The 57128-nt window shown below is 72.4% G+C and carries 47 protein-coding genes (2 of these 47 running past the window's edge); 28 read left to right on the top strand and 19 right to left on the bottom strand.

The annotated features are described in order from the left end of the window. Together WME76_RS34770 and WME76_RS34765 are read right to left on the bottom strand one after the other, a co-directional pair. Positions 1-682, bottom strand: partial view of a glycosyltransferase family 2 protein gene (locus WME76_RS34770; protein WP_433929787.1) — the 5' portion only. 383 nt of this gene lie to the left of the window's left edge; the window shows 682 of its 1065 coding nt (coding positions 1-682); it begins with the start codon at positions 680-682; its stop codon lies off the left edge, out of view. 203 nt (positions 683-885) lie between these two features. Next, positions 886-1833, bottom strand: coding sequence for an NAD-dependent epimerase/dehydratase family protein (locus WME76_RS34765; RefSeq protein ID WP_437956500.1), 948 nt, complete (start codon positions 1831-1833; stop codon positions 886-888). 359 nt (positions 1834-2192) lie between these two features. On the opposite strand from WME76_RS34765, the gene WME76_RS34760 reads away from it, so the two are divergent. Beyond that, entirely contained in the window at positions 2193-3263 is a 1071-nt protein-coding gene (locus tag WME76_RS34760; protein WP_437956499.1) for a sulfate/molybdate ABC transporter ATP-binding protein, read from the top strand. Between the two features lie 51 nt (positions 3264-3314). Continuing rightward, complete coding sequence (cysK, locus tag WME76_RS34755) at positions 3315-4271, top strand: cysteine synthase A (protein ID WP_061620496.1); 957 nt, start codon at positions 3315-3317, stop codon at positions 4269-4271. A 150-nt stretch (positions 4272-4421) separates the two neighbouring features. Here the strand turns inward: cysK and WME76_RS34750 are convergent, their stop codons facing one another. Further along, the gene (locus WME76_RS34750) at positions 4422-4967 is read right to left on the bottom strand and encodes a hypothetical protein (RefSeq protein WP_437956498.1); all 546 of its coding nucleotides are present in this window, start codon (positions 4965-4967) and stop codon (positions 4422-4424) included. 258 nt (positions 4968-5225) lie between these two features. Here WME76_RS34750 and WME76_RS34745 point away from each other — a divergent pair, with 258 nt between their 5' ends. The 7 genes from WME76_RS34745 to WME76_RS34715 all read left to right on the top strand — a co-directional run bounded on the left by WME76_RS34745 (position 5226) and on the right by WME76_RS34715 (position 15962). Next, positions 5226-6290 carry an AAA family ATPase gene (locus tag WME76_RS34745; protein WP_437956497.1) on the top strand — a complete coding sequence of 355 codons (1065 nt, stop codon included), beginning with the start codon at positions 5226-5228 and terminating at the stop codon, positions 6288-6290. Then, on the top strand, positions 6287-8410 hold the full coding sequence (locus WME76_RS34740; RefSeq protein ID WP_437956496.1) for a hypothetical protein: 2124 nt from the start codon (positions 6287-6289) through the stop codon (positions 8408-8410). The genes WME76_RS34745 and WME76_RS34740 overlap by 4 nt, the downstream gene beginning before the upstream one ends. After that, complete coding sequence (locus WME76_RS34735; RefSeq protein WP_437956495.1) at positions 8407-9630, top strand: ABC transporter ATP-binding protein; 1224 nt, start codon at positions 8407-8409, stop codon at positions 9628-9630. Before WME76_RS34740 ends, WME76_RS34735 begins: the two co-directional genes overlap by 4 nt. Then, positions 9627-11375 carry an ABC transporter permease gene (locus WME76_RS34730; RefSeq protein WP_437956494.1) on the top strand — a complete coding sequence of 583 codons (1749 nt, stop codon included), beginning with the start codon at positions 9627-9629 and terminating at the stop codon, positions 11373-11375. Before WME76_RS34735 ends, WME76_RS34730 begins: the two co-directional genes overlap by 4 nt. A 270-nt stretch (positions 11376-11645) precedes the next feature. Further along, on the top strand, positions 11646-12878 hold the full coding sequence (locus WME76_RS34725) for a serine/threonine-protein kinase (protein WP_437956493.1): 1233 nt from the start codon (positions 11646-11648) through the stop codon (positions 12876-12878). 863 nt (positions 12879-13741) lie between these two features. Next, complete coding sequence (locus tag WME76_RS34720) at positions 13742-14962, top strand: hypothetical protein (protein ID WP_437956492.1); 1221 nt, start codon at positions 13742-13744, stop codon at positions 14960-14962. A 55-nt stretch (positions 14963-15017) separates the two neighbouring features. Further along, entirely contained in the window at positions 15018-15962 is a 945-nt protein-coding gene (locus tag WME76_RS34715) for a hypothetical protein (RefSeq protein ID WP_437956491.1), read from the top strand. A gap of 108 nt (positions 15963-16070) precedes the next feature. On the opposite strand, the gene WME76_RS34710 is transcribed toward WME76_RS34715, so the two are convergent. Together WME76_RS34710 and WME76_RS34705 are read right to left on the bottom strand one after the other, a co-directional pair. Then, positions 16071-17933 (bottom strand): hypothetical protein, encoded by a 1863-nt coding sequence (locus WME76_RS34710; protein WP_437956490.1) that lies wholly within the window; start codon positions 17931-17933, stop codon positions 16071-16073. Between the two features lie 211 nt (positions 17934-18144). Continuing rightward, positions 18145-18657, bottom strand: a complete 513-nt coding sequence (locus WME76_RS34705) for a hypothetical protein (protein ID WP_437956489.1) — start codon at positions 18655-18657, stop codon at positions 18145-18147. A 457-nt stretch (positions 18658-19114) separates the two neighbouring features. Here WME76_RS34705 and WME76_RS34700 point away from each other — a divergent pair, with 457 nt between their 5' ends. Continuing rightward, the gene (locus WME76_RS34700; RefSeq protein ID WP_437956488.1) at positions 19115-20035 is read left to right on the top strand and encodes a transposase; all 921 of its coding nucleotides are present in this window, start codon (positions 19115-19117) and stop codon (positions 20033-20035) included. Positions 20036-20266: 231 nt separating this feature from the next. On the opposite strand, the gene WME76_RS34695 is transcribed toward WME76_RS34700, so the two are convergent. The 3 genes from WME76_RS34695 to WME76_RS34685 all read right to left on the bottom strand — a co-directional run bounded on the left by WME76_RS34695 (position 20267) and on the right by WME76_RS34685 (position 27097). Further along, positions 20267-21424 carry a zinc-dependent alcohol dehydrogenase gene (locus WME76_RS34695; RefSeq protein WP_437956487.1) on the bottom strand — a complete coding sequence of 386 codons (1158 nt, stop codon included), beginning with the start codon at positions 21422-21424 and terminating at the stop codon, positions 20267-20269. A 249-nt stretch (positions 21425-21673) separates the two neighbouring features. Continuing rightward, positions 21674-22579 (bottom strand): hypothetical protein, encoded by a 906-nt coding sequence (locus WME76_RS34690; RefSeq protein WP_437956486.1) that lies wholly within the window; start codon positions 22577-22579, stop codon positions 21674-21676. Between the two features lie 501 nt (positions 22580-23080). After that, complete coding sequence (locus WME76_RS34685; RefSeq protein ID WP_437956485.1) at positions 23081-27097, bottom strand: protein kinase domain-containing protein; 4017 nt, start codon at positions 27095-27097, stop codon at positions 23081-23083. Between the two features lie 269 nt (positions 27098-27366). Between WME76_RS34685 and WME76_RS34680 the strand changes: the two genes are divergently transcribed. Beyond that, the gene (locus WME76_RS34680) at positions 27367-28752 is read left to right on the top strand and encodes a serine/threonine-protein kinase (protein WP_437956484.1); all 1386 of its coding nucleotides are present in this window, start codon (positions 27367-27369) and stop codon (positions 28750-28752) included. A gap of 117 nt (positions 28753-28869) precedes the next feature. Here the strand turns inward: WME76_RS34680 and WME76_RS34675 are convergent, their stop codons facing one another. Beyond that, positions 28870-29634, bottom strand: a complete 765-nt coding sequence (locus WME76_RS34675) for a hypothetical protein (protein ID WP_437956483.1) — start codon at positions 29632-29634, stop codon at positions 28870-28872. Between the two features lie 371 nt (positions 29635-30005). Between WME76_RS34675 and WME76_RS34670 the strand changes: the two genes are divergently transcribed. From WME76_RS34670 to WME76_RS34660, 3 genes are all read left to right on the top strand, one after another. Beyond that, on the top strand, positions 30006-30419 hold the full coding sequence (locus WME76_RS34670; protein WP_437956482.1) for a hypothetical protein: 414 nt from the start codon (positions 30006-30008) through the stop codon (positions 30417-30419). A gap of 355 nt (positions 30420-30774) precedes the next feature. Next, positions 30775-31533, top strand: coding sequence for a DNA methyltransferase (locus WME76_RS34665; protein WP_437962189.1), 759 nt, complete (start codon positions 30775-30777; stop codon positions 31531-31533). Positions 31534-31578: 45 nt separating this feature from the next. Then, on the top strand, positions 31579-32538 hold the full coding sequence (locus tag WME76_RS34660; protein WP_437956481.1) for a gluconeogenesis factor YvcK family protein: 960 nt from the start codon (positions 31579-31581) through the stop codon (positions 32536-32538). A 120-nt stretch (positions 32539-32658) separates the two neighbouring features. Here WME76_RS34660 and WME76_RS34655 read toward each other — a convergent pair whose 3' ends face one another. Beyond that, complete coding sequence (locus tag WME76_RS34655) at positions 32659-34545, bottom strand: APC family permease (protein ID WP_437956480.1); 1887 nt, start codon at positions 34543-34545, stop codon at positions 32659-32661. A gap of 970 nt (positions 34546-35515) precedes the next feature. On the opposite strand from WME76_RS34655, the gene WME76_RS34650 reads away from it, so the two are divergent. Continuing rightward, positions 35516-35902, top strand: coding sequence for a hypothetical protein (locus tag WME76_RS34650; RefSeq protein ID WP_437286472.1), 387 nt, complete (start codon positions 35516-35518; stop codon positions 35900-35902). 179 nt (positions 35903-36081) lie between these two features. Continuing rightward, a complete protein-coding gene (locus tag WME76_RS34645; RefSeq protein WP_437956479.1) occupies positions 36082-36708 on the top strand; it encodes a hypothetical protein in 627 nt (208 codons plus the stop codon). A 15-nt stretch (positions 36709-36723) separates the two neighbouring features. Here the strand turns inward: WME76_RS34645 and WME76_RS34640 are convergent, their stop codons facing one another. From WME76_RS34640 to WME76_RS34625, 4 genes are all read right to left on the bottom strand, one after another. Continuing rightward, positions 36724-37950, bottom strand: a complete 1227-nt coding sequence (locus tag WME76_RS34640) for a multidrug effflux MFS transporter (protein WP_437956478.1) — start codon at positions 37948-37950, stop codon at positions 36724-36726. An 82-nt stretch (positions 37951-38032) separates the two neighbouring features. After that, a complete protein-coding gene (locus tag WME76_RS34635; RefSeq protein ID WP_437956477.1) occupies positions 38033-39664 on the bottom strand; it encodes an N-acyl-D-amino-acid deacylase family protein in 1632 nt (543 codons plus the stop codon). A gap of 69 nt (positions 39665-39733) precedes the next feature. Further along, on the bottom strand, positions 39734-40756 hold the full coding sequence (locus tag WME76_RS34630; RefSeq protein WP_437956476.1) for a hypothetical protein: 1023 nt from the start codon (positions 40754-40756) through the stop codon (positions 39734-39736). After that, complete coding sequence (locus tag WME76_RS34625) at positions 40753-41658, bottom strand: slipin family protein (protein WP_437956475.1); 906 nt, start codon at positions 41656-41658, stop codon at positions 40753-40755. Before WME76_RS34625 ends, WME76_RS34630 begins: the two co-directional genes overlap by 4 nt. A gap of 126 nt (positions 41659-41784) precedes the next feature. Here WME76_RS34625 and WME76_RS34620 point away from each other — a divergent pair, with 126 nt between their 5' ends. After that, on the top strand, positions 41785-43179 hold the full coding sequence (locus WME76_RS34620; RefSeq protein ID WP_437956474.1) for a serine/threonine protein kinase: 1395 nt from the start codon (positions 41785-41787) through the stop codon (positions 43177-43179). Positions 43180-43221: 42 nt separating this feature from the next. On the opposite strand, the gene WME76_RS34615 is transcribed toward WME76_RS34620, so the two are convergent. Together WME76_RS34615 and WME76_RS34610 are read right to left on the bottom strand one after the other, a co-directional pair. Further along, on the bottom strand, positions 43222-43944 hold the full coding sequence (locus tag WME76_RS34615) for a polyprenol monophosphomannose synthase (protein WP_437956473.1): 723 nt from the start codon (positions 43942-43944) through the stop codon (positions 43222-43224). Between the two features lie 88 nt (positions 43945-44032). Beyond that, positions 44033-44641, bottom strand: a complete 609-nt coding sequence (locus WME76_RS34610) for a hypothetical protein (RefSeq protein ID WP_437956472.1) — start codon at positions 44639-44641, stop codon at positions 44033-44035. 239 nt (positions 44642-44880) lie between these two features. Between WME76_RS34610 and trxA the strand changes: the two genes are divergently transcribed. The 8 genes from trxA to WME76_RS34570 all read left to right on the top strand — a co-directional run bounded on the left by trxA (position 44881) and on the right by WME76_RS34570 (position 52432). Then, positions 44881-45207, top strand: coding sequence for a thioredoxin (gene trxA / locus WME76_RS34605; RefSeq protein ID WP_437286464.1), 327 nt, complete (start codon positions 44881-44883; stop codon positions 45205-45207). 281 nt (positions 45208-45488) lie between these two features. Next, entirely contained in the window at positions 45489-46514 is a 1026-nt protein-coding gene (gap, locus tag WME76_RS34600) for a type I glyceraldehyde-3-phosphate dehydrogenase (RefSeq protein ID WP_061619323.1), read from the top strand. A 4-nt stretch (positions 46515-46518) separates the two neighbouring features. Next, on the top strand, positions 46519-47754 hold the full coding sequence (locus WME76_RS34595; protein ID WP_437956471.1) for a phosphoglycerate kinase: 1236 nt from the start codon (positions 46519-46521) through the stop codon (positions 47752-47754). Between the two features lie 5 nt (positions 47755-47759). Continuing rightward, on the top strand, positions 47760-48593 hold the full coding sequence (gene tpiA, locus WME76_RS34590) for a triose-phosphate isomerase (RefSeq protein ID WP_433937838.1): 834 nt from the start codon (positions 47760-47762) through the stop codon (positions 48591-48593). Positions 48594-48699: 106 nt separating this feature from the next. Next, complete coding sequence (gene secG, locus WME76_RS34585; RefSeq protein WP_437286461.1) at positions 48700-48972, top strand: preprotein translocase subunit SecG; 273 nt, start codon at positions 48700-48702, stop codon at positions 48970-48972. 6 nt (positions 48973-48978) lie between these two features. Further along, positions 48979-50643, top strand: a complete 1665-nt coding sequence (locus WME76_RS34580; protein ID WP_437956470.1) for a hypothetical protein — start codon at positions 48979-48981, stop codon at positions 50641-50643. Continuing rightward, positions 50640-51314 carry an acyltransferase gene (locus tag WME76_RS34575; RefSeq protein WP_437956469.1) on the top strand — a complete coding sequence of 225 codons (675 nt, stop codon included), beginning with the start codon at positions 50640-50642 and terminating at the stop codon, positions 51312-51314. Before WME76_RS34580 ends, WME76_RS34575 begins: the two co-directional genes overlap by 4 nt. Next, positions 51311-52432: a DegT/DnrJ/EryC1/StrS family aminotransferase gene (locus tag WME76_RS34570; RefSeq protein ID WP_437956468.1), complete on the top strand. Its 1122-nt coding sequence runs from the start codon at positions 51311-51313 to the stop codon at positions 52430-52432. Before WME76_RS34575 ends, WME76_RS34570 begins: the two co-directional genes overlap by 4 nt. Before the next feature lie 10 nt (positions 52433-52442). Here WME76_RS34570 and WME76_RS34565 read toward each other — a convergent pair whose 3' ends face one another. After that, the gene (locus WME76_RS34565; RefSeq protein WP_437956467.1) at positions 52443-52841 is read right to left on the bottom strand and encodes a hypothetical protein; all 399 of its coding nucleotides are present in this window, start codon (positions 52839-52841) and stop codon (positions 52443-52445) included. Between the two features lie 142 nt (positions 52842-52983). After that, positions 52984-54000 carry a zinc-binding alcohol dehydrogenase family protein gene (locus WME76_RS34560; RefSeq protein ID WP_437956466.1) on the bottom strand — a complete coding sequence of 339 codons (1017 nt, stop codon included), beginning with the start codon at positions 53998-54000 and terminating at the stop codon, positions 52984-52986. 405 nt (positions 54001-54405) lie between these two features. On the opposite strand from WME76_RS34560, the gene ychF reads away from it, so the two are divergent. Next, positions 54406-55497, top strand: coding sequence for a redox-regulated ATPase YchF (gene ychF / locus WME76_RS34555; protein WP_437956465.1), 1092 nt, complete (start codon positions 54406-54408; stop codon positions 55495-55497). Positions 55498-55966: 469 nt separating this feature from the next. Here ychF and WME76_RS34550 read toward each other — a convergent pair whose 3' ends face one another. Then, positions 55967-56119 carry a hypothetical protein gene (locus WME76_RS34550; RefSeq protein ID WP_437956464.1) on the bottom strand — a complete coding sequence of 51 codons (153 nt, stop codon included), beginning with the start codon at positions 56117-56119 and terminating at the stop codon, positions 55967-55969. Positions 56120-56359: 240 nt separating this feature from the next. On the opposite strand from WME76_RS34550, the gene WME76_RS34545 reads away from it, so the two are divergent. Both WME76_RS34545 and WME76_RS34540 read left to right on the top strand, forming a co-directional pair. Then, positions 56360-57013, top strand: a complete 654-nt coding sequence (locus WME76_RS34545; RefSeq protein WP_437286453.1) for a hypothetical protein — start codon at positions 56360-56362, stop codon at positions 57011-57013. Next, positions 56995-57128 carry the 5' end (the start) of a hypothetical protein gene (locus WME76_RS34540; RefSeq protein ID WP_437956463.1) on the top strand. Its footprint extends 493 nt past the window's final position, so only the first 134 of its 627 coding nucleotides appear in the window; the start codon lies at positions 56995-56997; the stop codon falls past the right edge of the window. Before WME76_RS34545 ends, WME76_RS34540 begins: the two co-directional genes overlap by 19 nt.

Genomic DNA, 57128 nt, shown 5'->3' with positions numbered 1-57128 from the left:
ACCCCTGCCACGCGGCGAGCGCCGGGATGAACCGGAAGAGGTCGCCGTAGATGGGGATGGTGCGCAGCACCTCGCTCCGGTACGCCTTGAAGCCGCAGTTCATGTCGTGGAGCTTCACGCCCGTGACCGCGCGGACCGTCCCGTTGAAGATGCGGGACAGGACGAGGCGGTTCTTGGGGTCGAGCCGGTTGACCTTCCAGCCGACGACGACGTCGAGCCCCTCCTCGACCTTGGCGATGAAGCTCGGCAGATCGGCCGGATCGTCCTGGAGATCGGCGTCCATGGTGACGACCACGGCGCCCCGCGCCTTGCGGAAGCCGGCCGTCAGCGCCGTCGCCTTGCCGAAGTTCTTCCGCAGCTGGATGCCCTTCACGACCGGGTTCTCCGCGCGGATCCTGGAGATGACGTTCCAGGTGTCGTCGGTGCTCCCGTCGTCGACGAAGATGAGCTCGTAGGTGAAGCGCCCTTTCAGGGCCTGATCCACGCGCTGCGCGAGCTCGGCAAGGCTGTCTGCCTCGTTCAGCCCCGGGACGACCACGGAGACGTGCGGCGCCGGCTGGGGGGCCGGCGCGATGGAGGGCGCCATCAGGCTCGGGCGAGGCTCGAAGGCGGAGAGCCCGAACGTCACCCGGTCCTCCGGAGCCTCGTTGGGGGCAGGTGTGGGGGGCTGGTCCACAATCACGGCGGCGGAGGATAGCAGATCGTTCCGGGATCGCGCGGTTCCGTGCCGTCGTTCGACGATCGAGCGGCGCGGCGCGAGGTGACGGCGGCTATGTGGGAGCGGAATCGCGCGATCCTCCAGGGATCGTCGCCGCTGCGGCAGACGGCTGTCGGCGCGCGCCGCGCTTCCCGCGTCGTCGCGCCGCCTGAGGGCGCGGCGCTCCGCTACCGGGAGAGCCCGAGCATCCTCGTCTGCCAGGTCACCTGGGCCGCGAGCCCCTCGCGCAGCGGCATCCGGGGCGCGTACCGCAGCGCCGCGCGCGCCGCCGCGGTGTCGGCCAGGGTGTGCCGGACGTCGCCGGCTTGCGGCTCTCCCCGCTCGACGCGCACGGGCCCCGCGAGCTCCCCGAGGAGCCTGAGCGCGTCGTTGAGGCTCACCCGCGAGCCGCCGCCGATGTTGAACACGCCGACCGCGGTGCCCTCCATGGCGTCGACGTTGGCCTGCACCGCGTCGCTCACGTAGGTGAAATCGCGCGTCTGCTCGCCGTCGCCGTGCACGCGGACCGGCTCGCCCTTCAGCACCGCCGAGATGAACCGGTGAAACGCCATGTCGGGGCGCTGCCTCGGGCCATACACCGTGAAGTACCGGAGCGAGATCGTCGGCAGGCCGAAGTTGCGCCGGTACAGCTCGCAGAGCTGCTCGGCGGCGAGCTTGGTCACCCCATACGGCGAGTACGGTGCAGTCCGGCTGGATTCGTGCATGGGCACATCCTCGGCGTCGCCGTAGACGGAGGAGGACGAGGCGTAGACGAGCTTGCGCACCTGGCCGTACGTCCTTGCCGCCTCCAGCAGCCGCTGCGTCGCGAGCACGTTGTCGTGCAGGTAGCCCTCGAAGCTCTGCCCCCAGCTCGGGCGCACGCCGGCCTGCGCCGCCTGGTGGAAGATCACCTCGCGACCCGCGAGCAGCGGGCGCAGGTCGGCGGTCGCGAGATCGAGCGTCGCCAGCGAAAAGCGGGGCTCGCCGCGCAGCCGGCCCAGGTTCCCCTCCTTGATCTCGCGGGCGTAGTACTCGGTGAAGCGGTCCACCCCGAGCACCTCATGCCCGAGCTCGATCAGCCGCTCCGCGAGGTGCGAGCCGATGAACCCGGCCACCCCAGTCACCAGACAACGCATCCGCCTCCCGTCCTGGTCCCGCCGCGCCGCGGCCCGGCGCCTCGTCCTGCCGCCCTGCGGCCTCCCGTCCCGGTCCCGCCGCGTCGCGGCGCGGCGATGCTAGCACCTCGAGCCGTCCATGGGTCGGGCAGCGGCCGGCGGCGCGAGGCGGGCGCTCGCCCTCGCGCCCGAGCGGAGGCGGACGATGAAGCGCGAGAAGCGCGCTTCATGCAACTTGCAAATTGGCTCACCTTTCCGATGTGTCTTTCTGAATCTGGTTGCGCCTACCCGTCCGGCGGGCGACTCTGGGGCACGCTTGAGCGCCTTGGTTTCTTCTGTCCGGGGCGCGCGCGGGACGGGCAGAAGGCTAGCTGTCGCTTATGGGAATTGTTGTCCAGCAGCTCACGAAGCGGTTCGGTCCGAACAAGGTGGTCGACGACGTCTCGTTCGAGATCGAGAGCGGCGCCCTGGTTGCGCTGCTGGGGCCGAGCGGGGGCGGCAAGAGCACCGTCCTCCGGATCATCGCGGGGCTCGAGAGCCCCGACGCCGGCGACGTGATCCTGAACGGCAAGGTCTCGACGCACACGCGGGTGCAGGACCGGAACATCGGCTTCGTGTTCCAGAGCTACGCGCTGTTCAGGCACATGACGGTGCGCGACAACATCGGCTTCGGCCTCTCCATCCGGAAGCGGCCCCGGAAGGAGATCGCGGCCACCGTCGACGAGCTCCTCAGCCTCGTGCAGCTCGATGGGCTCGGGGGCAGGTTCCCGCACGAGCTGTCCGGGGGCCAACGGCAGCGCGTCGCGCTGGCGCGCGCGCTCGCCCCGGGCTCGTCGCTGCTGCTGCTCGACGAGCCGTTCGGGGCGCTCGACGCCAAGGTGCGCCTCGAGCTGCGCGAGTGGATCCGGCGGCTGCACAAGGAGCGGGGGATCACGAGCGTCTTCGTGACCCACGACCAGGAAGAGGCGATGGACCTCGCCGACCGGGTCATCGTGCTGCACAAGGGGCGGGTCGAGCAGATCGGCACGCCCGAGGAGATCTACGACCGGCCGGCGACCGAGTTCGTGGCGAGCTTCGTCGGGTCGATCAACGTGCTCAAGGGGGAGGTGCGCGACGGCCAGGCGGCGCTCGGGACGCTCGCGGTGCACGCGCCCCCCGGGACCGGCGACGGCGCGAGCGTGCGCGCCTTCGTGCGGCCGCACGACATCGAGCTCCACGCCCGGGTCGACTCGTCGGACCCCCCCGGCTCGGACGACGCCAGCATGGCGCGCGTCGAGCGGCTGTCGCGGGTCGGATGGATGGTGAAGGCGGAGCTCCGCCTCTCCGACGGCCAGCCGCTCTCCGTCGAGATGACCAAGGACCGCGTCGCCGAGCTCGGGCTGTCCGAGGGGGACAGGGTTCTTGTAAATCTGCGCGACGCGAAGATCTTCGTGCAAGACTACTCCATCTAGCCACCGGGCCGGCGCTCCGTCTGGCCGGGTGCCATCACGGAGGGCGGCCAGGTGGGTGCAATCTTCGACAACATCGCGGCGACGATCGGGCGCACGCCCCTCGTTCGCCTGAGCTCTGCGGGCAAGGGGCTGCGCGCCACGCTCCTCGGCAAGGTCGAGAGCCGGAACCCTGGCGGCAGCGTCAAGGATCGCATCGGCCTCGCGATGATCGAGGACGCCGAGCGGCGGGGGAAGCTGAGCCGCGGGAGCGTCCTCGTCGAGCCGACGAGCGGCAACACGGGCCTCGCGCTGGCGATGATCGCCGCGGCCAAGGGCTACCGGCTGATCCTCACGATGCCCGAGACGATGAGCCCCGAGCGGGTCGCGCTGCTCCGGGCGTTCGGGGTGGAGGTGCTGCAGACGCCCGGGTCGTTGATGGTGCAGGCGGTCGCGCGGGCGCGGCAGATCGTCGAGGAGACGCCCGGCGCGGTGATGCTGCAGCAGTTCGAGAACCCGGCGAATCCGGCCGCGCACCGCGCGACGACCGCGCGCGAGATCTGGGACGACACGGACGGCGCGGTCGACGTCGTGATCGCCGGCGTGGGGACGGGCGGGACGATCACCGGCGTGGGCGAGGTGCTCAAGGAGAAGAAGCCGGGCGTGAAGATGATCGCGGTCGAGCCGCGGAACGCCGCCGTGCTGAGCGGCGGGCGCGCGGGGGCGCACCTCATCCAGGGCATCGGCGCAGGCTTCGTCCCGAAGATCCTGCGGCGCGAGCTCATCGACGAGGTGGTGCCCGTGTCCGAGGACGAGTCGTTCGAGGCGGCGCGCCGGCTCGCGAAGGCCGAAGGGATCCTCGTCGGCATCTCCGGCGGCGCGGCCATGGCGGCGGCGCTCTCGGTCGCGGCGCGCGACGAGATGCAGGGCAAGAACATCGTGGTGATCCTGCCCGACGGCGGGGAGCGGTACGTCACCTCGCCGCTCTTCAAGGAGCTCGTCGGCTGCGCTCGGGGGCCCGCTTCCCGCTAGTCGTCTCGGGGCTCCGCCTGCTGGTCCCCTCGGGGCTCCATCGCCGCTCGGCGTCCGCTTCGCGGGCCGCCTCTGGGCGGTCGCGCATCAGGCATTCCCGGCGCGCGACGCCGGCCGTCAGGGCAGAGGAAGGGCGCCGCGGCGATCAGGTCACTCGATGCTCACCGAGACGATGACCTTCATCCACACGCCTTCCGGCGGGATCGTCTTCGTCAGATCGATCTCGCCCTTCCAGTCGACGTGCACCGTGTAGCCGCCGTTCTCGTCGTCCTTGTAGAAGAATTTCCGGATGTCGTCGTGATAGACCCGATCCAGCGGGACGATGCGCTCCCCGGTGGGCATCTTCGCCTTCCTGGCGACCACGGTCGGGACGTCGTCGACCACGGCCGAGGCGGTGATGCTCTTGATGAACGTCAGGTCGGGCACGTTGTTGTCGCGCGCCTCGAGCCGGATGAACCTGAGCTTGGCCCCGTCGACGGAGTTCGGATCCTGCGAGACAGAGACCTCGCTCCATCCTGAAAAGGTCGACTGCGAGGTCGGCTTGACGAGGAACTTCGTCTCGGCCTCATGGTCGCCGACCACCGAGGCGCAGGCGCTCGCGCCGAGCGCGAGAGACGCGGTGAGCGCCGCGCCGCCGCGCGCGGACAGGAAGAGCGAACCGAGCACGCTGCGACAGGTCCGGATAAGCACGTTCATCCGCGAAAGATAGCATGGTGATGTGCGCCGCCGAGCAGATTGGACGGGATGTCCCGCGGTGCGTCCGCGGTGCGTCCGGCGACGCGTCGGGATCCGGCGGCCCGTCGATCTCGAGTCTCGACTCGAGATGTCGAGTCCTCGCGGCGGCGCCGGCGCTGAAGGCCGCCGCGCCTCGCGGCGCGGGCGCGATCGACGCGCCGCGGCCGTGATCGACGCGCGGCGCGCGGCCGGCTATGGTCGTCGCCCGAGGGCGACCAGATGGCGGCGGAATCAGGCGCGGGTATTGACGGAGGGCAGGGCGATGCCGCTGCCTCCTTCGAGGCGAGGCTCGAGCTCGCGCAGCAGACGAGCGCTCGGCTGCGCGAGGCGATCGGGCAGGCCGTCGTCGGCCAGGGCGACGTCATCGAGCAGACGCTCTGGGGCATCATCGCCGGAGGGCACGTCCTGCTCGAGGGGGCGCCCGGGCTGGGCAAGACGCTCCTCGTCAGGACCATCGCGAGCTGCCTCGATCTCAGGTTCTCGCGCATCCAGTTCACCCCGGATCTCATGCCGAGCGACGTGACTGGGACCAACGTGCTCGTCTCGGCCGCGGACGGCTCGCGCCACTTCTCGCTGCACAGGGGGCCGATCTTCGGGCAGGTGATCCTGGCCGACGAGATCAACCGGGCGACGCCGAAGACGCAGAGCGCGCTGCTCGAGGCGATGCAGGAGCACGCGTGCACCATCGCGGGCACGCGGTACGCGATGGAGGAGCCGTTCTTCGTGCTGGCCACCGAGAACCCGATCGAGATGGAGGGGACCTACCCGCTGCCGGAGGCGCAGCTCGATCGGTTCCTGCTCAAGGTGCTCGTGCCGAGCCCGACCGAGGACGAGCTGACCGAGATCCTCGCGCGGACCACGGGCCACGATCGCGGGCCGCCGCCGCGGGTGCTCACCCGCGACGACGTGCTGTTGCTCCGCTCGCTCTGCCGCGACGTCGCGGTCGCCGAGCCGGTCATGCGGTATGCGTCGCGGCTCACGCGGGCGAGCGACCCTTCCGCCGAGGGGGCGCCCGAGATCGTGCGCAGGGCGCTCCGGTTCGGCGCCGGGGTGCGCGGCGCGCAGTCGCTGGTGCTGGCCGCGAAGGCCGTGGCGCTGCTCCAGGGCAGGGCGCACGTCGCCTTCGCCGACGTGCAGCGGGTCGCGAAGCCGGTGCTCCGCCATCGCATGATCCGGTCCTTCGAGGGCGAGGCGGAGGGGATCACGACCGATCAGGTGATCTCCGCGCTCCTCGCGGCGGTCGAGGCGCGGCCCGAGGCCGTGGCGCAGGCGATCCGCCGATGAGGCGCGGCGCTGACGCGCGGGGGAGGGCGCGCCGGGTCGCTCGCGCGGCGCGGGCCGCGGCCGGCGCGGCGTGGCTCGCGGCGCTCTCGACGGCGGGGCCCGCGCTCGCGCAGGCGCCGGCGCCGGGCGCGCCGGAGCTCGCCGTCGACGCCGCGCCCGTGTTCGGGACGAGCGGCGCGGTGCCCTGGGGCTGGAACCAGGTCGTCGTGCGCATCCAGAACAACGGCGGCAAGGCGGCGCGAGGGGACGTCGAGGTCTCGTCGACGCGCTACGGCGAGCAGCGCGTCTTCGTCGCGACGGCGCCGTACACCGTGACGGCGGGCGCGTCGGTCAACGTGCGCGTGCCGTTGCAGGTGTCGCCCTTCGCCGACGTGCAGGTGCGGGCGCTCGACGAGCGCGGCGCGCAGGTCTCGTCGCACGCGCTCTCGTCGACCATGCAGCAGGGCGTGGTGCTGTTCGACGTCAATGAGACGTCGCTCGTCCGGGGCGGCCTCCATGAGGCGCCGGTCGCGCCGCTGTACCTGCCGACCGGCCGTGGCCCCGGGTCGTCGAGCCCTGTCCTGTGGGTCGGGCAGCCGCGCTACGACAGCGCGACCGGCGATCCGCTGCTGCCCGACCGGGCGGCCCTGTACAGCGCGGCGGACGCCGTGCTCATGCGCACCGACACGCTCTCGAGGTTGCAAGGCCCCGAGCTCGAGGCGCTCGCCGGGTACGTGCTCTCCGGCGGCACGCTGGCGCTGGCCGTGGCGCGCCCCGAGGATCTTCGGCACCCGACGCTCGCGGCGCTCGTCGGCGGCCAGGTGGCGAAGGCGGGCGTCGCGCCGCCCACGCTCGTGGAGCTCGCGCCGCCGGCCGCGCCGAGCGGCCTCGGCAAGCAGGGCAACGTGCTCCTGCCCGCGCCGAGCGCGAGCTCCGCGGTGGCCGAGGCGCTCTCCGGCTGGTCGGGCGGCAACCTCCGCGCGAGCGCGTACGGCAGCTCGGCGTCCTACGGCCTCGGCGAGGTGCACCTGCTCGCGTTCGACCCGACGCGCCCGCCCGCGTCCAACGACCCGTGGGCGAAGATCCGGGTGGCCGATCTCGCGCGCCGCGCCCACGATCGCCGCTCCACGATCGCCTTCCGCCCGGGGGAGGAGGCGATGGGCCTCGATCTGGATCCGGTGCGGCGGGAGCTCGATCCGAACGAGAGCTCGCGCTGGGCGATCGGGGTCTCCGCGGTCCTGCTCTGCATCTACGCGGTGCTCGCCGGCCCGATCAACTTCGCGCGCGCCGCGCGGCAGGGGAGGCCGCTGCGCGCGCTCCGGCGCCTGCCCGTGTACGCGGCGGTCGCGTTCGCGACGATCGTCGGCGTGGGCCTGATCGCGAAGGGGGTGCGCGGCAGGGCGCGCCACCTCACGCTGATCGAGGCGGGCGCGGGCATCTCGAAGGGCGCGGTGCGGCGGTTCCGCGGCTTCTTCGTCCCGCGCGCGGAGGAGCTCACCGTCCGCACGACCGACGCGAGCGGCGTCATCAGCACGGCGGTGCTGGCCGAGCTCTCGGAGCGGCGCGATCGGCTCCTCGTGGACCGCGACGGGGCCCGTCTGACGAAGGTCGCCGCGCTCCCGTGGCAGACGGTGATCGTCCGCGAGGACGGCGTCGCGCCGCTCGGCGACGGCATCGCGATCGTCGAGGAGCCGAGCGGGGACGTCGTCGTGACCAACCGGAGCGGCCGCGATCTCCGCGGCGGCGTCCTGTGGATCTCGACGGGGGTGGCCCGCTACTTCGCCCGCATCCGGGACGGGGAGCAGGTCTCGTCGCGCGCCGGGCTCGACCTCGGGGCGCACAGCAAGGGGCAGTACTGGCTGTCGCACGTGAGCCTCGGGCGGCGGGTCGGCGGGCTGGATGTCCACGACCTCGGCGGCAGCCTGCTCGGCCCCCTCCTCGAGCCCGACGCCCCGGGGCTCGGCGCCGCGTGGCTGGCCGTCGAGGAGGCGGCCGGGACCGCCGTCGACTGGTTCCCGGCCGGCGTGCCCGTCCTGCTCGGCCAGCTCGACGGCGGCGAGGGGCGCGCGAGCGACTCGGGGCTGCGGATCGAGAGCGACCGCGTGCTCGTGCGGATCGTCGGCTACGGAGGTCGGCCGTGAGCGCCGCGCCGCCCTTCGCGCCGCGGATCGAGCGGCCCGCGCCGACGATCCGCGTCCGTCACCTCTCGCACCGCTTCGGCTCCCTCGACGTGCTCCGGGACGTCACCTTCGACGTGGGCCCCGGCGAGATCTTCGGCTTCATCGGGCCGAACGGCGCGGGCAAGACGACGACGATCCGGGTCATGGCGACGCTGCTCGAGCCGATGGCGGGGCGGGTCGAGATCGACGGCGTCGACGTCACGATCGACCCGGCGGCGGTCCGCCGCAGCATCGGGTACATGCCGGATCACGCCGGCGTCTACGACCGGATCACGGTGCGCGAGTACCTCGAGTTCTTCGCGGACGCGTTCCGGGTGCCGTCGCTCGAGGTGGTCGACGCCGTCCTGGAGCTGACCGATCTCGGCAAGATCCAGGACCGGATCGTCGCCACCATGTCGAAGGGGATGAAGCAGCGCCTCCAGCTCGGGAGGATCCTGCTGCACGACCCCAAGGTCCTCATCCTGGACGAGCCGGCGAGCGATCTCGATCCGCGCGCGCGCATCGAGATCCGCGACCTCTTGCTCGAGCTCCGGAGCCTGGGGAAGACGATCTTCCTCTCCTCGCACATCCTCACGGAGCTCTCCGACGTGTGCACGTCGATCGGGATCCTCGAGAAGGGCCGCCTCGTCGTCGCCGGTCCGATCGGGGAGATCGCGGCGCGCCTCGAGGCGCTGCGCGCCGCGCAGGCGCACGGGCACGCGCCGCCCCGCCACGCCGGCGCGCCCGCGGCGCACGCGTACCCCGCGCCGCCGCCGCCGCCGTACGGCACCGAGGCAGCTCCGCCTGCGGGCGCGCCGGGGGCTCCGGCCGCGGGCGATCTTGCGCCGGCGGCCGGTCCGCCGCCCGGGTACGGCCCGCACCCGCCCCACGGCGTGGCGCCGGGGGGCGCGGCGCCGGCGGCGGCGTACGCTGGGCTGTCGTCGCTGTCGCGGCGCAAGGTCAAGGTGCGCGTCCTCGGCGAGCCCGAGGCCGCGGCCTACCTGCTCCGGGGCGGGCCGGGGATCACCGACGTCGACATCATCGCGGGCGCCGTGCACGTCGGCTACGTGGGCAACGACGTGAAGATCGCCGAGATCGTGCACCACCTCGTCCGGAGCGGGATCGGCGTGATCGGGGTCGAGCCGGAGCGCAACGAGCTCGAGCGGATCTTCCTCGAGGTCACGCAAGGAGAGGTGCAGTGAGCGTGCAGACTGGCTCCACGTCGCCCGGCGGCCCGGCGTCGCAGCGGCTCGTCGATCGGGCGAGGCACCGCGCCGCGCGCCTCGTCGGCGAGCCGAACCCGATCTGGATCCGCGAGCTCAAGCAGGCGGCGCGCCTCGCCCGCACGCCGGTGATCCTCCTGGTGTTCGCCGTGCTGATGACGCTGCTCATCGCGTCGATCGGCGGCATCGCCTCGAGGGACGTCGCGCCCGCGAAGACGGGGGTGATCCTGTTCCAGGTCTTCTTCTCGGTGGCGTACTTCGTTGTCGCGCTGGTCGGGCCGGCGGTCGCCGCGAACAGCATCGCCTCGGAGCGCGAGGGCCGCACCTGGGAGGCGGTGCTCCTGACGGGCATCCCGCCCGGCGAGATCGCGCGCGGCAAGTTCCTCGCCGCCTACACGGCGATCTCGATGTACGTGGTGATGCTCGCGCCGGTCGGGGCGATGCCGTTCCTGTTCGGCGGGATCACCGCGACCGAGGTGGTGATCGCGTTCGCGTTCCTCTTCCTGCTCGCGCTGCTCAGCGTCGCCTTCGGGCTCGCGATCAGCTCGACCATGGCGAGCCTCCGCGCGGCGATCCTCGTGACGCTGCTGCTCGCGTTCCCCCTGTCGATCTGCCTGTTCATGGCGGGCGGCGCCGGGCTCTCGTACGCGGCGCACCTGGCCTGGCCGGAGGTGCCCGAGGGCCCTCCGATCTGGCTCCCCGTCGCCTACCAGCGCGCGCCCTTCGGCCTCGATTACGCGCTGTTCCTGGTCCTCCTGCCGGTCGCGGCGATCGCCGTCCCGGCCTGGTTCCTGTACCAGGTGACCGTCGCGAACCTCACGAGCGAGAGCGACGATCGCTCCTCCGGCCTGAAGACGTGGTTCGCGGTCTGCACGCCCGTGGTCGCCGCCGCCGCGTCGGTGCCGGCGTTCTCGGTGGATCCGACCGACCGCCTGCCCGCGATCATCGCGGGCATGTGCGCGATGTTCGCGCACCTGACGTTCTGCGTGTTCCTCTTCGCCGGCGAGCCGATCGGCCCGTCGCGCCGCGTCGAGGTGCACTGGGCTCGCAGCCGCGTAAGCCGGCTGCGCCGCTTCCTCGGCCCCGGCGTGGCGCGCTCGGCGTACCTCCTGCTCGCGGTGGGCGTCCCGGCGGTCGTCGCGCTCTGGGCCGTCGGCCACCGGCTCGTCGCCGGCGTGGCCATCGCGTCGCCGGAGATCCAGACGCGGCAGCTCGAGTACTTCGCCGTCTACGCGCTTGCCTTCTACGTGTTCCTCGTCGGGCTCGGCGCCTTCCTCCGCGCGCGGACCGCCTCGCCCATGATCGCGCGCGTGCTGCTCCTGACGCTGCTCTTCGCGATCGCGGTCGGCCCGTGGATCATCGCGGCCATCGCCGGCCTCGTCGCGGAGCTCAGCACCAGCGACAGGGCTCTGCTCGTCGCGGCGCCCTCGCCGTTCTACGCGTTCGCGATGATCTCCAAGGCCACCGAGGGCGATCCGGGGCCCGTCGTGATCGCCGGGTACGCGGCCTCCGTCGGCTGGGTCGCCGCCGGCCTCGGCCTGCTCGCCTCGGCGCGCTCGCGGTGCGCCGCCCTCATCGCGCAGCGCGAGGCAGCCTTCGCCGAGACGAGCGCGCTCCTCGCCCAGGAGGACGAGGCGACCCTCGCGGCCGAGCAGGCGACTCTGGCGCGCGCCGCCGCGCAAGGGAGCGACGAACCCGCAAGCGCCGCGGGCACCGTCGTTTGAGCACCGGAGCTCCCGCGCGCGGTGCTCTGAAATCGGACGCATTCGTGATGTCGTGTGGAAATTTGGATCTCGTCGCGGGAATGCTTCAGGATGCGCTCGCGCGCGGATCTGTCGAAATCTTGAGCGCTCCGGGAGGGCGTGTGAAAAGAGCGCTCGCGCGCTCGAGGTCCGGGAGCGAGAGGGGAATTCGATCCTCGCGTCGCGTCACGACGGCGGTACCACCTCGGCCCGCGGAGGATCGCCTTGCCTTCGCACGAAGACCGCCGATGCGTGGCGCCAGAGCTGAGCGACACCCTGCTGTACGGCACGCCGTACCGGCCTGTGCGCTGGCTCGGGCGAGGCGGGATGGGCGAGGTGATCGAGGCGGCGCACGTGGGCCTCGACAAGCCGGTGGTGGTGAAGCTGCTGCACCGCGATCTCAACCGCGAGCCGCGGCTGGTGGAGCGGATGCGCGTCGAGGCGCAGTCGCTGGCGCGGCTCGCTCACCCCAACCTGGTGACGGTCACCGACTTCGGGCGGACGGCCGAGGGGCGGACGTTCCTCGTCATGGAGCGGCTCCACGGCCGGACGATGCGCGAGGAGCTGGCGGCGCGCGGCGCGCTGCCGTCGCTGGAGGCGCTCGACCTGGTGACGCAGACGCTCGCCGGCCTGGCCGCGGCGCATGGCGCGGGCATCGTGCACCGCGACGTGAAGCTCGAGAACCTGTTCGTGTGCGACGCGGACGCCCAGGGGCGGCGCGTGGTGAAGGTGCTCGATTTCGGCATCGCCAAGGTGGTCGCCCCGGGCGGCGACGGTCGCGCGCCGGCGCCCTCGCTCTACCAGACCGAGGAGGGGGTGCTCGTCGGCACGCCGCGCTACCTCTCGCCCGAGCAGGCCTGCGGGCTCGCCGTCGACGCCCGCACCGACGTGTATGCGGCGGGCGTGGTGCTCTACACGCTGCTCGCTGGCCGCGGGCCGTTCGAGCATGTGAGGCCCGTCCACGAGCTGGTGCGCGCGCACGCCAGCGAGGTCCCGGCGCCGCCGTCGTGCTACGCGCCGCGGCCGGTGCCGCCGGAGCTCGACCGCGCCGTGATGCGGGCGCTGGAGAAGCGCCCGGAGCTCCGCTTCCCGGATGCCCCGGCGTTCGCGGCGGAGCTGTCGCGCATCGCCGCGGCGCTGGGCAGCGGGGCGGGGACGGCGTCAGGGGTGGCGCCGGTCGTGCCACCGGGGTTGGGCTGGCAGAGCACGGCGCCGCTGACGGTGCCGCCGGTGCGCGCGGTCGTCGCACCGACGTTGAGCGCGACCGTGGAGGCGTTCGGCCTCACGGCGCCGGGGGGGGCGGGGCAGCCCACGGCGCGACCTGCGCAGCTGCAGCCCCTGGCGGCGTACGGGGCGGGGGCGAGGCGCGCGCGGCGGCGGGCGGAGCCGAGCTGCGCGGTCATGGCGATGCTGGTGGTGAGCGTGGTGCTGTTCGGCTTCGCCCTGGCGTTCCTGGTGAGCGTCCTGGGTTCACGGCGGCCTTGACGTCGCCGCCGCGTTCGCAAGGAGCCTCACAGGGTGCGACGAAGTTGTTGCCCTGCGGGCTGTGGGTGGACGGGAAGCGCTGGGTGGAGCGCTCAACCTGGGTGCTGGCGGCCCGGGGAGGTCCGAAACCTGGCGCGGACGGCGGCCGGCTCAACCTGGGTGCGGCGTGGCGCGGACGGCGGCCGGCTCAACCTGGGTGCGGCGTGGCGCGGACGGCGGCCGGCTCAGCCTGGGTACGGCGTGGCGCGGAGCGGGAGACGACTCAACCTGGGTGCGGACACAGATGCAGGGCGGATGCAAAAGATCGAGACCGCTGCATCCATCCAGAGCCGACGGCGTAGCCATGGACATCACCCGCTCCTTCCAGGAACGCGGCACGATGGTGGCCAGGGTCGATTTCATGCCGGGCCGGCCCGCCGGGCCACGCTGCGTTCGCGGCCATGGTCCGGGCCGCCGGCGCGTGCGGGCATCGCCTGGTCCCGTCACGCCCCTGACGGCAGAGGGACCTGATGTCGGTGATTCCTGGCGCCCGCCGTTGTATCGCTGCGGAGGGGTCGTGATGCTTGGGTGCGTGGTGGCGACGGCTGGGTGGGGTATCTTCGGGGCTATGCCGTGGCCCTGCCCCCGAGTGAGCTCCGAGGTGCCGCGCGCCGGCCAGCGCGCATTCAACGCTGGCCCGCGGCGCGCTCGCGCTCGCCGGAGCGCTGCCACGGCGTCCGCCGCGCCGTCTGCAGAGCAGCGGTCGAGGCAGATCGCCTCGGGAGCGCGCCCATGACAATGCGGAGCCTTGGACCGGGTGCTCGATGCGCTCCTGCCCACGCGGGGCAGCAGCGCGGCTTTTGCGCGTGGCGAGAGGGGCAGGCATGACCAACAGGAACGCGAACAAGAGCTCGCCAGGGCAGCCGGCGGGTCAGGGCGCTGCGGGCGACGCCGCTCCGCAGCCGCATCCGCCGCCGCTGCCGCAGCAGCCGTCGCGCGGGTACGACGCGCCGAACTTCGTACCTCAGGAGCACCCTCTGCTCGCGCAGCAGCGCGCGCTCTCGCAGGATCCACGCCGCAGGCCTGACGAGGGGGTGCCTGGCCCCGCCGCCGCGCCGCCCGCCGAGCGGGCGATGCCGTGGGGCGATCCCAGGCCGCGTCGCCGGCAGGATCGCGAGGCGGGCCCGAGCGACAAGCAGGTGTACGTTCCTCCGGTCACCCTGCCCCCGAACCGAGAGCACCAGGCCATGGATCTGCAGAAGATCCAGGTGGCGCCGTCGCTGTTGAAGGGCGTTGACGAACGGAACCGTCCGACGATGCGCCGGATCCCGGTGCATGGCATGCCCCCCCCGCCCGGCGCTCCCGATGGGCCGGGCGGCGTGCGCCCCGGCGGCGTGCGCACGGCGCGCGTCGGCGTGGGTAGCGGCGTCTGGCCACCGCCCGAGGAGCCCCGGAAGCAGCGACCGCTCGCGGCGCCGGCCCCCCAGCCCGTCGCCGCCGCGCCTCGGCCGGGGATGCCTCCGAACGCCGCGCGGCCCGATCCCGCCACCGCTGCCGCCGCCGCTGCCCTCGTGGCGCGCCGCCGCGGCGCGCCGCTCGGCCTGTTCGCGCTGCTCGTGTTCCTGGGGAGCGCGACCGTCGCGGGCTTCTGGGTGCTGTGGCGCGCCGCCAATCCGCCGAGCGGTCAAGACGCGGCGCGGGTCGACGAGGTCCGCGGGCCGGCGGCCGAGCCAGGCGTCGCGACGCCCGCGCCGAGCGCGTTGCCCGAGCAGCAGCCGCCCGCGACGGCGCCGCCTCCGGTGGCGACCGTCGAGCAGCCGCCGCCCGTCGCGGAGCAGCCGCCTCCCGCCGCGCCGGAGGCGCCATCGGCCGTGCCGTCGCCGAGCGCGTCGGCGGCGCCCCCCAGGCCGGTGGCCGCCGCCCGTCCGCCTTCGACGCGTCCCGCGGTGCAGGCGAAGCGCCCCCCCAAGGCTCCCCCGACGCCGGAAGACGTCTACGAACCGACCGTGAGCACGCCGAACCCACCACAGGCCCTGCCGTCCGCGCCCGCTGCGTTGCCTTCAGCGCCCCCGGGGACGACCGCTCCCCCGCGTCCATTCCCCTGAGGAATCGCCTCTCCGGATCGCAATCCCGCCGGCAGCCATCATGCGAAAGTCATTCTTGAAATTCCCTCCTCTGTTCCTGATGTGCGCCGCGGTCCTCCTGGGGCCCAGCGCCGCGAGCGCGACCGGCAAGGCGCGGCTGATGCCCAGCTCTCCGACCGATGGCGTCCCTGCGACCTCGCGCGCGGGCGAGCGCGCTGCGCAGCTCTACCGGGAGGGGAACCAGTTCTACGACGAGGGGAGGTTCGCCGAGGCCGAGGCGCGGTATCAGGCGGCGTGGGATCTCCAGCAGAGCTTCGACGTCGCGGGCAATCTCGGGAACGTCGAGCTGGAGGTGAATCAGCCTCGCGAGGCGGCCGAGCACCTCCTGTACGCTCTCGACACGTTTCCACTCGGCGAGAAGCTCGAGAAGAGGACCTTTCTCCAGAAGCGGCTCGCCGAGGCCAAGTCGCAGGTCGGTACGCTCTGGATCAGCGTGAACGTCGATGACGCCGAGGTGCTCATCGACGGCAAGCTCATCGGGCAATCGCCCCTGGATACCCAGGTGTTCGTCGACCCGGGCAAGCGCACCCTCGAGGCGCGCCGCGCCGGCGCGAGGACGTCGACGTCGCTGTTCGTGGCGCGGGGCTCGGACCAGCGCATCGCGCTGAGCCTCGACACGGGCCCGAACATCCCGCTGGTGGTCGCGGGTGGAGCGGTCGGGCTGCTCGGGGTCGCCTCGGGCGTGACCTTCGCGATCCTCTCCACGGCGAAGGCCAGATCCGCGGACGGGGAGCCATCCGGCAGCGCGAGGCGCCTCGATTGGCGCGACTCCCAGACCACGCTCGCCAACATCTCCTTGTGGAGCTTCATCGGTGGCGGCGTGGTTCTCGCCGGGACCGCCGTGTACGCGCTCACCACCTCGAGCCGCACGTCGAGCCCGAGCACGGGGCTCGCCCGCTTTCACGCCGCGCCCCTCGTGACCTCCGAGGCGAAGGGCTTGCTGCTCGGCGCGAGCTTCTAGACGGCGCCGCGCGCGCCGGAGATCGCGCCGACCTCCACGGCGCTGTCCGCTACAGGCCGGTCATCGGAGCGCGTGGCACGCTCCGCCACGCGCTTCCCGTTCGTCGCCTCACCGTGGTTGAAAGTAGCGTCCTACCTGCTCGCGGTACTCCTCGGGGACATCGCTTCGTTCGACGCCGCCGATCTCCTGAGGACCCACGACGCCGAGCGCGCCCTCGCCCTGCACGTTGGCGGTGTCCCCGGCGCGCCCTGCCGTCCGACCCATCACGATCCCCGGCATCGGTCTTCCCGGGTTGAGCCTCGCGCTGGCGCGTGAGCGCAGCTCGCCCCCGGCGATCGCGCCGGTCTGCCCGTCGTGGCTGCCCGGCCCACCCCCCTCCGAGTGGCCTGGCTGCGCGGGCCCTTGGTTGCCGGAGCCGCCAGAAGGCGAGCCCTGCTGCTGCCCGCCCTGGCCGGGACCCCCGCTGCCGCGGCCCGAGGGGCTCGAACCGCCTGCGACCGGCATCGGAAGAGGCGTCCCCCCGAGCTGCCCCTCGGCCTCGTCCGCGCCGCGCTGCGCATCGTCGAGGGCGCGCTGGCGCTCCGATTCCTCGCTCCTCGGGCCTCCTTCCTGGGCCATCCGGCGCAGATGCTCCTCGAGCAGCCGCTGGCCCTCGGGCGTCGCGAGCTGCCGCGCGAGCTGGCGCATCTGCTCCTCCGACGTGGGCTCCCCCGGCGCGCCGCCAGGGGACCTCGCGATCTGCTGCTTCAAGCGGTCTGCGAGCTGCTTGCGCTCCTCGGGGCTCAGCTTCTCCAGCGCCTTCTCGAGGCTGTCTGCGAGCCGCCGCGCGTCCCTGTCGCTCCCGGTCCGGCCGAGGTCGCCGAGCGCCTCGCGCCCCTCGTCGTCGAGCGACTCGCCGAGCGCCTCGGCCAGCTCCCGCAGCTTGTCGGCCTGCTCCCCGCGCTGATCCAGCAGCTTGCGTTGCTCCTCGAGCGCCTTCGCCACGCCGGGGGCGCCGGCCCTCTTCGCGGCCTCGGCGGCCTCCTCGAGCGTCTTCCTGGCGCGCGCGCGGTCGTCTTTTTCGAGCCTGTTCGCGAGCCGCTCCATCTCCTCGTCGAACGCCACGAGGTCGCGGTCGCCGAGCGCCTTCGCGGCGCGCCTCAGCTCGGGATCCTCTCCGAGCTTGCCGAGCGCCGATTCCATTCCCTGGCGCTGCTCGCCCTCGCCGAGCGACAGGCGCTCGGCCGTGATCGCGTCGCGGAGCCTGCCGATGTCGGCCTGCGCCTCGCGGCGCTCGACGCCGCTCCGGAGCTTTTGCCGGAGCGCGTTCGCGTCCTCGGCGAGCTTCTTGAGCCGCTCGCGCTGCGCTGTGTCCCGGGCGTCGATCTCGGCGAGCTGGATCACCCGTTCCAGCCCGGCGATCTCGGCGAGGCGCACCTGCTCGGCCCCCGGAGGGGGCGCGGCTGCCGCTGGGGCAGGCGGCAGCGGGAGCCAGCTGAGGTAACCGATGACGGCCGCGGCGAGCGGCGCGCCGGCGTGCCAGGGGCGCCACAGGGGCGCGCGGACCTGCTGCGCGGTCGCCCCCTCGAGCGCGGCTGCGGCGTGGGCGAGCACGACCTCGTGGGGCGCCGAGGCGCTGCCCTGGGGCGCGCCAACCTGGGTGCGCTCGGCCGCCGTGAGCTCCACGGCCGTCGAGATCGACTCGGAGGAGCCGAGCTTGCCATCCAGGAACAACGCCACGTTCGGGTCAGACCACCGCCGCCGCCGCGCCGCTGCTGCGCCGGCCGCCGCGCCGAGCAGCCCGCCGGCCGCCATCCAGGGGCGCAGCGCGCCGTGCCGCGCCTGCCACGCCGCCGCTGCCCCTGCCGCGCCGAGCACCATTCCGGCGGCGGCGCCGGTGAGGATCAGCTCCAGCGCGAGGCGCCACCGGACGCGCCGAGACCAGCGAGCGAACGCGGCGCTGAACCTTCGCCGGGGGGACGTATCCGCCATGCTCTCGATGTGTACCCGTGGGCCGACGCGCCGGCCAGCGCCGCCTCGGGATCGATCCCCGCGCCGTCGTGGTGCCCAGGCCTGGCCCGGCGCCCGCAGTGAGCGCCTCGCGCCGTGGTGGGCAACCTGCCCGGGCGGGGCGGCGTCGCTCGAGGCGAGCGGCGCCGCCCTGCCAGGGGAGCTCACCTCGCGCACATCGCGAGCGAGCCACTCACTGGACGAAGCACCATTTCAAGTGAAATGACGCGAGCTCGAGACGCGCCGGGACAACGTCCTGGGCACTCTCGAGCAGATGCAATTCGCAGTCGGAGAAAGAGAAATCGCATTCGTGGGGCTCTTGCAGAGACGTCCGGAGCGTGGCCGGACAAGAGCCATAGAAAAGATCATCGTCGACGTACATTCGCATGTTCACGACAGCAGCGTCGCCGCCTTTGCGCTTGCTGCCGAGCAGGTGGAGATCGAGGTAGTAGAAGCCCCTCCTGCCCTTCGAGTAGTCGACCAGCTCCAGATTGGTTTCTCCATTGAGGAGAGAGCAGTCGACGTCCCAGCCGTCGTCGAATCTGGGCACAGGCTGCTTGCCGTCATCGCCCGTGTCAAGGACCAACTCCTCGCCGTCCACGGTCACGACCGCCTTGCCGTAGGCCTCGGGGATCTTCGGGCTGGTGGAGCACCCGAACGCTGAGAGCGAGAGCACAAGGCCTTGGGCGAGGAGGGTTCGGTACATGGAAGGTCTCCAGCAGCATGGCGGGCGAGAGCATCGCACGAGATCGACAACCATGAACGCGCGCAATGTGGTTGATCCATGTGCCGTGCCAGATGTCAACCGGAAACGGCGGGCCCACGGTGAGGGCCTTGTTGGGCCTGACCCAGGTTGCCTGAAGACCTGACCTACGTTGCGTACAAATCGGTCGCTCCCGTGGGGACGCCACCGCCCTTCGCGGTGTCACTCGACCGGGGGAGACTGCCGTCCTGCCGTCCCGGTGCGCCTGCCCTCCCCACAACCCTTCTCGGCAGCGGGCGGCGAGCGCACCGCCGAGACGCTGCTCGCTCTCCACCCGCTCTGCGGGGGGCTCCCTGGCGGAAGTGGCGGAAAGGGGTGGCGGCCGCCAGATCCTCTCAGCGCCAACCATGCGAAATGATTCGCGCGAGACCCCGGCACACCCTTGGCACTATGGGCGGCCATGAGCCAGCCTCGCCCTGTTTTCGCCGGTGCCACGTATCTCCTCACGCGACGCGCGCTGCGTCGCCATCTGCTCTTCCGACCTGACGCGGCGATTACTCGGTTGATCGTCTATGCGCTCGCGGTTTCGGCCAAGCGTTATGGCATTCGCGTGCACGCGTTATGCGCCATGTCCACGCACCTGCACATCGTCGTCACGGACGTAGAAGGAGTGCTCCCGCGTTTTCTGCAGTTTTTTCACCGCCTCGTGGCGCTGGGAACCAAGGCGATCCGAGCGTGGGAGGGCCCGGTATGGGGTCACGAAGCGACGAGCGCGGTCCGGCTTATAACACGAGCGGCCGTCGTGGAGAAGATCTCCTATACCCTGGCGAATCCGGTGGGGGCGGGACTCGTGCGACGTGCGCGGGAGTGGCCGGGGGCGAAGGTCCTCGTCGGCGAGCTCGGTCGCGGCGTGCTGCGGGCGAAGCGACCCGACGTCTACTTCGACCCGAGCAACCCAGCATGGCCCGAGGACGCTGCCATCGCGCTCACGCTTCCGCCTGCCGTAGCGGAGGATGACGCGGACGTCTTCCGCCGCGAGGTGGGTGCAGAGCTCGCGCGGCAGGAAGCGGAGGCACGCGCCGCGATGCACCGCAACGGGCATCGATTCGTCGGACCCGACCGTGTATGCATGATCTCGCCTGAAGACCGCGCTACGTCCTTCGAGCCGTCACGTGGCTTCAATCCCACGTTCGCGGTGGGAAGAGGACATGCCGACGTACGAAGAATCGCGTCTGCTGCTGTACGTGCGTTTCGCACGGCGTATCGCGAAGCGCTCGAGCGATGGCGCGCCGGTCTGCGTGGCGTGGTATTCCCGGCAGAGACGTGGTGGATGCGCGTATTCCACGGCGCGACCGTGAGCGACGCCGTGCTTGTGCTGTAAATCGGTCGAGCTGGCACGCCGCGAGGCGAGCGAATGCCGATCTGAACACTGGAGCGCGATTCGAGTGCGAGTGAGCGTCGCGGCGCGCTGCGTTCGTGTGCACGGTTGTGACCTGAGAATGGCGTGCAGCCGCCTCGGTTGCGCGTCATGCAGTGGCCTGGCTGCGTGTACACGATGTGCCGGAGAATGAGCGTCGACCTCCGGCTCCTCGCGCGTCTCTGTCGTGATCGATCAGGGCTTGAGCACGACCTTCACGCAACCTTCGCTCTTCGCATTGAAGATGTCGTACCCCCGGGCTGCCTCCGCGAGCGGCAGCCGATGCGTTACGATGTCGTCGGCGCGGAGCTTGCCCTCCTTGATCCACCCGAGGAGCTTGTCCACGTGCTTGTGGACAGGAGCCTGGCCGAAGCGCACGGTCACGCCTTTGTCAAAGAGCTGCCCGAGTGGAAAGTTGTCATATGGCATGCCGTACACGCCGACAACGCTGACGATCCCGCCCCGGCGGACCGCGCTCACGGCCAGCTTGAACGCGACAAATGAGCCGATCTGACCGTGAACGATGTTGGAGATCTTCTCGAGCGGCGTCCGGTGTGCCTCCATCCCCACAGCATCGATGCAGATGTCCGCGCCGCGACCGTTCGTCGCCGCCCGGATGAACTCGAGCGCGACGCCCGATTCCACGTTGACCGTCTCGGCCGAGGCGACCTCGCGCGCCTTCTCCAGCCTGTACTCCTCCCGATCGACGCCGATCACGCGCGCGGCGCCGCGGAGCCAGGCGCACTTCATCGCCATGATGCCCACCGGACCGCAGCCGATGACGGCCACCGTCTCTCCGCCCTGCATTCCAGCCCAGTCCACGGCCGTGTAGCCGGTAGGGAGGATATCGGTCAGGAACAGGACCTGCTCGTCCGTCACGTCGGCGTCGATCTTGCGCGGCCCCACGTCCGCGAACGGTACACGAACATACTCCGCCTGACCGCCAGCGTAGCCGCCATAGAGGTCGGTATAGCCGAAGAGCCCGCCCCCCTTCGAGCTGATGACGTTCCCCTCCGGGCCGTAGTGTCCCGGGTTGGAACGCTCGCAGTGTCCCGGCAGGTCCCGCTCGCAGAAGAAGCAGCTCCCGCACGCGATGGCGAAGGGCACGATCACGCGGTCGCCCGAGCGGAGCTTCCTCACGTCGCTCCCCACCTCCTCCACGACGCCCATGAACTCGTGCCCGAGCACGAGCGGCTTCTCCTGCGGAAAGACCCCATTGTAAATATGCAGGTCCGAACCGCAGATGGCCGTGCTCGTCACCCGCACGATCGCATCGGTCCCCCGCACGAGGACCGGGTTGTCGACGGTGTCCACGCTGACACGCTTCGGGCTGTGAAATACCAGAGCCTTCATTCGCCCTCCTGACCTACACCGTGGGACCGGGCGAGATGTCTGCAACCGGTATGCCCCTATGCGGCGTCGGCCCACGTACTCGCTCGCAGTGCGCCGAGCCGCAGGGCCTGCAAAGCCATAACCGGGGCGAATGCCTGGATGACGGGGGACCCTCGTGCTCGTGACGGGGCCGTGGATTCAGGAGAGGCTGGCGCGCGAGATGCGCCACCCCGCCGAGCAGGGCTGCCCGCCGCAGCGGGGCGGGCACGTTCACGGGAACAGCGGCGTGCAGAGCGGATAGAAGGCGGAGAAATCAGGCCGCTGCAGAAAGACCGTGACGACCTCGTCGTAGCGGGTCATCCCGGACTTGCCCGCCATGACGGTCGTCGGGGCCTGGCAGCCCCCGTAACCCTCGAGGGAGACATCCTTGCACACGCTGGTCTTCAAGTTCGTCAGGTCGCGACACGGGCCGAGGAAGCTGAGGCTGCAGTCGGCCTTCGACGCGCACGTCCGCTCCGGTGCGAAGGCGCTCTCGTCGTCGGCGCACGAAAGCTGGAGCAAGGAGCCGCCGCACGAGTACATCCGCGAGCCGATATCGCCAAGCTCGTCGCGCTTGCCGAGCGGCTGGAACACGTTGCCGAAGAAGGAGATCTCTTCCTGCTGATAGGCGCGCCGCTCCGCGCTGTCCGTGGCCAGCGCTGGATTCCTTCCGCGCAATGAGATGGCCACCTCGACGCCGTATCCGTTCACGTGCGCGAGCAGGCATGCGGTCACCCAGCGCTGGGACTTCTCGGGGAGCGGGCCGCGCAACCAGTCGGGCGCGAGGCCGATGCGTCCGTCGAATCGATACGTCGTCGAGTCCACCGTGCCGACCAGCGACTGCCCCTCGGGAAGCGCGCAGCCGATGGTGTAGCGAAGGAGCTCACGACCATCCTCGTCCAGCAGCAGGTCTGTCGTGGCCAGCTTCCTGCCATCCGCCGAGAGGCGGTTCATCGAGAGGCCGTTCATCGAGAGGCGGTTCATCGAGAGGCGGTTCATCGAGAGGCGGTTCGCCGAGACAATCGCCTCCTCCGAGGTGCCCACGGCCTCCTCGGAGCTCGGATCGGCGCTGGAAGCACAGCCGAAGAAGACCAGGCAGGGAATCGCAAGGACGGTTCGTCGCGCGCTGAAGTTCATGGGGTCGCCTCTCTTTTCGAGTGCCGAGGGGTTTTCCGCGATTCCTGCAATCGTCGGGCCACGCCTGACGACGCCCGCCTCTTCCCATCCGACCGAGGTTGAACGCCGCCGGCCCAGAGCGGCCGGTCCGCCGCCAGGCTCAGCGCAGGCTCAGCGCACCCAGGTTGAGGCTCAGCGCACCCAGGTTGCGCCCGCTGGGCACCCAGGTTGCGCCCGCTGGACCGAGGCTGATCCGGATGCACCCAGGTTGAGCTCGGCAACCTCGGCAAGGCTGAGCTCGGCACGGCGCTGCAGCGGCGTCGCTTCCGCCCTACTCCCCAGCACTGAGGCGAAATGCCTCAGCCTGAACGACGCCCGATCCACCCCCCGCCCCATTGCGCTATTTCCCCGCGCATTCTCACCCTCGATCACTCAATCGGTACTTTTACGCCGCGACACGCTCCCGCCACGCTGAGGCGATTTGCACCGGTCCTCCAGACGCTCACCCGCGCGCAGCTTTCGTCACTCGCTCTGCGTCAGCGCGCCGTCCTGCGCATCGCCGTCCGCCGGCCCAGGCAACCGCGGCAGCAGCGCCGCGACCGCCTCGAAGCGCGGCTGCCACATGCGGCACGCGACCAGCACGGGCCTGGCCTTGCCGAGCGCCGCCGACGCCTCCTGGTGGCGCCCGGCCGAGGCGGCCGTGCGCGCGTGGAAGTAGAGCACCTCGAGCAGCTCCTCCACCGGCAAGGTGCGCTCCGCGAAGTCCGTGAGCGCGTCCCAGCCGTCCTCCAGGTCCTCCCCCGCCACGCCCCAGCGCCCCTCCGCCGCGAGCACCAGCTTCAGCATGCGGAACAGCGCATACAGCGCCGGCGCCGACGCGTCGGGGCTGCACCGGTCGGCGACCCAGGCGACGAGGCGCGCCGCCTCCCCGAGCTCGCCGCGCGCCGCCTGGATGCGCGCGATGAGCAGCGCGTCGTCCGGGGCCGCGCGCTCCCCGAAGCGCTCGTCGAGCACGCGCGAGCGGCGCGCCAGCGCCAGCGCCTCGTCCTCGCGCCCGCACCAGTGCAGCAGCTCGGCGAGGTTGTGCGTCGCCACGTGCTCCGGCCCAGGGTTGCCGATCTCGCGCGCGAGCTCCACGGCGCGGCTCAGGTCCTGGAGCCCGCGCTCCGGCGCGCTCAGGGCGGCCCACAGGTACGCGCGGTTCGCGTACGCCGAGCAGAGGTGCAGCCGGTCCTTCATCTCCTTGGACAGCGCGATCACCTCGCAGAAGCGCGCCTCCGCGTCGCCGAGCCGGCCCGCGATCACAAGCGCCATCGCCAGCAGCAAGAGCGCGATGACCCGCGTCTCCTGGTCGCCCTCCGCCGCGGCCCCGGCCGAGGCGCGGTCCAGGAGCTCGATCGCCTCCGCCACCCGCTGCTGCCGCCAGCACGAGCGCCCGAGCGCCATGTGCAGGCGGTTCTCCAGCGTCCGATCGCCGAGGCGCTCGACGATCGCCTGGGCCTCCGACGCGCGCGCCGCCGACGTCGCGTAGTCGGTCGCGTGATCGAGCGCCGTCGCCTCCTCGAACAGGAGCTCCGCGGTGAGCCGCCCGTCGCCGAGCTCCCGCGCGAGCTCCCGCGCCAGCGCGAGATCCGCGAGCGCCTCGGGGATCCGGTGCAGGCAGTAGCGCGCCTTGCCGCGGCCGGCGAGCGCGTGCGCGCGCCGTCGCGGGTCGCCCTCCTCGAGCAGCGCGAGCGCGGCCGTGTAGCGCTGGTCGGCCTCGACGTTGTCGTGGCTCGCCGTCGCCCGATCGCCGAGCGCCAGGTGCGCCGCGGCCGCCGGCGCGCGCTCGCCGCACGCCGCCGCGTGCCGCGCCAGGTGCGCGAGCCCCCGCCGGTCCGGCGCGCGGGGATCCACGCGCGCCTGCCACCACGCGAACGCGTGCGCGTGGATCGCCTGGCGCTGCGCGGGCGCGAGCCCGTCGTAGACCGCATCCCGGAACGTCGCGCTCTCGAACGCGTGGATGCCGCGCTCGCCGCGCACGAGCAGGCCCAGCCCGCGCAGCGCGCCCAGGCCGACCCCGGCGTCCATCGGCGTGCTCGCCCCGCCCGCCTGATCGATCGCGTCCTGGATCTCCTCCACCTCCTCGCGCGTGAAGTCGGGCCCGAGCGCGGAGCAGAGCCGCACGCAGGCCGAGAGCTCGGGCGAGAGCGCGTCGAGCCGGCGCGCGGCGAGCCACTGCCACACCGGCAGCGGCGGGAGCTGATCGAGCGCGGCGGTCGCCACGTAGTAGGCCCCGGTCGGGCGCTGCTGGACCACGCCCGCGCGCTTCAGCGCGCGGACGAGCTCCGTCAGGCTGGAGGGGTTGTGCCCGGACCAGCGCGCGAGCTGCCGGAGCGCGGCCTCGGGCGGGTACTCCGCGGGCAAGAGGAGCGCGGCGGCGAGCCGCATCGCGTCCTGCTCCGAGAGCCGCCCGAGCGCCGCGCGATCGTGCCGCTCGGCGCGCGCGCCCCAGCTCCGGCGCATGTCCTCGAACCTCGGGTGCGCCGCCACGACCACCCAGAGAGGGCAGCCCGGCGCGTCGAGCGTCGCGAACTCGAGCGCGTCGAGCGCCGCGTCGTCGGCCCAGTGCGCGTCGTCGAGGAGGACCGCCACCGGCGCCTCGCGCGCGCGGCGCCGGAGCCCCTCGGCGATCGCGCGCATCGTGCTCTGCCGCAGCGACCACGGGGACGCGCCGGTCTGCTCCGGCGGCATCCACCCGAGCGCCGCGGCCACCGCCCTCCACGCCTCCTCGGCGAGCTCCTCGCCGAGCCGCTCCGCGCAGAACGCCCGCGGATCCGCGGGCGGCGCGCCCACGTCCGCCTCGAGCACGCGGGCGAGGAGCTCGCTCGACGCGCGCACGCCCGCGAGCGGCTGCGCCGCGCGCAGCGCGATGATCTGCGCCCGCTCCTGCATGCGCAGGACGAGCAGCGCCGCCTCGTCCGTGAGGCGCGATTTGCCGAGCCCCGCCTCGCCGATCAGCGTGAACAGGCCAGGGCTCGCGCCGGACATGCTCGCCTCCATGCTCACCGCCAGCGCGCCGATGATCTCGTCGCGGCCGATGAGCGGCGCGGCGCTCGTCGGGGTCGGCGGGTGCTGCGACCGCGGGGCGAGCCGGTAGAACCCCGCGCCCGTCGCGTGCGAGAGCGCCGGGTCGCGCGAGGCGCCGCGGAGCTCGCCCTCGGGCAGCGCGCGCACGAGATCCGCGGTGAGCACGACGCCGCCCCAGCCGCCGAGGGGCATCCAGGCGTCCGGCTGCTCGACCGGCGCGCCGTAGACCGCCGGCGGCCCCTGCTCCTTGCGGCGCACGATCAGCCCGGCGATGTGCACGGCCGCGCGCCCCGCGTGCCGCTCCTCGATCTCGCGGGCGACCGCGATCGCGGCGCTCACCGGATCGTCCGCGTCGACGCCCGAGAACACGCACACGAGCCGGCCCCCGCGCTGCCGCGCCACGAAGCCCTTGCGCGCCGCGACGGCGCCCATCACGACGGCGGACGCGCTCTTCGCCTCCGCCACCAGCACGACCGCGGGCTGCCGCCCCTCGGTGAGCAGCGCGCCGCGCGCGGGCGGCGCGTTCGGCGCGGGCTGCGCGTCGGCCGGGCAAGCCCGCGCGAGCGCGCCCCGCAGCGCGACGACGTCGCGCGGGCGGCGCTCGGGCTCCTTCGCGAGGCAGGAGAGGACGAGCCTCTCGAGCTCCTCGGGCACCGCCGCGAACTCGTGGGGGCGAGGGGGGCGCAGCGTGAGGTGCCCGTGCTCGATCTCGCCCCGGTCGCCGGCGAACGGGAGCCGCAGCGTCAGCAGCTCGTAGAGGATCACGCCGAACGCGTAGATGTCCGTGCGCTCGTCCTGGACCGGATCGCCGCGGATCTGCTCCGGGGCCATGTACTCCGGGGTGCCGACGATCGTCCCGCGGGCCGTGAGGCCGTCCTCACCGCGCGCTTCCTGCGCGCGCGCGTGCTTCGTCAGGCCGAAGTCGAGGAGCGCGAGGCGCTGTCCGCCCTCGGCGACGAGGAGGTTCTCCGGCTTCAGGTCGCGGTGGATCACGCTCTTCGCGTGCGCCGCCTCGAGCGCCTCGAGGATGGCCGCGGCCGTGGCCACGACGTCGGCGGCGGCCGGCGGGGCCTCGAGGTCCGCGAGCACCTCGGCGAGCGTCCTGCCGCGGACGAGCTCCATCGCGATGAACGGCCGCCCGTCGGCGAGCGTCCCGTGCTCGTGCATCCGGGGCACGTGCGGCGGCCCCACCTGCTCGAGCGCCTCGGCGTCCCGCCGGAACCGCTCCGCCATGGTCGGGCTCGCCCACCGCCCCACCTTGAGCGCCACCGGCTCGCTGCCGCCCGCCCGCGCCGCCTCCCACACCGTCGCGAAGCCGCCGGCGCCGAGGACCTTCAGCGGCGTCAGGCCGGGCAGCGACGGCGCGGGATCCTGCGCCGGGTCGGGGGTGCGGCTCGGCGGGAGCCAGGCGTCGCGCGGGCAGGGCTTCGCGCCGGCAACGCGGCGATGGCAGAGCGGACAGCGGGGCAAGCTGCCTCCTTGGGCAAGAGCTTACCCCGTCCGACGCGCTGGACGAGCACCTCATCCACCCGGAGCGCCTCGATGGAACGGGGTGTGCTTATTCCACGAGGGTGTGGCAAGAGACCGTTCGTTCGTTGGTCCTGACGCAGGGCGGTGCGCCTCCGCAAGCCTCGTCGGACAGGAGCGCCGGGCTCAGCAGGGAGTGTGACGACACCGCCGGTGGGCCGTTGTTCTGCGTCGAGACCTGTGGAGCGCCCGCCTCGTCGGGGCGCCCTCAGATGCTCCCCCCCGGCAGCCGGGTAGGCGACTATCTCGTCGAGCAGAGCATCGCTCACGGCAGCTTCGGCGTCGTTTACCGGGCAGCGCACGCGGAGAGCGGCCAGCGCGCGGCGGTCAAGGTGCTCCACCCGGAGCTCGTGTTCACCCGCGAGGCGGTCATGCGCTTCGAGCGCGAGATCCAGGCGATCCGGCGGATCGATCATCCCAACGTGATCCGGATCCTCGATTGCGGCGAGATCGACGGGGGCCGGCCGTTCTTCGCGATGGAGCTCCTCAGCGGGGTCGATCTCCAGTCGTACATCGTCTCTCGCGGGAGGCTCTCCCCGGAGGACGCGCTCGAGATCCTCGAGCCCGTCTGTGAGGCGCTGTCGGCGGTCCACAAGAGCGCGATCGTTCACCGCGATCTCAAGGCATCGAACGTCTTCATCGCCGAGGACGGCGGGGCGCCTCGCGTGGTCCTGCTCGATTTTGGCGTGGCCAAGGTGCTCGACGACGCGGGGCCGGGCATCACGACGCCGACCCACCTGCTCGGCACGCCCGCGTGCATGGCGCCGGAGCAGATCCGGGGGCAGCTGGCGGACGCGAGGACGGACGTGTACGCGCTCGGCGCGCTCGCCTATTACATGCTGACAGGCAAGCTCCCGTTCCTCGACTCCACGCTCGCGACGCTCCTGCACATGCACCTCTGGGTGCACCCGCCGAGCCCGAGCCGCGAGGCGCCCGTGGGCCCCGAGCTCGACGCGGTGGTGCTCCGCGCGATGGCGAAGGATCCCGCCATGCGGTACCGGACAGCGGCGGAGTTCATCGAGGGGCTCCGCGACGCCGTGGCCGCGGGGCGGAAGAGCGTCCTGCCGCTACCCGGGAGCCCGGAGGAGCGGCGCGTCGGCGCGATCCACGTCGAGGTGTTCGCCGACCGCGGCGCGATGGAGGACCCGGACGACGCGCTGCTCGCCGACATGGATGACGTCCTGCCGCTCGCGTCGCGTTTCCTGTCGGCGAGGGGCTTTCATGCGGCGCTGGAGACGGGCAACACCCTGCTGTGCTTCCGGGAGCTCGACGCCCCGGAGCTCCCGGACCGGGCGTCGCGGCGGGAGATCGTCGAGGCCGCGTTGCTGCTGGAGCGCGAGCTCTGCGACCGCAAGGGGCGCGACGCGAGGGTGCACGTCAACCTCTGTCTGCACGCGGGCCAGGCGCTGATGCGCTCGTCGGAGGTCGTCGGCGGAGAGCTCATGGACGTCACGGCGTGGGCGCCGGAGGGCAAGCTGCCCGGCGTCACCGCGACGCACGCGATGCTCGATGGCCTGGAGCTCGAGGCGGATCTGCTGGAGTGCACGCCGGCGCTCCGCCGCGTGGCGCGCCGCGCGGACGCGTCGCGCTCGCGTTGAGGCGGCGCCGGGGCGCGATCGATGGAATCGCCAGGACGCCCGGGGCGATGAGCCAGGAGAGGCAGTTGGCGCTCCTCGCGCCCTGGCGGTCTCCTCGACGCGGGGCAGCGCTCGCCGCTACTCCGGCAAGGGGAGCGCGATATAGGGCTCGGTGACCCTGCCGATCACGATGTCGCGCACCTGCTTCGCGTAGTACGTCGAGCCCGATTGAGCGCTCCAGGAATATCCCACGATCGAGCCGTTGATATTCGCGTAGAGGCGCATGACGCCCCTGCCGACGCCAGGGTGCCAGGCGCCGTCGGCCTTTCGCCGGGTGTCCGTGAACCCGTGGCCCGTGGTGCTCGAGTCGAGGACGACGAGATCGTGCTGGATCGTCCCGGCGATGAGCGGATAGGTCGCCGGGCGCGGCACCGCGGCGCCCGCCGCGATGGCGACGTGCCCGGTGGCCGAGCTCCCCGCCGGATACTCGATCGCGATGATATCGCCCGCGTCGATCTGGCCCACCGTCTGGATCTGCTCGAAGCCGACCTCCTCGATGATCCTGTCGTGGTACACGATGGCGTTGGGGCTCATGCTGCCGAACCACGTGTTGATCTGGTACGAGGAGAGCTCATAGGCCTGCCTGAGGACGTGCGTCACGAAGGACGCGCAGAGGCTGCGGCTCCGGTACTCCGTGGCTCCTCCGATGCCTGCCCAGCTCACGTACGTCGTGCCGCCTCCGTATTCGTTGTCCTCTGGTGCGATGTTGTCCACGAGCGTGTCGGCCCAGTAGAAATGGCTGGGCTCCTCGTACGACTGGCCCTGCGCCGGGCGCGGCGCGAGCAGGGCGAGCCCCGCCACGACGACGGCCGGGAGCGCGTGAACAACGGATCGTGAGCTCATGCGCTTCATTGCATTCATGTTGTCCTCCCGTGTGGAGTCGATGGTTCCGCGAGGGATGGTCACACCGTCAGCCGATGGCTCCGCGTGCGTCGCGGCGGAGCTCCGGCGAAGCGAAGTCGCGCACCAAGCTGCCGAACATACGCCGGTCGTACGAGCTCTACAATCGCCCTCTGACAGCGATACTCGATTTTTGCACGGCTCTATTCGAACATGATTCCCTCCATTTCCTCAGCCTGTCTCCTCCGGGCGACATGCGATCACGCCGTCATAGAGCCGCACGCCCGCGCCCACCGCGGGCGCATGGCCCGGCGGCGAGCGAGGTGAGCTCGGGCGGCGCGGCGGTGGGCGGGGCGGTGTGGTACGGTCGCCGGATGTCGGAAGAACGCGGTCGGCAAAAGCTCCAGGCGCTCGCGAAGACACTTCAGGAGAAGATCGCCCCCTCGGGGGAGGCGCTCCTGAACCGCCAGGGCTTGAAGATGGTCGAGCGGCTGGCCCGCGATCTCACCGGCGAGAACGCGATGCCCGGCCTCCGCGTGTGGCGCGACAGCGCCGGCAAGTTCCGTCTGCAGCGCCCGCCCCGCAACGCCGAGATCGCGGTCGAGTGGCAGCGCGATATCGGCGCGATGGTGATGACGGCAGAGAAGCACGGCCAGCCCCGCACGACCGTGCGCTACGTGTACGACCAGGCGGCAGACCACTTCCGGCGGATGGAGGGAGAGGGCGAGCTCTATGACGACCTCACAGAGACCCTCGTCGAGCACCTCTACCCGGAGGGCAGGGGGTGAGGCTCGCGCGCGCCTGCCGCGCCGACCGGCGCCGGCTCGCCGGGGCGGAGCTCCGCCGTTTTGTTGACAGATCCGCGCAATTCGATTGGATGGCCGCGTGCCCCCCACGAAGCGCGCATCGACCGACCTCCACCCCGTCCTGACGCTCGGCGACTCGCTGGATCACTATGCCGCCTGGCCGAGGCCCACGGTCATCGTCTCCGACGGCGCCTACGGCGTCTCCGGGTTTCCCGGCGATCCGCCGACGCACGAGGGGCTCGCCGCGTGGTACGCGCCCCACGTCGCCGCCTGGTCGGAGCGCGCCTTGCCGTCGGCCACCCTCTGGTTCTGGGGGACGGAGATCGGCTGGGCGACGGTGCACCCGCTGCTGGAACAGCACGGCTGGGACTACCGGAGCTGCCATGTCTGGGACAAGGGCATCGCCCACGTGGCGGGCAACGCGAACACGCGGACCCTGCGCAAGTTCCCGGTGGTGAGCGAGGTGTGCGTGCAGTACGTGCGCAAGGTCCTCCTGGAGTCCGGCGGCGCGCGGCTGCCCCTCAAGGCCTGGTTGCGGCGCGAGTGGGAGCGCTCGGGCCTCCCGCTGCGCCACACGAACGAGGCGTGCGGCGTGAAGAACGCCGCCACGAGGAAGTACTTCACGCAGTGCCACCTCTGGTATTACCCGCCGGCCTCGGCGTTCGAGGGGCTCGTCGCGTTCGCGAACGCGCACGGCCGCCCCGAGGGGCGACCCTACTTCTCGATCGACGGCGAGCGGCCGCTGACCGGCCATGAATGGGCGAGCCTGCGGGCGAAGTTCCATTGCGATGTCGGGGTGACCAACGTGTGGCACGAGCCCGCGGTCCGTGGGCCGGAGCGCTTCAAGGAAGACACCCGCTCGGTCCATGGCAACCAGAAGCCGCTCAAGCTGCTCGATCGCATCATCCGCGCGTCCTCCGATCCGGGCGACGTCGTCTGGGAGCCGTTCGGCGGGCTGTGCTCGGTCGCGGTGGCCGCCTTCGGCGCGGGGAGGCGCTGCTACAGCGCCGAGATCGCGCCCGGCTACCACGCGGTCGCGTCGAGCCGCCTCGCGAAGTGCGCGCCGCGCCCGCCTGCCGAGATCTCGGCCGCGTGACGGCCGGTGTCGGCGCCGCTGCTCCGCATGGTAGCCTGCTCCACCATGGCGACGCCGAAGATCGTGACCGTGGGAGGGGGGACGGGCCATTACACCCTCCTCACGGGCCTGCGCGACCTGAGCGCCCGGATCACGGCGATCGTGACCATGATGGACTCGGGCGGGAGCTCCGGCAGGCTCCGGGACGAGTACGGGCTGCTGCCCCCCGGTGACTTCACGCGTTGCCTCGTCGCCCTGTCCGAGCACCCGGACGCGCTGAAGGAGCTGCTCAGCCACCGCTTCCGCTCGGGGAGCCTCGGGGGGCACACGCTGCGCAACCTGATCTTCACCGCGGTGCAGGAGCTCACCGGCTCGATCCCGCTCACCGTCGAGCGGCTGCACGAGATCTTCTCGGTCAAGAACCGAGTCCTCCCGGTCACGATGGACCAGGTCGATCTCGTGATGCACCTCGAGAACGACCGGACCATCCGCGGGGAGGCGTCGATTGACAACCTCTCCGACATGCTCGATGCGCCCGTGCTCTCGGTCTATCTGGATCCGGAGGCGGCGGCGTATCCAGCGGCGCTCGAGGCGATCGCGGACGCCGATCTCATCATCGTGGGGCCGGGCGATCTCTACACGAGCCTCGTGCCGAACCTCCTCGTGAAAGGGGTGCGCGAGGCGATCGCGGCGAGCCGCGCGCGCGCGCTGTACGTGTGCAACCTGATGACGAAGGCCAACGAGACGCCCGGCTACACGGTCGAGGATTTCGTGGGGACCATCGCGATGTACCTCGGCGAGGCCCGCCTCGACGCGGTGCTGTTCAACGACGTCTGGCCCTCCGCGAGCCTCCGGGAGTACGCGTCGACCGGCTCCGAGCCGGTCGTGACCTCGCCGGACAGGCCGCTGCGGTCCGACCTCCTTGTCCCGGCCGATCTGCTGTCGGGCGGGAAGCTGATCCGCCACGATCCGCACAAGCTCTCGGCGGCGATCGTGTCGCTCGCCCGGGAAAGGTCGTGGTGGTGAGGCCCTGAGGGGGCGGGCGCTCGTGAACGAGCCCCGCATCCTCTTCCTCGACGAGCCCACCTCCGGCCTCGACCGCGGGCGCCCCGACGCCGGGGGAGCTCTCGTTACCCTGCTCGATGCTCAGGCCGCCTTCGGCGAATCGTCCAGATAGAAGGGGGTATTGACGATCACGACGCCTTTCCCGCCCCGGAACAGCAGGAGCCATTTGAGGATCGACGCCGTGTGGTTGTGGAGCAGGTAATGGTACCAGCGTGACTCGACCACCTCCGGCACGACGACCGCCACCTGCCGGTCGGGGTGAGCGTGCGCGATGGTGGTGACGAACCGGAGCAGCGGCCTGAAGAGCCGTCGGTAGCGGGATCGGACCACCACCAGCCGCGGCGCCGCGACTCCCTTCTTGGCGGCAGGCTCCTCCACGAGGTCGCGCCATTCGCCGCTCAGGTCCTCGATGCGAGGATCGTCGAGGAGCACCTGGAGCGCGTAGACCTCGGGCGAGAGCTGGAGCGCGAAGCGGAGACCCTTCTGCGAGACGAGGTCCCAGCGCCGGATCGGGACCACCACGATCGGCGGCGGAGGCGGGGTGAGGTCGATCGGCTCGTGGACGCGGACCGCCTGGTCGAGCTGCTCGTAGTGCCTCCGCACGCCGCGGAAGACGAGGAAGGCCGCGATCACGAGCAGGGCCGAGACCCACGCCCCCTCGGTGAACTTCGAGACGATGATGACGACGAGCGTGATGGCCGTGGCCGTGGCGCCCGTGGCGTTGACGGCGAGGTGGAGGCGGAAGTGCTTGCCGCGGACCCGGTACCAGTGCGCGATCATCCCCGACTGCGACATCGTGAAGGCGAGGAAGGCCCCCACCGCGAAGAGCGGGATGAGGGCGTCGGTGATCCCCTGGAAGACGACGAGCAGGATCGCCGAGAGCCCGGCGAGCACGCCGATGCCGTACGAGAAGGCGAGGCGCCGGCCGCGGTGAATGAAGGGCTCCGGCAGGAAGCGATCGATCGCGAGGATCTGACAGAGGCGGGGGAAGTCGGCGAAGCTCGTGTTCGCGGAGAGCATCAGCACCGCGACGATGGCGGTCAGGGTCACGTAGTAGAACGGGCCGCGCCCGACGACCGCGCCCACCACCTGCGAGAGGATGCTCTGGTAGCCGGCTTTGCCCGGCTCGGTGGCGGTGACCCCGTAGGCCTTCGCGAGGATCGCGATCCCGGCGAGCAGGATACCGAGGGAGGCGACGATGTACGAGAGCGTCCGGCGCGCCTGCACGCTGCTCGGCTTGCGGAAGGCGGGGACGCCGTTGCTCACCGCCTCCACGCCGGTCATCGCGGTGCACCCGCTCGCGAACGCGTGGCACAGCAGCCCGAGGCTCGCGATGCCCAGCGAGTGCGGGAGCGAGGGCGGCGGGACCACGGGCGCCGGGTGACCTCCTTGCAAGATCGTCTTCCCGATGCCGATCGCGATCACCGCGAACAGGCAGCCGAGGAACGCGTACGTCGGCGCCATGAACACGAGTCCCGCGGTGCGGAGCCCTCGAAGGTTGGCCGCGGTGAGCAGGATGAGGACGCCGAGGCAGAGGCCCAGCGTATGGGGCAGGAGCGAGGGTACCGCGGAGACGAGCGCGCCCACGCCCGCGGAGACCGCGACCGCCACGTTGAGCACATAATCAAGGAGCAGCGCCGCCGCCGCGACGAGGCCCGCGTTGGTGCCGAGGTTCTCCTTCGCGACGATGTACGAGCCGCCGCCGTTCGGGTACGCCTCGATCGTCTGGCGGTACGACACGTAGACGATCACGAGCAGCGTGATGACGAGGGCGCTGAGCGGCACGATGTAGCGGAGGCCGAGCGCGCCGAGCGGGAGAAGAACCGTCAGCGCGGCCTCGGGCCCGTACGACGCGGAGGCGAGCGCATCGAGGCCGAGGACCGGGATTCCGGAGAACGGTCCTATTTGTTCCTTCTCCTCCTCGTCCGAAGCCAGCCGCCGACCGAACAGGATCGTCGTGAGGGACATGCGCCCCGCCGTTCAGCAATGCGTGTGCCGTGGCGAGCTCCCCTGCATGCATGGGACGGAGGCACGGCATGCACACCGCGCCGGCATCGCGCGAGGAAATTTGTTCGACGTTGAAGCAATGTGGCTCGAGCAGCGCGCTACCGCAGGCGAGCGGACGGCACCGACCGAAAGCGAGGCAACCCCGACGACAGCTTCTCCTGCGCTCCGAGAGAGAGAGCGATGCGCGCGGTCCGGGGGAGTTCACGCGCGCGGCGCGTGCACGAGAGCGATCCACGCGCAGGACCGACACGCGCGGTCGCGCTCGCAGTGTCACGAGTCCACCGACGCGGGAGAGATTCGCTTGCAACCGTCGTCCACCTCGCGGCCTGTTCCTCTCGCCTCCTCGCCTCCTCGCCTCCTCGCCTCCTCGCCTCCTCGCCTCCTCGCCTCCTCGCCGCCATCGCGGCCTGTCTCTCCGGCGCCGGCCGACCGCCACGTCCATCTCACGGACTCCGGTCTCCTCACTCTCACGGACTCCGGTCTCCTCACTCTCACGGACCCGGGCTCCAGCTCTCACGGACCCCGGTCTCCACCTCTCACCGACCCCGGCGCCCCAGGAGCGGGCAAATGTATTTTTGATCACGTATCTGGCGCGCGTCCCCGGGCACGGCCGCGCCGCCTCAGGCTCTGCATTGTCCGCCCCTGCGCCCGCGGTGACGTCCCCTCCGTCGCCTGTCCGTCGTGCTCGTCGAGCGCAGCAAGGGCGGGTCGGGCGCCTTGAGGCGGGATCATTTGCCACGTATAACCAAGTTGCCCCAGCGCCAATGGCGCGGCCGGGCACGCGGTCGCCCTGCTGTCGGACGAGTAGCGCGGGATGAGGCCGCTACCGGGCGCCAGCCGCTGCGATCTTCCAGATTGGTATGTGCTTCGCATGAGGCCGGGAGCTATCGCCATCTCAGAGGCCGATCACTTCAGGACGAGGTAGAGCGCTATGACCACCATCGGTAACGACCAGTACACTTCGGGCGAGTACAGGAACGGGATCTACGAGGGCGGCTCGCAGCCGTCCGGCTCGCAGGAGTCCGGCTCGCAGCAGGCGCAGGGCGGTGACGGCGGGATGAGCCTCGACTCGCTGCTCAAGTTCGCCAAGGACATCCAGGGCAAGGTCAAGGACGTCCCGTACATCGTCCCGATCGCGATCGGCGGAGCGGCGTTTGCGATCGGCGTGCTCGCGAGCTCGAGGATCCTGCGCCAGCTCACCCTCCTCGCCGGCGGCTACGTGGTCAAGTACGCGATCCAGAACGCGCCCAAGGATCAGATCATCGACTTCGCGAAGAAGGTCGTGACCGATTCGTTCCGGGCGTCGTCGAGGGCCTGAGCACGCGGGGAACGGCGCGCACGCAGGGTCGATTGCCGGGAGTCGAGGGGCTTCCGGCGGGGCAGACTGACCCGGCCATGCCCTGACCCGGCCTCCGCCGCGCCGACGGCGCACGCGTCTCCGTCCTCTGGTACAGAGACGGGGGCGCGCGCCGCCAGCGCACGGGTCAGGAGGGCGCCATGATCATCGGGGAGAGCATCGAAGTCCGCTGGTTCCTGCCCGCCGACGACGCGCGGGCGCAGCGGCTCACGTCGTGGTTCGCGCGCGCGTCCTCAGAGCCGCCGCGGACCGACCGCTACCTGCGCCTCCAGCGCGTCGACCTCGGGGTCAAGGAGCGCGGCGCCAGCGGGGCGACCAGCCTGGAGACCAAGTTCCGGGTGTGCGCCTTCGGCCCCATCCACTTCTCTCCCACCATCCTCGGCGAGCTGGAGCGGTGGACGAAGGTCTCGCACGGGTCCACGGACGCCGACGACGGCGGGCGCGGGTGGACGCTCCTCAGAAAAGAGCGCCGGGTAAGGGTGTTCGAGCTGGCCGGCGGCCGCGTCGCCGAGGTGACGCACGGGACGCGCGCCAGGGCCGGGTGTGCCGTGGAGCTGACCCGCGTCGAGGTCGTGGACGGCAACGGGCGCGCGGCGCCGGCCGCGTGGACGCTGGGGCTCGAGGCGTTCGGTCCGCCCGAGACCCTCCTCGAGGCGCTCTACGGCGCGGGCCGGGCGGTGTTCGCGGAGCAGCCCGATCTCCGGCTGGAGGCCTCCACCTCGAAGGGATATCCGGCGTGGCTCGCCGAGCGGTCGGCGGCGATGTGAGGTGCGCGCTGCAGGTCACCCGGCCGCCCCGGCAGAGAGCGGCGCGGGGGTGAGCCGCCGGGCCGCCGCGCCCGCCGCCCACGAGGCCGCTGCGCAGGCCACCATGACGGCCGCCATCGGCCGCATGGTGCCGTCGTTCAGGAGGCCGACCAGCGACGACGCGCCGGCCGCGATCGCGAACTGGGTGGACCCGAGCGCCGCCGAGGCGAGCCCCGCCCGCGCGCCCTGGCCCTCCATCGCCAGCGCCGTCGCGTTGGAGCCGACGAACCCGAGGCTCGCGATGAACGCGAACAGCGACGCGATCACGGCCGCGAGCCCTCCCCAGCCGCTGACCGCGACAGCGAGGAGCGCCGCGCCCACCGCGGTCGTCGCGGCCGTCGCCCGCGCGAGCAGCCACGCCGGCGACCGGCGCCCGAGCAGCCGGTGGTTCACCTGGGCGCCGACGATGAGGCCGAACGCGTTCGCGCCGAAGATCCAGCCGTAGTGCTGCGGAGAGACGTGGAACAGCTCGATGAGCACGAACGGCGAGCCCGAGATGTACGCGAACATGCCCGCCTGACCGAAGGCGCCGGCGAGCGTGTACGCGACGAAGCCGTGATCCCGCGCGACCTCGCGCAGGTGCGCGCCGATCACCCGGAGATCGAGGCGCGGCGTGCGCGCGACCGCCGTCTCGGGGAGCGCGACGGCCATGAGCGCCAGGCAGCCGAGGCCGAGCGCGGCGAGCAGCGCGAAGATGACCCGCCAGCCCGCGACGAGGAGCATCCAGCCGCCGAGGGTCGGCGCCAGGATGGGCGCGGCCCCCATGACCAGCATGAGCAGCGACAGCAGCCGCGCGGCCGCGGCCCCGCCGTAGAGATCGCGGACCACGGCGCGCGTCACGACCTGCCCCGCGGCGCCGCCCACCGCCTGCAGGAAGCGGAGCGCGATGAGCGACTGCACGTCCGGCGCGAGCGCGCACCCGATCGACGCGACCACGTAGAGCGCGAGGCCGACGTACAGCGGGCGCTTGCGGCCGAACCTGTCGGTCAGCGGGCCGTAGGCGAGCTGCCCCAGACCGAGCCCCGCGAAGTAGACCGCGAGCGTGAGCTGCACCGCGGACGCGGTGGTGCCGAGCTCCCGCTGCAGCGTCGGCAGGCTCGGCAGGTACATGTCGATCGAGAGCGGGCCCAGCGCCGTGAGCGCGCCGAGGATGAGGGCGAGGAAACCGGGGCTCTTGCGCGTGGCGGGCGGGCTCAACGTCATGATCGGAGCGGGTGATCTGGGGCCGGCAGCGTCCCTCGGCCAGTGACGCTTCGTCGAGCGCGCCGTCGAGCGCGCCGGCGCCTCACGACCTGCGCAGGAGGCGCCCCTGCCGCGTCCTGCTCGTCAGCGCCCCGTCCTGCGCCACCACCTCGCCCGTGATCAGGACGGCGCGGATCCCCGAAGGCGGCGCGTCGGCGCGCCCGGGCGTGGTGTTGTCGGCGACCGTGGCCGGATCGAACACGACGAGATCCGCCCAGCGTCCAGGCACGATGCGCCCGACGTCGCGGAGCCCGATCCGCTCGGCGGGGAGCGACGTCATCCGGCGCACGGCCTCCTCGAGCCGGAACAGGCCGAGATCGCGGCTGTAATGCCCGAGCACCCGCGGGAACGCGCCGAACGACGCGGGGTTGTGCCGGCCGCGCCGGGTGAGGATCGCGTCCGTCTCGAAGGCGCACAGCGGGTGAGAGAGCACGGCCCGGAGCGGCTCGTCCTGCGCATCGACGCCGGAGTACGTGTTCAGGAGGACCCGCGCCTTGCCGTCGCTCACGCGGGCGACGCGCACGTACGCGTCGAACGCGCTGCTCCGGAGGCGCCCCGCGATCTCCCTGAAATCGAGCCCCTCGAGCGCCTCGAGCTCCGGCGCGCCGCCCCAGAGGAGCCTGATGTCCGCGTAATCGAGCCCGAGGAGCAGCCGGAATATCGCGAACTCCCGCCGGAGCCGGCGCAGGACGGCCGGGTCGGCGATGCGGGCGCGGAAGTCGTCCAGCACCCAGTCGGGGAAGAGCGCGTTCACGGTGGTGTTGCCGACCGTGTAAGGGAATGCGTCGAACGCGGCGTCGACCCCTCGGTCGACAGCCCGCTCGATCGTGCGGAGCACCCAGGGGGCCGTCGGCCATGTCCGCCGGCCGATGAAGATCTGGTGCGAGAGCTGGATCTTGGCGCGGGTCTCCTCGGCGAGGCCGAGCAGCTCGCGGACGGAGCGGAGGTTGTGCGGCGGGCCGAGGAGCAGCGGCCTGTAAAAGGGCGAGACCCACGTGTACGCCCGGCCGTGAACCGTGAAGACGCCGCCCTCGTCGGCCACCGTCCGGAGCAGGGTCGAGAGCTCGTCCCTGCGCGCGAAGACCCCCGGCGTATAGGCCAGGCCGGCCGAGAGCCCGAACGCCCCTTCGCGGAGGGACGCGCGCGCGAGCGCGCAGAGCGCGTCCATCTGCCCCGGGCTCGGCGCGGCGGCGCTGTTGCCCATGACCGCCTGGCGAAGCGTGCCGTGGCCGACCAGGAGCGCCGCGTTCACGAGCAGGCCGCGCCCCTCGAGCGCGCTCAGGAATTCACCCATCGAGCGCCACGGATAGGCGAGATCTCCGTCCTTCAAGATCTCCGCGGCGTGCTCCACCAGCGGGATCGACGCGTCGGTGACCGGGGCAGGGGAGTGGCCGCAGTTGCCTGCCACGACGGTCGTGATGCCCTGCGCGACCATCGGCGCGAGGATGTCCTCGTGGTCCGGCAAGGGGAGGAGCCAGTCGATGTGCGAATGAACATCGATGAAGCCGGGCGAGACGGCGAGCCCGCCGGCGTCGAGCGTCCGACCTCCCCTGAGCGCGCCTGGCCCTGCAATGGCCGCGACCTTGCCATTCTGGATTCCCAGGTCCGCCACGTAACGGGGTTGACCGCTGCCGTCGATGACCGTCCCGCGGGCAATGACGAGATCGAATTCCATCTGGCCCCTGCTGACGAAAGGATCGAACCGCCTCGGATGGCCCCCGCGCGCGCGGCGGGCGCGGCCCTGTCATGCGAGGTCGTCCCCGCCGCAGAGCAGCGCGGCGATCTCGCCGGCCCGCTCCGGCGTCGCCAGGTCCTCGGCGGCGAGCGTGATCGCGCGGATCTCCTCCGCCCGCCAGCCGCGCTGGTCACGCCCGCGCCCCGGGCCGGCCTCGATCCGGACGCGCAGGAGCTCCCCGGACGCGACGACGGCGAGCTCCACGCCACCGCCGCCCGGGCCCCCGTCCTCGCGGGAGACGGGCACCACCACGGCGCCGCGCGCCTCGAGCGCCCGCGCGAGCCGCGTCTCCGGCGCCCCGGCCGCGCCGAGCGAGCCCGGCGCCGCGCCCGGTGTCCCCGGCGCCCCGCCGCGCGGGCCCCGCGCCCCGCCGTTCGGGTAGAGCGCCGTCGCGAGCTCCACCGACGCGACCGCCTCGGCGGCGCGCGTGCCGGCGCTGCGCACCGCGCGCCGCAGCCGCTCGGCGCGCTCGCCGTCGCGGTCGAGCGCGGCGAGATCCGCCGGATCGAGCCGCACCACGCAGCGGACCAGCGCGACCCCGCCGCTGCTCGGCACCTGCGCTGCCTCGAGCCGGCCGCGGCGGAGCATCGCCGCGCCGCGCGCGTCGCCCGAGGCCTCGAGCAGCGCCGCCGCGCCGCCGAGGACCGCGTCGGGGTGCGGCCGCTCCGGCGCGGCCGGGAGCGCCGCCTCCCGGTACACCTGGTTCCACCCGCGCCCCGCGCCCGGCAGGCGCAGCAGCACCGCCAGATCGGCGAGCTCCGTGTCCGGCGTGCGCACCGCGCTCGCGAACGCCTCCCGCACCGCCGCGAGGCGGGCCGCGTCCGCCGTGAGCGCCGCGAACGCGGGGGCGTCGACGGCGAGCGAGAGGCGCGACGCGCTCACCTCGCGCGCCCCCAGGGTCCACCGCTCCGGCGGCCCCGCCAGCGCGAGCTCGGCGCCGCCGACCAGGGACGACAGCCCGCGCTCGCCGCGCGCCTCGAGCAGCGCCGCGACCGCCGCCTTCAGCGCGGTCAGCGCCGGGACCGGGATCACGCCCCGCCCATGCGCCCGCGCCGCGCGGTCCGCTGCTCCTCGAGCGCGGCGTCCGCCTCGAGCGCCGCCTCGGCCTCGCGCTGCGCCTCGGCGTCGATCGCGCGGTGCCCCTCCTGGACGCGCACGGGCTTCGCCTCGACGGTGGCGGCCGCCTCCGCCATCGCCGCCGCCGTGTGCCGCACGTCGTCGTAGGGCTTCGCGAGGTCGAAGATCACCTTGGTGTTGCCCTGGCTCAGGTTCGCCAGCGCCTCGAAGCGCCGGAGCTCCATCGCCCCGGGCGAGCGCGCGAGGATGCTGGCCGCCTCGGCGAAGTTCTTCGCGCTCTCCACGTCGGCCTCGCTCTTGATGACCACGTAGCGCCGGTCGCGCTCGGCGATCGCCCCCTTCGCGAGCACCTCCTGCATCTGCGGCGGCAGCGCGATGTCCTGGAGGCCGATCATCTCCACGTGCAGGCCCCACGCCGCCGCCACCGCCTCGACCTGCGCGCGCACCTTGGCGGCGACCTCCTCGCGGTGCGACAGGAGCTCGTCGAGCCGCGTCTCGCCCACCACGTCGCGCAGCACCACCTTCGCGCGATCCTTCATCGCCGTCTCGTAGTTCTCGACGGCCAGCGTGGCCTTCTCCGGATCGACGACGCGGTAGTAGACGACCGCGTCGACCATCGTGGTCACGTTGTCGCGCGTGATCACCATCTGCTGCAGCAGATCGCGGTTCTTCATCCGCGTGTCGATGCGGCGGAGCTCCTGGATCCCCGGCAGGTACAGCGTCACGCCGGGGGACACGCGGCCGGTCAGCTTGCCGAAGGTGAAGCGCAGCGCGGCCTCCCACTGGTTGATCTGCCGCAGCCCCGACAGGAGGTAGGCGACCGCGAACACGGCGAGGAGGACGAGGACCAGGGACATGGCTGCGACTCTAGCAGAGCGCTCCCCGCCGGCCGCGTGGCCGCGCGCCCGGACGAGCGCGCGCGGGCGCCGTCCTCCGGCTTTGCGCTGGTGCCGCTTCCCGGGCGGTGTACCCTCGCTGCCGCCATGAGTGCCGAGCCGAGCCAGGCGTTGCGCGACGGGCGCTACGTGATCACGCGCGCCCTGGGCGAAGGGGCTCAGGGGCACACCCTCGAGGCCGTCGACAAGCGGGTCGGCAAGCTCGTCGCGATCAAGCGCTTCCAGATCCGCGGCGCCTCGAGCTGGAAGGGCGTGGAGCTCGCGGAGCGCGAGGCGCGGGTGCTCGCGTCGCTCTCGCATCCCAGCCTGCCTGCCTACATCGACCATTTCGAGGAGGACGGAGCGCTCTACCTCGTGATGGAGAAGATCGACGGCGAGAGCCTGGGCGCGGTGCGCCGCCGCCGCGCGGTGCTCGGCCGGGACGAGATCGTCCGTTTCCTGCGGGACGCCTCGGGCGTGCTCGATTACCTGCACGGGCGCGCGCCGCCGGTGATTCACCGCGACATCAAGCCGAACAACGTGATCCGCCGGCCCGACGGCTCGTTCGCGATCGTCGATTTCGGGGCCGTCCGCGATCGCCTGCGCCCCGAGGGCGGGAGCACCGTGGTCGGCACGTTCGGGTACATGGCGCCGGAGCAGTTCCAGGGCCGCGCGTTGCCCGCGTCGGACGTCTACGCCGTCGGCGCGACCGCGCTCTGCCTGCTGACCGGCGAGGAGCCGGAGAACCTGCCGCACCGGGGGCTCGCGATCGACGTGCCCGCGGCCCTCGGCGGCCGCGCGGACCCGCGGCTCGTGCGGGCGCTCTCCGCGATGCTGGAGCCCGATCCGGAGCGCCGCGCCGCGCGCATCGCGCCGCTCCTCGCGGAGCTCGACGCGGGCGGGGCGCCGCCCGAGCGCCCGCGCGCCGGCCACGCCGCCGCGGGCGCCACGGAGCGCGAGGCGCGCAAGGCGTACCGCGACGCGCGCAAGGTGTACCGCGACGCGCGCAAGGCCGAGCGGCGCGCGCGCAAGGAGGAGCAGCGCGCGCGCCGGCAGGAGGGGCGCTCGACGCCCTGGCGCGGTCTCGACGGGCTGCCGCTCGTGGGCGCGATGTTCGGGCTCACCGTCGCGCGCATCGCGGTCGGCCTCGCGCTCGGGGTGATCGTCCCGACGGTGCTCACGCTGCTCTCGCTGGTGTTCGGCCGGGTGCTGCGCGAGGAGGCCGCGCCGAACGTGCGCAGGGCCGGCCGCGTGGCCGAGCTCGCCCTGCTCCGGGCCATGCGCGCGGTCCGCGGGCGCCCCGCGCCGCCCGACGCCGCCGAGCAGGGCCACGGCGCCAGGGCGCGCGTGCGCGTCGACGAGCAGGAGCCCGCCGGGCGCTCGCGCTTCCACGACGACCTGGACGACGAGTTCGAGGATCTCGACGAGCTCGACGACCCCAAGGCCGACGATCGGGCCCGGTCGGACACCGCGTCGCGGCCGTCTCGCACGGCGAAGCGCTGAGCGCCGCCCGTGCCCGCCGCAGCCGTGCCGGGGCGCGAGCGCTCAGATGCGCCCGAGCGCGGCGTCGAGCCGCAGGCGGAAGACCTCGACGATCGCCTCGGCGAAGATCCGCCGGCTCATCTTGGAGTGGCCCGCGCGCCGGTCGACGAACACGATCGGCACCTCGATCACGCGGAGCCCCTTGCGGAGCGCGCGGTAGGTCGTCTCGATCTGGAAGGCGTAGCCGTTCGAGCGCACGCTCCCGAGATCGAGCGCGAGGAGCGCGCGCCGCGTGAACGCCTTGTAGCCGGTCGTGAGGTCGCGGACGCCGACGCCCAGGATCGTGCGCGCGTAGAGCGAGCCGCCCTTCGAGAGCACGTGCCGCCCGAGTCCCCAGCCCTCCACGCCGCCGCCCGGCATGTTGCGCGAGCCGAGGACCACGTCGGCGCCCCGGGCGATCGCGTCGAGGAAGGCGGGCAGGTGGCCCGGGTCGTGCGAGAGGTCGGCGTCCATCTCGAACGCGACGTCGTAGCCGCCGTCCAGCGCGCGCTGGAAGCCCTCCAGGTAGGCCGTGCCGAGGCCGAGCTTCGCCCGGCGGTGTAGCACGCGGACGCGCCCGTCGCGCGCGGCGAGCTCGTCGCCGAGCGCGCCCGTCCCGTCCGGCGACGCGTCGTCCACGACGAGCACGTGCGCGCCCGGGACCGCCGCGAGCACGGAGCTCACGAACGCGGCGAGGTTGTCTCGCTCGTTGTACGTCGGCGTGATGATGAGGGTTCGGGGGGCCATCGTGGCTCGGCGCGGCGCGGGCGGACGCTCGCGCGCGTGATCTACGCCTCGTTGCGCCTCGCGCAGCGCCGCGGGCGTCCGTCTGCGCTCAGGCCTCCGCTTCGTCGGCCGGCATCGGCACCGGATCCATCGAGAGCACCGCCGGCACGTAGACCGTGACGGCGAGAGGCTCGCCGGGCGCGCGCGCCTGGCCGTCGGCGAGGCGGCGCGCCCGGTGGAGGAGGTACGGTCGCACGAGGCGCTGCTTCCTGGCGGGGAGGAGGCTCCCGAGCAAGTGGCCGTACAGGCGCGCCAGGTCGTCGAGGCCGCGCGGCGTGGTCGCGGCGAGGTGCATCCCGCCCTCGATGCGCGCGACCGTCACGTCGCCCTCCGAGCTGGCCGCGCCCCGGATCGGGAGCACGGCCTCGTAGGCCCACCGGTGCGGCGGATCCGCGCCGGGATCGCCCTTCAGACCGAACAGCGGCTCCTCGACGATCGCGAGCCCCTGCCGCTCGGCCACCTCGGACAGCCGCGCGTGGGCGGCGCGCAGCGCGGAGAGCGTGAGGGCGCGATCGAGCGGCACGACGAGCGCTCTGCCCGTCTGCCGCCACGTCTCCTCGACGTCGTAGCCGTCGGTCATCGTCGTGGCCGCCGCCGCGGTAGCGCCGCGGGCCCGCGGGCGCCGGAGGTGCTTCGGGGTGGTCTCGTCCGACGACATCCGCGCCGGGCGATCATCTATCAGAGCGATCGCGCGGGCGGAAGGCTCCGCGAGGCGCGCATCCGGTCGCTTGCCGGAGGCATGCGCGCCAGTTACTTTCCTTTCCCGACAGGGCGTTCGCTCTGCATCGGGCCGACTGGCTGGAGCAGCCTCGGTCAACGGTGGGGGGGCGGGTCGCGCGCCCGGCGCGCGAGCGCGCGGCCCCGAACCTGAACAGCGCGGCACTGACGGAGACAACCATGGCGAGCCAGAACGTCCACACCTTCACCTCGGAGAACTTCGAATCCGAGGTCCTCCAATCTCCCATCCCCGTGCTCGTCGATTTCACGGCCACCTGGTGCGGACCCTGCAAGGCGCTCGCGCCGTTCGTCGAGAAGCTCGCGAACGAATTCCAGGGCAAGGTGAAGGTCGGCAAGCTCGACATCGACGCGGCGCCCAAGCTGGCTCAGGACTACGGCGTGCGCTCCGTCCCGACCTGCATCCTGTTCCAGGGCGGCAACAAGGTGAAGCAGCAGGTCGGGCTCACGACCTACGAGAAGCTCGCCCAGCTCGTGAGCGCTCAGTAGCCACGAAGTCCGGCGCTGCCCCGCCCCGAGGCGCGCGCGACCATCCGCCAGCGCCTCCTTGCTCGGCCGCGCGCCGCACCCTACCGAACACCTGGCTCGGCCGGACGCTTCGTCGCCCGATCGAGCGCCACGCCCAACCAGCCGAATCGCGATGCGCCGGCGCACGACGCCCCGGCGAGAGGCCCCTCTCATCGCCCGCGGCGCGCGCGCTGAGGCTTTGCTTGACCGTCGCGCGCGAGGTGACTACGTATCGCGCCCGGCCACTTTCCCAGGAGTTCGTGATGGCGACGAAGATCGCAATTAACGGTTTTGGACGCATCGGACGCTGCATTGTCCGCGCGCTCGTCGAGCGCGGCGTGAAGGATCTCGAGCTGGTCGCCATCAACGACCTGACGGATCCGAAGACCCTCGCTCACCTCTTCCAGTACGACTCGATCCACCGCGAGTTCAAGGCGGCGAAGGTCGGCGCCGGCGACAAGTACATCAGCATCGGCGATCAGAAGATCGAGGTCCTCGCGCTGAAGGATCCGGCCGAGCTGCCGTGGAAGAGCCTCGGCGTCGACGTCGTCCTCGAGTGCACGGGCCTCTTCACGGACAAGGCGAAGGCCGCGGGCCACCTGAACGCGGGCGCCAAGCGCGTGATCATCAGCGCGCCGGCCAAGGGCCACGACCTCACGGTCGTCATGGGCGTGAACGACGAGCTCTACGACGCGCAGAAGCACACGGTGATCTCGTGCGGCTCCTGCACGACGAACTGCCTCGCCCCCATCGCCAAGGTGATGCTCGACAACTTCGGCATCGTCCGCGGCCTGATGACGACGGTCCACTCGTACACGAACGACCAGCACCTGCTCGACATCCCGCACCGCAAGGGCGACCTGCGCCGCGCCCGCGCCGCCGCGGTCAACATGATCCCCTCGAGCACCGGCGCCGCGAAGGCGCTCTCCGAGGTCATCCCGGCCCTCAAGGGCAAGTTCGACGGGCTCGCGATCCGCGTCCCCACGGTCGACGTCTCGCTCGTGGACCTCACCCTCGAGACCGAGAAGCCGATCACGAAGGAGAGCATCCACGCCGCGATGAAGCAGGCCGCCGACCAGGGTCCGATGAAGGACATCCTCAACTACACGGAGCGGGAGCTCGTCTCCGGCGACTTCATCGGCTCGCCCGCGTCCAGCACGTTCGACGCCACCATGACCTCGGTCCTGGGCGATCGCTTCGCGAAGATCTTCTCGTGGTACGACAACGAGTGGGGCTTCTCGAACCGCATGATCGACCTCGCGCAGCTCGTGGCGAAGAAGGGCGTATAGCGCCGTGAAGCTCACCGGAATCCGCTCCGTCGAGGACCTTGCCCAGGCCGGCGACGCCGCCGGCCTCAGCGGCAAGCGCGTCTTCATCCGCGTCGACTTCAACGTCCCGCTCGACAAGAAGACGGGCAAGATCACGGACGACTCGCGCATCCGCGAGGCGATCCCGACGATCAAGCTCGTCATGGAAGCGGGCGCGAAGGTGATCCTCGCGTCGCACCTCGGCCGCCCGAAGCCGGGCAAGACCGAGGGGCTCTCGCTGGAGCCGTGCGGGGGGCGGCTCAGTGAGCTCACCGGCTACGAGGTCCACCTGCCGGACGACTGTGTCGGCGACTCGCCCAAGAAGGTCATCTACGACCTCCGGGCGGGCCAGATCTGCCTGCTCGAGAACCTCCGCTTCCACCCGGAGGAGGAGCAGGACGACGAGGCCTTCGCGCGCCAGCTCGCCGAGCTCTGCGACGTCTACGTCGACGACGCCTTCGGCGCCGTGCACCGCGCCCACGCGTCGGTGCACGCGCTGCCGCGCCTCATGCGCGAGCGCGCCGCCGGCCTCCTCCTGCAGAAGGAGCTGAAGGCGCTGAGCCGGCTCGTCGATCGCCCGGAGAAGCCGTACGTCGCCGTCCTCGGCGGCGCCAAGGTCTCGGACAAGATCGACGTCGTCGAGGCGCTCCTCAACGTGGTCGACACCCTGTGCATCGGCGGCGCGATGGCGAACACCTTCCTCGCCGCGCAGGGCAAGAACGTGCAGAAGAGCCGCATCGAGGAGGACAAGCTCCCGCTCGCGCGCACGATCATGAGCAAGGCGCGCGACCGGGGCATCCAGCTCCTCCTGCCGGTCGACGTGGTCGTCGCCTCGGGCATCGACGCGACGCAGGGCGACTCCGCGTCGGTCGACGCGATCCCCGAGGGCACGATGGCGCTCGACATCGGGCCGCGCTCGGTCGAGCTCTTCGGCAAGGCGATCGAGAAGTCGAAGACGGTGTTCTGGAACGGCCCCATGGGCCTCTTCGAGACGCCGGCCTTCTCCAAGGGCACGTTCGACGTCGCGCGCATCATGAGCAATGCGCCCGGCTTCACCGTGGTCGGCGGCGGCGACAGCGCGGCGGCCGTCAAGGTGGCCGGCGAGGAGATCGCCCGCGGCTTCAACCACATCTCGACCGGCGGCGGCGCTTCCCTCGAGCTCATCGAGGGCAAGCGGCTGCCGGGCGTCGAGGCGCTCCGGTTGTCCGAGGTGAGCGAGTGAAGCCCGTGAACGACGGGGGCACGCCCGAAGACACGGGCGCCGCCCCGCGGGCGGCCTCGCGTCGTCCGCTCATCGCCGGCAACTGGAAGATGAACGCCGGTGGGCAGGACGCCTGTCCCCTGGCGGCGGCCGTCGCCAAGGCGACCCGCGAGCTCACCCGGGCCGAGGTGGTGGTCGCCCCGCCGTTCACGGCGATCGCCGCCGTGGCGCACGAGCTCGCGGAGGCGAAGAGCGAGGTCGGCATCGCGGCGCAGAACATGAGCCCGGAGCTCTCCGGGGCGTTCACCGGCGAGATCTCCTCGGGCATGCTCAAGGACGCCGGCGCGACCTGGGTCATCCTCGGCCACAGCGAGCGGCGGCAGCTCTTCGCCGAGACGGACGAGTCGGTCGCCCGGAAGGTCGCCTCGGCGATCGCCGCCGAGCTGCGGCCCATCGTCTGCGTCGGCGAGACGCTCGAGGAGCGCGAGGCGGGCGACACGCTCGCCGTGGTCGAGCGCCAGGTCCGCGCCTTCCTCGACGAGCTCGCGAAGCAGCCCGGCTTCGGCGTCATCGCCTACGAGCCGGTCTGGGCGATCGGCACGGGCAAGGTCGCGCGCGCCGAGGACGCCCAGGAGGTGCACGCGTTCATCCGCGGCCTCCTCGCGAAGGCCTCGGAGGACCTCGCTTCCGTCACGCGCATCCTCTACGGCGGCAGCGTCAAGGCCGACAACGCCGAGGGGCTGCTCGCCCAGGACGACATCGACGGCGCGCTCGTCGGCGGGGCCTCGCTCGACGCCGCCGGCTTCGCCAAGATCGTCGATGCCGCGCACCGACTGGCGGAGCGCGCGGAACAGGGGTAGATCGCGGGCCGCTCCCGCCTCACCGCGGGAGCGCCGGCCTGCCCTCCAGCCGAGGTTGCCCCCGGGCCCGCCGCGCGGGCCAGAATCTCCCAGCAGAAAGACGCCGATGCTTCACACGCTCCTCAACATCGTGCACGTGTTCGTCTGCCTGTTCCTGATCCTCGTCGTGCTCCTCCAGCAGGGGCGCGGGGGCGGGATGGGCTCGGCCATGGGCGGCGCCACGGCGCAGGTGTTCGGCGGCCGCGGCGCGGGCAACTTCATGACCCGCCTCACGGCCGTCTGCGCCGCCGTCTTCATGGCGACGAGCGTGTCGCTCGCCTACCTCTCCTCGGCGGGCGATCGCGAGCTGCGCGAGTTCGAGCGATCCCAGGAGAAGTAGGCGCGCGTGCTACGGCCCGCTCCCGCGCCGGGGAGGGAAGCGGGCGGGGCGCTCGACGACGGGTCGTCCATGGGGGGGGCACCGGCCTCCGCCGCCCCCTTCGCGCGCGACCTGGCCCTCGTCGCCCTCGCCAAGGCTGCTGTCTCCGCGCTGGTCCTCGCGCTCGGCTTCCGGGCCGTCAGCGACGACGACTTCGCGCGCGTGGTCCTCGCGCAGGCGTGGGCCCACGCGCCTCAGCTCGACCCGACCGGGACGAGCTGGCTCCCTGTCCCTTTCTGGCTCAACGGCGCGCTCTTCCTCCTCCTCGCGCCGACCCTGGACGTCGCCCGCGCCGTCGCGTTCGCGCTCGGCCTCGCGTCGGCCGCGCTCGTCTACGTCTCCGCGCGCTGGATCACCGGCGACCGCCGCGCCGCGCTCGCCGGCGCGCTGCTCGCCGGCGCGTTCCCCTGGAGCGCGTGCCTCGGCGTGGCGACGGTCCCCGAGCTGCCGGCCGCGGCCCTCTCGCTGTTCGCGGTAGCCTCGCTCGTCACGCCGCCGGCCGGGCCCGCGCCGCCGGCCGGGCGCGCGCTCCTCGGCGCGCTCGCGCTCGTGCTCGCCACGCTGTCCCGGTACGAGCCATGGCCCGTCGCCGTCGCCTTCGCGGCGCTGGCGCTGCTCGCGGCCGCCCGCCTCGGCCAGGGCCGCGCCGCGCAGGCGAAGCTCGCGCTCGCGGCGCTCGTCGCCCTCGCCGGGCCCGCGGCGTGGATCGCGTGGAACCGCGTCGCCCACGGCGAGGCGCTGCACTTCCTGGCCCGCGTCGCCGCCTACCGCAACGCGGTCAGCCCGGGCGGTGATGGCAGCCTGCTGCGGCTCTTCGCGTACCCCGCCGCGATGGTCCGCGAGGAGCCGGAGCTCTTCCTGAGCCCCATCGCCCTCGCCCTCGTCGCCTGGCGCGCCCGCCGCTCCTCCGCGCGCGGGGCGCGGGCGCCCCGCGCGTTCCCGCCGCTCCTCCGCGCGGCGCTCCCCTACGCGCTCCCCGGCGCGGTCGCCGCCTTCCAGATCGCGGCGCTCTCGCTCGCCCTCGTGCGCGACGGCGCCCCCACGCATCACCCCGAGCGCGCCACCCTCCTCGCGCTGCTCCTGCTCGCGCTCGCCGTCGGGGATCTCACCGCGCGCGCCTTCCGCGGCGCCTCGAGCGGGGCGCGGCGCGCGCTCGGCGGCGCGCTGCTGGTGGTGCTCTTCGTCGGGGTCGTTTTCCGGCCCCACCTGCGCCGCGAGCATTTCAACCCGCGCACCGACGAGGTCGCCATCGGCCGCGCCGCCGCGGAGCTCACGCCCCCCGCCGCGCCGGTCCTCGTCGAGGTCATCGACTATGGCCACCTCGCCACGCTCGCCGCGCTGGGCCGCCCCGGGGACGCGCACCCGGATCGCTCGATCGACCCGCGCGATCCGCCGGTCCGGTCGAGCTTCGACGACCCCGCGTCGCTCGCGCGCCGCGCCGCCGATGTGGGCGCGGCCTACCTCATCGGGCGCGTCAGGCCGTCCGTGAGCGCGTTCGCCGGCCCGCCGCTCGAGACGCGCGGCGCCTGGGGGCTCTGGGCCGCGCCCGCGCCCCCGACGCGCGCCGCGCCGCCGGCCGGGCCGGGAGAAGGCGCCCCGGGCCGCGCGCCGTCCGCGGAGGCCGCGCCATGAGCCAGCCCGGGAGGCCGTTCTTCGCGCACGCGTTGGCGTGCATCGACGAGCCCTGCGACGTCGGCGAGGGGACGAAGATCTGGCACTTCTGCCATGTCTCCGCGGGCGCGCGGATCGGCCGTGCCTGCGTCCTCGGGCAGAACGTCTTCGTCGCGGGCAGCGCCGTCATCGGGGACGGCGTCCGGATCCAGAACAACGTGTCGGTCTACGACGGCACCCTCGTCGAGGACGACGTGTTCCTCGGCCCGTCCGCCGTGCTCACCAACGTCATCAACCCGCGCGCGCAGATCGACCGCCGCGCCTTCCTCGACAGGACGCGCATCCGCCGCGGCGCCACGGTGGGCGCCAACGCCACCGTCGTCTGCGGCGTCACGATCGGGCGCCACGCCTTCATCGGCGCCGGCGCCGTGGTCACCCGCGACGTGCCCGATTACGCGCTCGTCACCGGCGTACCGGCCCGGCGCACCGGGTGGATGAGCCGCCACGGCCACAAGCTCGTCGCCTCGAGCGACGGCCTGATGCGCTGCCCCGAGAGCGGCTACCGCTACGAGCGCCGCGGCGACGTCGTCCGCTGCCTCGACCTCGACGAGGACGCGCCGCTCCCCGCGCCCCGGGCCACGGCCGTGCGCCGCTACCGCGACCTCCCCGCGGCGGAGGACATCGACGAATGACGCCGCCGCCCGTCCCCTTCTTCGACCGCGCCCGTGGCGATCTCGCCATGCAGGACGAGCTCTCCGCCGTGTTCCAGTCGGTCCTCCGCAGCGGCCAGTACATCCTCGGGGCGGAGGTCGAGGCGTTCGAGTCGGCGTGCGCCGCGTACCTCGGCGTCCGGCACGCCATCGGCGTCTCGTCCGGCACCGACGCGCTGCTCGTCGCGCTGATGGCGCTCGGCATCGGCGCGGGCGACGAGGTGGTGTGCCCCGCGTACACGTTCTTCGCGACCGCGGGCGCCGTCCACCGCACCGGCGCGCGGCCGGTCTTCGCGGACGTGCTCCCCGGCTCGTTCAACGTGGATCCCGCCTCCGTGGCGCGTGTCCTGACCGAGCGCACCCGGGCCGTCATCGCGGTCCACCTCTTCGGCGACTGCGCCCCGATGGACGAGCTCCTCGCGGCTGCGCGTGGCCGCGGGCTGCCGGTCATCGAGGACGCGGCCCAGGCCTTCGGCGCCGAGCGCGCGGGCCGCCGCGCGGGCGCGCTCGGGCTCATGGGGTGCTTCTCGTTCTTCCCGACCAAGAACCTCGGCGGCTTCGGTGACGGCGGGCTCGTGACCACCGACCGCGACGATCTGGCCGAGCGCGTCCGGTCGCTGCGCGCCCAGGGGGCTCCGAGGAAGCACCACCACACGCTGGTCGGCGGCAACTTCCGGCTCGACGCGCTCCAGGCGGCGCTCCTCCGGCGCAAGCTCCCGCACGTCGGCGCGCTCCTCGCGCGGCGCCGCGGCCACGCCGCGCGGTACGCGGCGCTCCTCGGCGGGGCGGGCCTGCCCGTCGTGTTGCCCGGCGCCGGCTCCGCCGGGCACACGTTCAACCAGTACGTCATCCGCCTCGAGGACGGCTCCCGGCGCGACCCGCTGCGCAGCTTCCTCGCCGAGCGGGGCATCGGCGCCGAGGTCTACTACCCGGCGCCGCTGCACCTCCAGCCCTGCTTCGCGCCGCTCGGCCCCCCGGCCGGCTCGCTCCCGGTCGCCGAGGCCGCGGCGCGCGAGACGCTCGCGCTCCCCATCTTCCCCGAGCTCACGGACGAGGAGATCGACCGTGTGGCGGCCGCCGTCCGCTCGTTCTTCGGATGACCGGCGGCGGCTACGCGCGCTTCGGCGGGATGGGGTACAGCTCGGCGAGGTCGTCGTTGCGCCGGAACCCGAGCGCCTCCCGGTGCACGCGCAGCTCCCAGACCGCCTGCTTGGCCGCCTCCCGCTGCCGGTTGAAGGCCGCGACCCGCGCCGCACGTTCTCCCGGGCCCGCGCCTTCGCTCCGGGCGAGCTCGTCGAGCGCCTTGCCCTGCAGCTCGAGCTCCAGCAGCGCGACGTTGATCTTGTCCTCGGACCTCCCGAGCGCCGAGGCCATCTCCCGGAGGATCTCGCCGGCGAGGTCCGCGGGGCCGGAGGTGGGCAGGCGCTGACGGAGGCGGTCGAGGTAAGGGCTCCTGTGCCCCTCGCTCTTGAGCTGGTCGACGAGCTTCTTCCACGTGGGCTCGGCCATGTCATCGCAAGCGTAGCAGCGCCTCCCGAACGCACAGCCCTCGCGCTCGACGCAGCAGGCGCTGTAGGGCGCGACGGGAGGGCGCGGCCGAGCTTGCCTGATGCGCGCCCCCGCTTCGCGGATGCCGCCGCAGACCTCGCGGTCAGCCCCACCCCTCCAGCACGACCTTGCCCACCGCCTGCCCCGACTCGATGCGCGCGTGCGCGGCGCGCAGGTTCGCCGCGTTGATCGGGCCGAGGTGCTCGCGGCGCGTGGTGCGAAGCCGCCCCTCGTCCACCCAGGTGGCCACGCGCGCGAGGATCTCCCGCTGCGCGGCCATGTCCGGCGTCTCGTAGAGCGCTCGCGTGAACATCAGCTCCCACGCGAAGCTCGCGCTCTTCGACTTGAGCTTCCCGAGATCGAGCGGCCCGGACGTCTCGACGATCCCCACGATGCGCCCGAGCGGCGCCACGAGGTCCGCCATCGTGTCCCACCACGCCTCGGTGCTCTGCGTGTTGAAGATCAGCTCCACGTGCTGCAGCCCCGCGGCCTCGAGCTGCGGGCGGAGCGGCGCGCGGTGGTCGACGAGGTGGTCTGCGCCGAGGTCGCGCGCCCACGCCCGGCTCTCCTCGCGCGACGCGGTGGCGACGACGCGCAGCCCTGCGGCCTTCGCGAGCTGCACCACCATCGAGCCCACGCCGCCGGCGCCGCCGATGACGAGCACCGAGCGCCCCGCGTCGCGCCCGTCGCGGTCGACGCCGAGGCGCTCGAAGAGCCCTTCCCACGCGGTCAGCGAGGTGAGGGGCAGCGCCGCCGCGTCGGCGAAGCCGAGGGATTGCGGCATCCGCGCCGCCAGCCGCTCGTCGACGAGGTGCACCTCGGCGTTGCTGCCCGGCCGCGCGATGCTCCCCGCGTAGTAGACCTGGTCCCCCGGTCGAAACGCGCCGACGTCCGCGCCCACCGCCTCGACGACGCCGGCGGCGTCCCAGCCGAGCACGCGCGGCGGGTCCTCGACCTTGGGCTTCGGGGCGCGGACCTTCACGTCCACCGGGTTCACGGCCACCGCGCGCACCCGCACGCGCAGGTCGCGCGGCCCCGGCGTCGGCTCCGGGAGCTCGAGGTCGAGCAGGCTCTCGGGGTGGTTGATCGGAAGATAACGGTGGAGTCCTACGGCACGCATGGCGTTCTCCTCTTCCGGGACCGGCAGGAGGTCCCGTTGCGCGTCCAGAAGTGCATCCGGTCGTGGCCGGGCACAATCGGCGCTGGAAGACGAGGATCTGTGAGTGGTGGTCATCAATCGACCCGACCGAGGTTGAACCGACCCGACCGAGGTTGAGCCACCGGCGACCCGACCCGCCGACCGAGGTTGAGCCCGGCACCCGACCGAGGTTGCGTCGGCGGAGGAAGCCGACCGACGTTGCGCCTACGGAGGAAGCCGACCGAGGTTGCGCCTACGGCGGCCGAGCGGCGTGATCCGCGCCCCAGATCGCGGCGCTCACGCTGCCGCGCCTATCGGGGATGTCCTTAAGGCCGCTCTACCAGGGAGCCGGGCCGCGCGACCCGGCCTGTGCTAGACGTGCGCGCCATGAGCGTCGAGGTCGGCATCGTCGGACTGCCCAACGTGGGCAAGAGCACCCTGTTCAACGCGCTGACGGCCGCCAAGGCCGAGGCGCAGAACTACCCGTTCTGCACGATCGAGCCCAACATCGGCGCCGTCCCTGTCCCTGACGACCGGCTCACCACGCTCGCGAAGTACATCAAGACCGAGAAGATCATCCCCGCCATGGTGCGGGTGGTCGACATCGCCGGGCTCGTGCGCGGCGCGAGCACGGGCGAGGGGCTGGGAAACAAATTCCTCAGTCATATCCGCGAGGTGGATGCGATTCTCCACGTGGTCCGCTGCTTCACGGTCGCCGACGTCGTCCACGTCGACGGCGGCGTCGACCCGCTTCGCGATATCGACACGATCGAGACCGAGCTCATGCTGGCCGACCTCGCTTCTCTCGAGGGGATGCTGGAGCGCACGCGGAAGCAAGCGAAGGGTGACAAGGAGCTCCTGCCCAAGATCGCGCTCATGGAGCGTTGCCTCGAGGCGCTCCAGGCCGGCAAGCCCGTCCGCGGGCTCGCCTTCGACGACGAGCAGCGGAAGGTCGTGAAGACGTTCGGCCTGATCACGGCGAAGAAGGTCCTCTACGTGGCGAACGTCGACGAGTCCGACGTCTCCGGCACGGGCCCGCTCGCGTCGAAGGTGCGCGAGCGCGCGGCCTCCGAGGGCAGCGGCGTGGTGCCGGTCTGCAGCAAGCTCGAGTCGGAGCTCAACGAGCTCGCGCCCGACGAGCGCAAGGAGATGCTCGAGAGCCTCGGCATGAAGGAGCCGGCGCTCGCGACGCTTGCGCGCGAGGCCTACCGGCTCCTCGGCCTCCAGAGCTACTACACGGCGGGTCCCAAGGAGATCCGCGCCTGGACGATCCCGGTGGGGTCCACGGCGCCGCAGGCGGCGGGGGTCATCCACAGCGACTTCGAGAAGGGCTTCATCCGGGCGGAGGTCTACAAGGTGGACGACCTCGTCGAGCACCGCACCGAGGCCGCCATCCGCGCCGCCGGCAAGCTGCGCGTCGAGGGCAAGACCTACGTCTTCCAGGACGGCGACGTCACGCACTTCCTCTTCAACGTCTGATCAGCTTCCGAGAGCCGGCCGTCCGAGCTGTCCGCCGGGGTGCCCACCGCGCCGCGATTGCGCGGGCGTGGCGGCATCGCGGTTGCTCCTCCCTGGCGGCGCGCTGGCGATGACCGCCGGTGCCAATTTACCGTGTGGACGGAGTCGTGACGGTGTCCAGGGCGAGCGGGGGCGCGCTGTCGGGGCTGGTTCTTTTCTGCTCGGTGCAGGGCGTGGCGGGCTGCGACGCGGTCCCGACCGACGTTGAGGTCAGGGAAGCCTCGGCCGCGCCGACAGCCTCGGCCGCGCCGACCGACGTTGAGGCCAGGGAGGCCTCCGCCGCGCCGACCGACGTTGAGGCCAGGGAGGCCTCCGCCGCGCCGACCGACGTTGAGGCCAGGGAGGCCTCCGCCGCGCCGGCCGCGCCGACCGACGTTGAGGCCACGGAGGCCTCCGCTCCGGACCCCGACAGCGCCACATCCAGACCGCGTCACGCCTTGCCCGCGCCGTGCGCGCTGCCGAGCGGGTTCTCGGCGGGCGCGCCCGCCCTCTTCCCCGCGACATCCAGACCGGCCATCGGCCACAGGCTCTCGGCTGCGTCCGACACCGACGCCTTCGGCCGCTTCTTGCGGTCCACCGTCATGTTCTGCGGCCCCGACGAGCACCCCTATTTCCTCCGCTACCGCTACTACCTCACGGGCCCGCTCTCGGGCCGCTGGCTGCGTCCGCCCCTGGCCGAGCCGCTCTGACAGCCCGAACCCCGATCCCGATCGCGCCTCGCCGCGGCCCCTCCAGGGCCCTCCCGGAACCCCGGTCCGGTTTTTTTGACCCCCCGGATCCGCTCGGCTACCTCCGTGCCCTCACGAGACGAAAGGACGATCGTTTGGGCGCACTCAAAGGATCCATCTCATTCTCGAAGTTCTACGTCCGCGGCGACCTGCCGGACGGGTTCCGGGACAGGTTCGTCGAGCGAATCCAGCTCCGCGCGTTCCGGCCGCTCACGGTCGAGGAGGACGCCGAGCAGCGCGCCGGGTGGTGCTCCATCGAGAACCCGCTCGATTGCGAGCTCGATCACGGCAAGATCTTCTTCAACTCCTACCTGAACCTCGGCCTCAGGACCGATCGCTGGCAGGTGCCCTCGGCCCTCTTCAAGGCGCATTTCGCCGAGGCCGAGCGCGAGCACCTCGCCAAGCGCGGGCGCGAGAAGCTCGGGCGGCGCGAGAAAGAGGAGCTCCGCGCGGTCGTGTCGCGCAAGCTCCGCGCGCAGCTCATGCCGGTGATGAAGGTCGTCGACCTCTCCTGGAACCTCGAGGCCGGCGTCGTCCGGTTCTGGAACCAGTCGCCGCGCGCGCACGAGGGGCTCGCCGAGCTCTTCGAGGACACCTTCGAGCTCGATCTCGTGCCCGAGAGCCCCTACACGGCCGCCCGGGAGCTCGGCCTCACGAGCGAGCAGCAGACCGCCTTCGAGCTCCTCAAGCCCACCGTCTTTCACGCAGATTCCACCGCTGGAGGTGCCCTGTGGGCCTCGCCGAGCTGATCGAGCAGCGCCGCTTCGTCGGCCGTGAATTCCTGGTCTGGCTCTGGTTCGAGAGCGAGCTCTTCGAGGGCCGCTTCTCCCTGGACGCCCTCGGCGCCTGCGAGCTCTGGCTCGA

The sequence above is a fragment of the Sorangium sp. So ce119 genome (assembly GCF_051524405.1).
GTDB classification, from domain to species: domain Bacteria; phylum Myxococcota_A; class Polyangia; order Polyangiales; family Polyangiaceae; genus Sorangium; species Sorangium cellulosum_G.
The sequence above is the reverse complement of the archived record's forward strand: the minus strand, read 5'-3'. Positions and strand labels throughout refer to the sequence as shown.

Excerpts from the sequence above, each read along its gene's own strand:
- WME76_RS34765 (WP_437956500.1), bottom strand. The coding sequence starts at position 1,833 with ATGCGTTGTCTGGTGACTGGGGTGGCCGGGTTCATCGGCTCGCACCTC.
- WME76_RS34760 (WP_437956499.1), top strand. The coding sequence starts at position 2,193 with ATGGGAATTGTTGTCCAGCAGCTCACGAAGCGGTTCGGTCCGAACAAG.
- WME76_RS34750 (WP_437956498.1), bottom strand. The coding sequence starts at position 4,967 with ATGAACGTGCTTATCCGGACCTGTCGCAGCGTGCTCGGTTCGCTCTTC.
- WME76_RS34745 (WP_437956497.1), top strand. The coding sequence starts at position 5,226 with ATGGCGGCGGAATCAGGCGCGGGTATTGACGGAGGGCAGGGCGATGCC.
- WME76_RS34740 (WP_437956496.1), top strand. The coding sequence starts at position 6,287 with ATGAGGCGCGGCGCTGACGCGCGGGGGAGGGCGCGCCGGGTCGCTCGC.
- WME76_RS34720 (WP_437956492.1), top strand. The coding sequence starts at position 13,742 with ATGACCAACAGGAACGCGAACAAGAGCTCGCCAGGGCAGCCGGCGGGT.
- WME76_RS34710 (WP_437956490.1), bottom strand. The coding sequence starts at position 17,933 with ATGGCGGATACGTCCCCCCGGCGAAGGTTCAGCGCCGCGTTCGCTCGC.
- WME76_RS34705 (WP_437956489.1), bottom strand. The coding sequence starts at position 18,657 with ATGTACCGAACCCTCCTCGCCCAAGGCCTTGTGCTCTCGCTCTCAGCG.
- WME76_RS34700 (WP_437956488.1), top strand. The coding sequence starts at position 19,115 with ATGAGCCAGCCTCGCCCTGTTTTCGCCGGTGCCACGTATCTCCTCACG.
- WME76_RS34695 (WP_437956487.1), bottom strand. The coding sequence starts at position 21,424 with ATGAAGGCTCTGGTATTTCACAGCCCGAAGCGTGTCAGCGTGGACACC.
- WME76_RS34690 (WP_437956486.1), bottom strand. The coding sequence starts at position 22,579 with ATGAACTTCAGCGCGCGACGAACCGTCCTTGCGATTCCCTGCCTGGTC.
- WME76_RS34680 (WP_437956484.1), top strand. The coding sequence starts at position 27,367 with ATGCTCCCCCCCGGCAGCCGGGTAGGCGACTATCTCGTCGAGCAGAGC.
- WME76_RS34675 (WP_437956483.1), bottom strand. The coding sequence starts at position 29,634 with ATGAGCTCACGATCCGTTGTTCACGCGCTCCCGGCCGTCGTCGTGGCG.
- WME76_RS34670 (WP_437956482.1), top strand. The coding sequence starts at position 30,006 with ATGTCGGAAGAACGCGGTCGGCAAAAGCTCCAGGCGCTCGCGAAGACA.
- WME76_RS34660 (WP_437956481.1), top strand. The coding sequence starts at position 31,579 with ATGGCGACGCCGAAGATCGTGACCGTGGGAGGGGGGACGGGCCATTAC.
- WME76_RS34655 (WP_437956480.1), bottom strand. The coding sequence starts at position 34,545 with ATGTCCCTCACGACGATCCTGTTCGGTCGGCGGCTGGCTTCGGACGAG.
- WME76_RS34650 (WP_437286472.1), top strand. The coding sequence starts at position 35,516 with ATGACCACCATCGGTAACGACCAGTACACTTCGGGCGAGTACAGGAAC.
- WME76_RS34645 (WP_437956479.1), top strand. The coding sequence starts at position 36,082 with ATGATCATCGGGGAGAGCATCGAAGTCCGCTGGTTCCTGCCCGCCGAC.
- WME76_RS34640 (WP_437956478.1), bottom strand. The coding sequence starts at position 37,950 with ATGACGTTGAGCCCGCCCGCCACGCGCAAGAGCCCCGGTTTCCTCGCC.
- WME76_RS34635 (WP_437956477.1), bottom strand. The coding sequence starts at position 39,664 with ATGGAATTCGATCTCGTCATTGCCCGCGGGACGGTCATCGACGGCAGC.
- WME76_RS34625 (WP_437956475.1), bottom strand. The coding sequence starts at position 41,658 with ATGTCCCTGGTCCTCGTCCTCCTCGCCGTGTTCGCGGTCGCCTACCTC.
- WME76_RS34620 (WP_437956474.1), top strand. The coding sequence starts at position 41,785 with ATGAGTGCCGAGCCGAGCCAGGCGTTGCGCGACGGGCGCTACGTGATC.
- WME76_RS34615 (WP_437956473.1), bottom strand. The coding sequence starts at position 43,944 with ATGGCCCCCCGAACCCTCATCATCACGCCGACGTACAACGAGCGAGAC.
- WME76_RS34610 (WP_437956472.1), bottom strand. The coding sequence starts at position 44,641 with ATGTCGTCGGACGAGACCACCCCGAAGCACCTCCGGCGCCCGCGGGCC.
- trxA (WP_437286464.1), top strand. The coding sequence starts at position 44,881 with ATGGCGAGCCAGAACGTCCACACCTTCACCTCGGAGAACTTCGAATCC.
- gap (WP_061619323.1), top strand. The coding sequence starts at position 45,489 with ATGGCGACGAAGATCGCAATTAACGGTTTTGGACGCATCGGACGCTGC.
- secG (WP_437286461.1), top strand. The coding sequence starts at position 48,700 with ATGCTTCACACGCTCCTCAACATCGTGCACGTGTTCGTCTGCCTGTTC.
- WME76_RS34575 (WP_437956469.1), top strand. The coding sequence starts at position 50,640 with ATGAGCCAGCCCGGGAGGCCGTTCTTCGCGCACGCGTTGGCGTGCATC.
- WME76_RS34570 (WP_437956468.1), top strand. The coding sequence starts at position 51,311 with ATGACGCCGCCGCCCGTCCCCTTCTTCGACCGCGCCCGTGGCGATCTC.
- WME76_RS34565 (WP_437956467.1), bottom strand. The coding sequence starts at position 52,841 with ATGGCCGAGCCCACGTGGAAGAAGCTCGTCGACCAGCTCAAGAGCGAG.
- WME76_RS34560 (WP_437956466.1), bottom strand. The coding sequence starts at position 54,000 with ATGCGTGCCGTAGGACTCCACCGTTATCTTCCGATCAACCACCCCGAG.
- ychF (WP_437956465.1), top strand. The coding sequence starts at position 54,406 with ATGAGCGTCGAGGTCGGCATCGTCGGACTGCCCAACGTGGGCAAGAGC.
- WME76_RS34550 (WP_437956464.1), bottom strand. The coding sequence starts at position 56,119 with ATGACGGTGGACCGCAAGAAGCGGCCGAAGGCGTCGGTGTCGGACGCA.